The 57,671-nt window shown below is 33.8% G+C and carries 53 protein-coding genes, 1 other RNA gene and 1 riboswitch (2 of these 55 running past the window's edge); of the genes, 26 read left to right on the plus strand and 28 right to left on the minus strand.

Annotation, left to right across the window (positions count from 1 at the left end):
- Positions 1-329: the 3' portion of a hypothetical protein gene (locus HX049_RS02160; protein WP_435793523.1), read on the plus strand. Its footprint begins 199 nt before the window's first position; only the last 329 of its 528 coding nucleotides appear in the window; its start codon lies beyond the left edge, outside the window; its stop codon occupies positions 327-329.
- Between the two features lie 55 nt (positions 330-384).
- On the opposite strand, the gene HX049_RS02165 is transcribed toward HX049_RS02160, so the two are convergent.
- Complete coding sequence (locus HX049_RS02165; RefSeq protein WP_286413670.1) at positions 385-1,260, minus strand: PPK2 family polyphosphate kinase; 876 nt, start codon at positions 1,258-1,260, stop codon at positions 385-387.
- A gap of 70 nt (positions 1,261-1,330) precedes the next feature.
- Between HX049_RS02165 and HX049_RS02170 the strand changes: the two genes are divergently transcribed.
- Entirely contained in the window at positions 1,331-2,170 is an 840-nt protein-coding gene (locus HX049_RS02170) for a DUF6929 family protein (protein WP_286413671.1), read from the plus strand.
- A 69-nt stretch (positions 2,171-2,239) separates the two neighbouring features.
- Here the strand turns inward: HX049_RS02170 and HX049_RS02175 are convergent, their stop codons facing one another.
- From HX049_RS02175 to nhaA, 6 genes are all read right to left on the minus strand, one after another.
- Positions 2,240-3,439, minus strand: a complete 1,200-nt coding sequence (locus HX049_RS02175) for an ABC transporter permease (RefSeq protein ID WP_286413673.1) — start codon at positions 3,437-3,439, stop codon at positions 2,240-2,242.
- On the minus strand, positions 3,432-4,553 hold the full coding sequence (locus HX049_RS02180; RefSeq protein WP_286413675.1) for an ABC transporter permease: 1,122 nt from the start codon (positions 4,551-4,553) through the stop codon (positions 3,432-3,434). Before HX049_RS02180 ends, HX049_RS02175 begins: the two co-directional genes overlap by 8 nt.
- A 56-nt stretch (positions 4,554-4,609) precedes the next feature.
- Entirely contained in the window at positions 4,610-5,596 is a 987-nt protein-coding gene (locus HX049_RS02185; RefSeq protein WP_286413677.1) for an HlyD family secretion protein, read from the minus strand.
- Positions 5,597-5,611: 15 nt separating this feature from the next.
- A complete protein-coding gene (locus HX049_RS02190; RefSeq protein WP_286413679.1) occupies positions 5,612-7,000 on the minus strand; it encodes a TolC family protein in 1,389 nt (462 codons plus the stop codon).
- A gap of 380 nt (positions 7,001-7,380) precedes the next feature.
- Positions 7,381-9,012, minus strand: coding sequence for an ABC-F family ATP-binding cassette domain-containing protein (locus tag HX049_RS02195; RefSeq protein WP_286413680.1), 1,632 nt, complete (start codon positions 9,010-9,012; stop codon positions 7,381-7,383).
- Positions 9,013-9,145: 133 nt separating this feature from the next.
- Complete coding sequence (nhaA, locus tag HX049_RS02200; RefSeq protein WP_286413682.1) at positions 9,146-10,501, minus strand: Na+/H+ antiporter NhaA; 1,356 nt, start codon at positions 10,499-10,501, stop codon at positions 9,146-9,148.
- Between the two features lie 787 nt (positions 10,502-11,288).
- Between nhaA and lipA the strand changes: the two genes are divergently transcribed.
- Together lipA and gap are read left to right on the plus strand one after the other, a co-directional pair.
- Positions 11,289-12,161, plus strand: a complete 873-nt coding sequence (gene lipA, locus HX049_RS02205) for a lipoyl synthase (RefSeq protein ID WP_041889613.1) — start codon at positions 11,289-11,291, stop codon at positions 12,159-12,161.
- Positions 12,162-12,206: 45 nt separating this feature from the next.
- Entirely contained in the window at positions 12,207-13,214 is a 1,008-nt protein-coding gene (gene gap, locus HX049_RS02210; protein WP_286413686.1) for a type I glyceraldehyde-3-phosphate dehydrogenase, read from the plus strand.
- A gap of 75 nt (positions 13,215-13,289) precedes the next feature.
- On the opposite strand, the gene yajC is transcribed toward gap, so the two are convergent.
- From yajC to nusB, 3 genes are read right to left on the minus strand one after another with little or no spacing between them, the layout of a single operon-like run.
- On the minus strand, positions 13,290-13,565 hold the full coding sequence (gene yajC, locus HX049_RS02215) for a preprotein translocase subunit YajC (protein ID WP_006256993.1): 276 nt from the start codon (positions 13,563-13,565) through the stop codon (positions 13,290-13,292).
- A gap of 20 nt (positions 13,566-13,585) precedes the next feature.
- Positions 13,586-14,035 carry a DUF1573 domain-containing protein gene (locus HX049_RS02220; RefSeq protein ID WP_286413688.1) on the minus strand — a complete coding sequence of 150 codons (450 nt, stop codon included), beginning with the start codon at positions 14,033-14,035 and terminating at the stop codon, positions 13,586-13,588.
- Between the two features lie 24 nt (positions 14,036-14,059).
- Entirely contained in the window at positions 14,060-15,001 is a 942-nt protein-coding gene (nusB, locus tag HX049_RS02225) for a transcription antitermination factor NusB (protein ID WP_286413690.1), read from the minus strand.
- 251 nt (positions 15,002-15,252) lie between these two features.
- On the opposite strand from nusB, the gene HX049_RS02230 reads away from it, so the two are divergent.
- The 5 genes from HX049_RS02230 (at position 15,253) to HX049_RS02250 (ending at position 21,713) form a co-directional block, all read left to right on the plus strand.
- Positions 15,253-17,004 (plus strand): ABC transporter ATP-binding protein, encoded by a 1,752-nt coding sequence (locus tag HX049_RS02230; protein WP_286413691.1) that lies wholly within the window; start codon positions 15,253-15,255, stop codon positions 17,002-17,004.
- Positions 17,005-17,080: 76 nt separating this feature from the next.
- A complete protein-coding gene (locus HX049_RS02235) occupies positions 17,081-17,440 on the plus strand; it encodes a PUR family DNA/RNA-binding protein (RefSeq protein WP_041889599.1) in 360 nt (119 codons plus the stop codon).
- Positions 17,441-17,507: 67 nt separating this feature from the next.
- A riboswitch (Fluoride riboswitch) is annotated at positions 17,508-17,575 on the plus strand.
- Between the two features lie 31 nt (positions 17,576-17,606).
- Positions 17,607-18,866, plus strand: coding sequence for a chloride channel protein (locus tag HX049_RS02240; protein ID WP_286413693.1), 1,260 nt, complete (start codon positions 17,607-17,609; stop codon positions 18,864-18,866).
- Positions 18,867-19,159: 293 nt separating this feature from the next.
- On the plus strand, positions 19,160-20,713 hold the full coding sequence (locus HX049_RS02245; RefSeq protein WP_286413694.1) for an FMN-binding glutamate synthase family protein: 1,554 nt from the start codon (positions 19,160-19,162) through the stop codon (positions 20,711-20,713).
- 94 nt (positions 20,714-20,807) lie between these two features.
- Positions 20,808-21,713 (plus strand): DMT family transporter, encoded by a 906-nt coding sequence (locus HX049_RS02250; protein ID WP_286413695.1) that lies wholly within the window; start codon positions 20,808-20,810, stop codon positions 21,711-21,713.
- A 39-nt stretch (positions 21,714-21,752) separates the two neighbouring features.
- Here the strand turns inward: HX049_RS02250 and HX049_RS02255 are convergent, their stop codons facing one another.
- The 3 genes from HX049_RS02255 to HX049_RS02265 are packed head-to-tail and all read right to left on the minus strand — an operon-like array spanning position 21,753 to position 24,901.
- Complete coding sequence (locus HX049_RS02255) at positions 21,753-22,691, minus strand: pyridoxal-phosphate dependent enzyme (protein ID WP_286413696.1); 939 nt, start codon at positions 22,689-22,691, stop codon at positions 21,753-21,755.
- A 60-nt stretch (positions 22,692-22,751) separates the two neighbouring features.
- On the minus strand, positions 22,752-23,684 hold the full coding sequence (locus tag HX049_RS02260) for a peptidylprolyl isomerase (RefSeq protein ID WP_286413699.1): 933 nt from the start codon (positions 23,682-23,684) through the stop codon (positions 22,752-22,754).
- A gap of 59 nt (positions 23,685-23,743) precedes the next feature.
- Positions 23,744-24,901, minus strand: coding sequence for an MFS transporter (locus HX049_RS02265; protein WP_286413700.1), 1,158 nt, complete (start codon positions 24,899-24,901; stop codon positions 23,744-23,746).
- A 273-nt stretch (positions 24,902-25,174) separates the two neighbouring features.
- Here HX049_RS02265 and HX049_RS02270 point away from each other — a divergent pair, with 273 nt between their 5' ends.
- Complete coding sequence (locus HX049_RS02270; protein ID WP_286413701.1) at positions 25,175-25,507, plus strand: DMT family transporter; 333 nt, start codon at positions 25,175-25,177, stop codon at positions 25,505-25,507.
- Positions 25,508-25,565: 58 nt separating this feature from the next.
- Positions 25,566-26,249, plus strand: a complete 684-nt coding sequence (trmD, locus tag HX049_RS02275) for a tRNA (guanosine(37)-N1)-methyltransferase TrmD (RefSeq protein ID WP_286413703.1) — start codon at positions 25,566-25,568, stop codon at positions 26,247-26,249.
- 104 nt (positions 26,250-26,353) lie between these two features.
- Here trmD and HX049_RS02280 read toward each other — a convergent pair whose 3' ends face one another.
- Positions 26,354-27,667, minus strand: a complete 1,314-nt coding sequence (locus HX049_RS02280; RefSeq protein WP_286413705.1) for a hypothetical protein — start codon at positions 27,665-27,667, stop codon at positions 26,354-26,356.
- Between the two features lie 16 nt (positions 27,668-27,683).
- The gene (locus HX049_RS02285; protein ID WP_286413706.1) at positions 27,684-30,155 is read right to left on the minus strand and encodes a TonB-dependent receptor; all 2,472 of its coding nucleotides are present in this window, start codon (positions 30,153-30,155) and stop codon (positions 27,684-27,686) included.
- A 223-nt stretch (positions 30,156-30,378) separates the two neighbouring features.
- On the opposite strand from HX049_RS02285, the gene HX049_RS02290 reads away from it, so the two are divergent.
- Both HX049_RS02290 and rplS read left to right on the plus strand, forming a co-directional pair.
- Entirely contained in the window at positions 30,379-31,404 is a 1,026-nt protein-coding gene (locus HX049_RS02290) for a helix-turn-helix domain-containing protein (RefSeq protein ID WP_286413708.1), read from the plus strand.
- A 154-nt stretch (positions 31,405-31,558) separates the two neighbouring features.
- Entirely contained in the window at positions 31,559-31,909 is a 351-nt protein-coding gene (rplS, locus tag HX049_RS02295) for a 50S ribosomal protein L19 (RefSeq protein ID WP_006263034.1), read from the plus strand.
- Between the two features lie 101 nt (positions 31,910-32,010).
- Here the strand turns inward: rplS and HX049_RS02300 are convergent, their stop codons facing one another.
- Positions 32,011-35,694, minus strand: coding sequence for a M1 family aminopeptidase (locus tag HX049_RS02300; RefSeq protein WP_286413710.1), 3,684 nt, complete (start codon positions 35,692-35,694; stop codon positions 32,011-32,013).
- Between the two features lie 3 nt (positions 35,695-35,697).
- On the minus strand, positions 35,698-36,573 hold the full coding sequence (locus HX049_RS02305) for an ABC transporter ATP-binding protein (protein WP_286413712.1): 876 nt from the start codon (positions 36,571-36,573) through the stop codon (positions 35,698-35,700).
- 222 nt (positions 36,574-36,795) lie between these two features.
- Here HX049_RS02305 and HX049_RS02310 point away from each other — a divergent pair, with 222 nt between their 5' ends.
- Together HX049_RS02310 and HX049_RS02315 are read left to right on the plus strand one after the other, a co-directional pair.
- Positions 36,796-38,301 carry a SulP family inorganic anion transporter gene (locus tag HX049_RS02310; protein WP_286413714.1) on the plus strand — a complete coding sequence of 502 codons (1,506 nt, stop codon included), beginning with the start codon at positions 36,796-36,798 and terminating at the stop codon, positions 38,299-38,301.
- Between the two features lie 85 nt (positions 38,302-38,386).
- A complete protein-coding gene (locus HX049_RS02315) occupies positions 38,387-38,539 on the plus strand; it encodes a hypothetical protein (RefSeq protein WP_164071959.1) in 153 nt (50 codons plus the stop codon).
- Positions 38,540-38,683: 144 nt separating this feature from the next.
- Here HX049_RS02315 and HX049_RS02320 read toward each other — a convergent pair whose 3' ends face one another.
- The 9 genes from HX049_RS02320 to HX049_RS02360 form a co-directional block, all read right to left on the minus strand.
- Positions 38,684-38,863, minus strand: a complete 180-nt coding sequence (locus HX049_RS02320) for a type II toxin-antitoxin system Phd/YefM family antitoxin (RefSeq protein ID WP_286413715.1) — start codon at positions 38,861-38,863, stop codon at positions 38,684-38,686.
- Between the two features lie 65 nt (positions 38,864-38,928).
- The gene (locus HX049_RS02325; RefSeq protein WP_286413717.1) at positions 38,929-39,336 is read right to left on the minus strand and encodes a hypothetical protein; all 408 of its coding nucleotides are present in this window, start codon (positions 39,334-39,336) and stop codon (positions 38,929-38,931) included.
- A gap of 161 nt (positions 39,337-39,497) precedes the next feature.
- Positions 39,498-39,734: a type II toxin-antitoxin system Phd/YefM family antitoxin gene (locus tag HX049_RS02330; protein ID WP_286413719.1), complete on the minus strand. Its 237-nt coding sequence runs from the start codon at positions 39,732-39,734 to the stop codon at positions 39,498-39,500.
- A 137-nt stretch (positions 39,735-39,871) separates the two neighbouring features.
- Positions 39,872-40,903, minus strand: a complete 1,032-nt coding sequence (locus tag HX049_RS02335) for a PLP-dependent cysteine synthase family protein (RefSeq protein WP_286413720.1) — start codon at positions 40,901-40,903, stop codon at positions 39,872-39,874.
- 81 nt (positions 40,904-40,984) lie between these two features.
- A complete protein-coding gene (locus HX049_RS02340; RefSeq protein ID WP_286413722.1) occupies positions 40,985-43,045 on the minus strand; it encodes a S9 family peptidase in 2,061 nt (686 codons plus the stop codon).
- 161 nt (positions 43,046-43,206) lie between these two features.
- Positions 43,207-44,670 (minus strand): S41 family peptidase, encoded by a 1,464-nt coding sequence (locus HX049_RS02345; protein WP_286413724.1) that lies wholly within the window; start codon positions 44,668-44,670, stop codon positions 43,207-43,209.
- 102 nt (positions 44,671-44,772) lie between these two features.
- Positions 44,773-46,473 (minus strand): S41 family peptidase, encoded by a 1,701-nt coding sequence (locus HX049_RS02350; RefSeq protein ID WP_286413726.1) that lies wholly within the window; start codon positions 46,471-46,473, stop codon positions 44,773-44,775.
- Between the two features lie 784 nt (positions 46,474-47,257).
- On the minus strand, positions 47,258-47,800 hold the full coding sequence (locus HX049_RS02355; protein ID WP_286413728.1) for an NADPH-dependent FMN reductase: 543 nt from the start codon (positions 47,798-47,800) through the stop codon (positions 47,258-47,260).
- Positions 47,801-47,813: 13 nt separating this feature from the next.
- Positions 47,814-48,131 carry a GNAT family N-acetyltransferase gene (locus HX049_RS02360; protein ID WP_286413730.1) on the minus strand — a complete coding sequence of 106 codons (318 nt, stop codon included), beginning with the start codon at positions 48,129-48,131 and terminating at the stop codon, positions 47,814-47,816.
- Between the two features lie 503 nt (positions 48,132-48,634).
- Between HX049_RS02360 and HX049_RS02365 the strand changes: the two genes are divergently transcribed.
- From HX049_RS02365 to HX049_RS02395, 7 genes are all read left to right on the plus strand, one after another.
- Positions 48,635-48,958, plus strand: coding sequence for a YbaB/EbfC family nucleoid-associated protein (locus HX049_RS02365; protein WP_286413732.1), 324 nt, complete (start codon positions 48,635-48,637; stop codon positions 48,956-48,958).
- A gap of 4 nt (positions 48,959-48,962) precedes the next feature.
- Positions 48,963-49,724, plus strand: coding sequence for a DUF4369 domain-containing protein (locus tag HX049_RS02370; protein ID WP_286413735.1), 762 nt, complete (start codon positions 48,963-48,965; stop codon positions 49,722-49,724).
- A gap of 44 nt (positions 49,725-49,768) precedes the next feature.
- Positions 49,769-50,341, plus strand: coding sequence for a Crp/Fnr family transcriptional regulator (locus tag HX049_RS02375; RefSeq protein WP_286413737.1), 573 nt, complete (start codon positions 49,769-49,771; stop codon positions 50,339-50,341).
- Positions 50,342-50,469: 128 nt separating this feature from the next.
- Positions 50,470-51,474 (plus strand): nicotinate-nucleotide--dimethylbenzimidazole phosphoribosyltransferase, encoded by a 1,005-nt coding sequence (gene cobT / locus HX049_RS02380; protein WP_286413739.1) that lies wholly within the window; start codon positions 50,470-50,472, stop codon positions 51,472-51,474.
- Entirely contained in the window at positions 51,471-52,247 is a 777-nt protein-coding gene (locus HX049_RS02385; RefSeq protein ID WP_286413741.1) for an adenosylcobinamide-GDP ribazoletransferase, read from the plus strand. Before cobT ends, HX049_RS02385 begins: the two co-directional genes overlap by 4 nt.
- Positions 52,232-52,792 carry a histidine phosphatase family protein gene (locus HX049_RS02390; protein ID WP_286413742.1) on the plus strand — a complete coding sequence of 187 codons (561 nt, stop codon included), beginning with the start codon at positions 52,232-52,234 and terminating at the stop codon, positions 52,790-52,792. Before HX049_RS02385 ends, HX049_RS02390 begins: the two co-directional genes overlap by 16 nt.
- An 86-nt stretch (positions 52,793-52,878) precedes the next feature.
- Positions 52,879-53,295, plus strand: coding sequence for an SRPBCC domain-containing protein (locus HX049_RS02395; RefSeq protein ID WP_286413744.1), 417 nt, complete (start codon positions 52,879-52,881; stop codon positions 53,293-53,295).
- Between the two features lie 33 nt (positions 53,296-53,328).
- On the opposite strand, the gene HX049_RS02400 is transcribed toward HX049_RS02395, so the two are convergent.
- Entirely contained in the window at positions 53,329-54,087 is a 759-nt protein-coding gene (locus HX049_RS02400; RefSeq protein WP_286413745.1) for a hypothetical protein, read from the minus strand.
- A gap of 105 nt (positions 54,088-54,192) precedes the next feature.
- Positions 54,193-55,959 carry a M23 family metallopeptidase gene (locus HX049_RS02405; RefSeq protein ID WP_353653709.1) on the minus strand — a complete coding sequence of 589 codons (1,767 nt, stop codon included), beginning with the start codon at positions 55,957-55,959 and terminating at the stop codon, positions 54,193-54,195.
- 112 nt (positions 55,960-56,071) lie between these two features.
- Here HX049_RS02405 and HX049_RS02410 point away from each other — a divergent pair, with 112 nt between their 5' ends.
- From HX049_RS02410 to rny, 4 genes are all read left to right on the plus strand, one after another.
- Positions 56,072-56,362, plus strand: a complete 291-nt coding sequence (locus HX049_RS02410) for a hypothetical protein (RefSeq protein ID WP_286413748.1) — start codon at positions 56,072-56,074, stop codon at positions 56,360-56,362.
- Between the two features lie 7 nt (positions 56,363-56,369).
- A complete protein-coding gene (locus tag HX049_RS02415; RefSeq protein ID WP_006257033.1) occupies positions 56,370-56,678 on the plus strand; it encodes a cell division protein ZapA in 309 nt (102 codons plus the stop codon).
- A 58-nt stretch (positions 56,679-56,736) separates the two neighbouring features.
- Positions 56,737-56,844, plus strand: a non-coding RNA gene (ssrS, locus tag HX049_RS02420) — 6S RNA.
- Positions 56,845-56,897: 53 nt separating this feature from the next.
- Positions 56,898-57,671 carry the start of a ribonuclease Y gene (rny, locus tag HX049_RS02425; protein WP_286413750.1) on the plus strand. 789 nt of this gene lie beyond the right edge of the window, so the window shows 774 of its 1,563 coding nt (coding positions 1-774); the start codon lies at positions 56,898-56,900; its stop codon lies beyond the right edge, outside the window.

The raw sequence follows: 57,671 nt of genomic DNA on the forward strand, positions 1-57,671 counted from the left end.
ACGTTAGTCAAAAAACCTCATTTACTTTAACTTCAGGTTATACTCATTTATTTAATGGAGATGAAGGAGATTTAGGATTAGTCCCTATAAAAGCAGGGTTTAAACAGTTTTTAAACAAAAATATCTATGCTATGGGAGAATTAGGAGCAGGTATCGGTACTCACTCAGGAATGGGAAACACCTTTATTTGGTCACCATCTATCGGTTTTGCTAATCGCTATGTAGATGTAAGTCTTCGCTATGAGAACTACAATGATTATAACACTGATCAACTTGCTGTCCGTGTAGCCTACGGATTTTCTTTAAAAAAGAAAAGCAAAAAGAAATAGAAACATAACTGAACAATAAAGCCAATTCAATAATTGAATTGGCTTTATGATTATCTTACTCTTCATTCTTTAATTTTTCAATATACATATCCAAATCCTTCTGAATATCAGGAGCTAGCTTAGGCAATTTGATATCGTCATATTTACTAAACACCTCTTCTAATATCTTTGCAAAGACATAACGGCAATAAGCCTTATCATCAGCAGGCAAAACATACCAAGGACATTCTTGTGTAGATGTTCTATTAATAGCTTCCTCATAATATCTTTGATAATCATCCCAGTATTCTCTTTCTTTAATATCACTAGGTTCAAACTTCCAATTGTGTTTTTCTTTTTCTAATCGACGTAATATTCTTTTCTTCTGCTCCTTCTTACTCAAGTGTAAAAAGAACTTCAAAACAATAACTCCATTATTACTGATATGTTTCTCAAAATTATTAATCTCTTCATAACGTTTGTCCCAAAACTCCTCTGTAATATCTTCTGCTTTATTAATACCAGGTATTCTTTCATTTAAAATTACTTGAGGGTGAACTCTAGAAATCAATACATTCTCATAATGACTACGATTAAATACGGTAAACTTTCCTCGCTCAGGCAAAGTCACATAATGTCTCCAAATATAATCATGCTCTAACTCATAAGACGTTGGTTTCTTAAAGCTTTGCACCACTACCCCTCTAGCATTAAAAGCCTTAAAAACTTCTCTAATTAAACTATCCTTTCCTGCAGTATCCATTCCCTGTATACAGATTAGTACACTATAACGATTATGAGCATACATCACATCCTGAAACTTACCTAAATTACGACTCAGTTTTTCTACTTTTCGAAAAGCCTTCGTCATTGATAAGTTCAAATCAGGTACAGTTGATAATTTTTCTAATTCAACTTTATTGTCTATTCTATATTTTTCCTCTATATTCATTCTCAGAAATTTTTAAGCTTAAATTACTATTTTATTTTAATTTACTCAGCTTTTATATAACATTTATTCCATGAAACAAATTGCACTTGAACTACTTTTCCAGATATTAGGCATTGGAGCTGCATCTGGCTTAGTGTATAATGATAACCAACTCCATATCATTTCTGACAATTCGACTTATTTCTATCATTATAGTTTAGAAAATAATCATCTTTATAAAACTTCTTTATCAAGTGACAATCTAAGTCAAGAGAATATAGAGAAAGCTATTAAACCTGATTATGAAGCAATCACTACAGATGGATTAAACTATTACATTTTTGGCTCTGGTTCTAAATCTAATAGAATAAACCTAGTAGAAGTAAATGGTCTAACACACGAAGTCCTTTCAGAAAACGAATTAGACATACTATATGATTCTATGAAAAGTTTTGCTAATTTAAGTGATGCTGACTTTAATATAGAAGGCGTTATTTTTGACAACGATCTATGGTATTTCTTTAACCGAGGAAATGGACCTAAAGGGGCTAATGGAATATTCGTAGTAAAAGGAAACAACATTCTAAATGATTTTCAAATCACTTATACTCCAATCAAATTACCTAAACTTAGCAGAGTACAGACTAGCTTTACAGATGCTGTTAAAGTAGAGGACAAAATATACTTCTTAGCTGCTGCAGAAGATGGCCAATCAACCTATGCTGATGGAGAGATTAAAGGAACTATACTAGGACGTATAGATACCAAAAAATTAAAAGTAGAAAAGACATTAACCATAAGTAAAACACATAAATTCGAAGGTTTAACCCTATATAGTCAAGAAGGAAAAAACTTAGAATTCTTACTATGTGAAGACCCAGATAATGACAAAAACGAATCGGGAATATACAAGCTAACAATTAAGAATTAAAGCTTCTTTTTATCGAAATAAAAAAGCAGAAGTAATACTTCTGCTTTTTTAATTTTATTAGCTCTAAAGCTATATTGAATTAGTTGTTTTCGTTTGTCTTAACCTTCTGTTGGTCCAGACCGCAAAGATAAAATAAAAAATACAAATCCCCCACATTTTAATAAAGACATCGCTAATTTCTGTCAGTGATGCTCCGAACTGTGTAAGAGATATAAATCCTTTTACTCCTAACGTACTTGGTACCAATACAGAAACACCTTTTATCCAAGCCGGAAAGGCTATTGTAGGCCATGAAGTACCACTAAGCATTAGAGCCGGAATAGAGAATACTGTGACACTCATAATCGCCTCCTCTCTTCTTTTAAAGAAGTTTACTAAAGTCATTCCCATAAATGTAATAGACAATATAACAGGAATCAAAAAAATCATAATCTCAAATATATTTCCTCGTTGGGGCAAATTATAAACATGCATGATAATAAGCAATCCTATTAGAAGTAATATCATTGAAATAATCAAATAAGTCAAGGCTCTTCCTAAAGTTAAAAAAACATTGCTAAAACGTCTTTTTTCCGCATAAGAGAAGACCTGAGCAAACATCCCATTCTGACGAAGTGTTCCTCCCATAATCCCCATACCAGTCAATTGTAATGTTTGCAACGCAATGATAAACACTACTGGTATAACGAATGTAGCATATCCTACATTAATATTATAAAGAGGTACAGCCGTGACATTAAACGGACGTCTAGTAGCAATAGCCTGATCCATTGGCGTACTTTTAGCCATTGCCTTGTTCACTTCTACTTGCGCATTGAACGTTCCCATAGAGACCATCACAGCTCCTATAGTTTGCTTATAATAGAGCATATAAGACGCATCTGCATATACAGAGATAGATGGTACTTCTCCCTTTTGCATATCACGAGTAAAACCTTTTGGTATCATAATAATACCTCTTATTTCACCTTTATCATATACTTCCTTAGCCGCATCAAAATCACTTGTATGATACACTACCTTTAACTGATGTGTAGCATCTATCATTCTACTAACCTGTTGCCCTAGCTTAGCTTGATCCTGATCTACGATTGCTACAGGTAAGTCATCAAAGTTCTCATGTGAATAAACATAAGAGTAGAAGAATCCAACTAACATAAAAGATAGCATATAGGACATCACTACAGCCGAATCCGAAAAGATTAGTTTAAACTCTCGTTTACACGCTTCTGTTATTAAAGCGAAGTTAGATATTAGACCTTTAAACATCGTACCCTCCTTTCTTCAATTTTTTATAGTACAATGGGATACACAACAATCCTACACATACAAATATGGCAAGTGTGATGATGTAATTCTGTTGTATATTATTATATTGAAATCCTTTAATGGCATAATCAACTGTAAAACGCATATAAGAGTGGAATGGAAAAATATAATTAAACCCTCTTATGAATGCGCTCATCCCTTCTGGTGGGAATGTATATCCAGCAAAAGAAAAAGCTAGAGCGGCATAAGATCCTCCTATAGTCAATGCTGTTCTAAGACTAGACATAATAGAAGCCATAAAGAAGGCCATACTCTGACATACCACCACGAAAGAAAAGAAGAATAAATTAATAACGAAGAAGTTTCCTTTAAAAGGAACTCCGATTCGGTAATAAAGTAAACTATTCATCATGAACCCCATTAAACAGAACAATAAGGTATAGGGTAATATTCTACTTATCACCGCTACGAATACCTTATCATTACTCTGTTCTAATAATTCTTTTCCTTTATTATATCTCAAGACAGATCCAAAAACATAAATGGAGATGACCATAATAATAATCTGAAATGACATCGGCATAAAAGCGAGTGTCAGATAGTACCCATAACTTGTATATGGATTATACAGTACATGACTATTCGTCCCTGTAGGAACTACAGTAGCTACAGCCTGTTCTGACATCAGTCCACTCTGTTGTAAACTTATAATCTTTGCCCCAGCAGCTAGACTACCTGCTACCATTTGGAAGTCTCTTTGTATTAATCCTGCAGGTAATAGATACTGGCCATTATAGTAACACACTACATTAGTATAAACACCTTTCTGAGCATTTTTCTGAAAGTCCTTTGGTATTATAATTAAAGCAAAGGAATCTCCTCTTCTAATCGTCTGCTGACCTTCTAACTCATCACTTACCTCATAAGCAATGTCCATACTAGCTGTAGCATCGATCATACGCCCTAACTGACGAGACAATTTACTTTTATCTAAATCTAATAAAGTAACTGGGAGATCTCGTGAAATCCCTTGACTCAACAGTGACGAATAAAAATAGAATAACATCACAGGTACACCTATCATCAAGACAAGTAACCGTGGTGATGTAAACATCCTTTTACATTCACTAATAAATATAGATAAAAAACCTGTTTTAGTCATTACATCCTTTATTTCAAACTACTTTCTAATACTAAAGCACTCATACCTGGTCTAAGTCCTTCTACCTTCTTAGTTGGGTAAGCTTTAATTAAGAACGTTTTCATATCAAAATCACCTTTTGTTTTCGTCGCAGTCCAAGTAGCATAATCCCCCTGAGCAGCAATATACTGTACTTCTAATTCCACCACCTCATCACCTAGAGCAGGAAATTTAGCTGTAAACTTGCTTCCCATCTTAAACTTAGGCATTAGATTCTCTTTGATATTAAAATATACCCACACATCTGATAAATCTACTAGATTAACCACTGGGTAACCAGAATTCACTATCTCACCTTTATTAGGCATAATAGTCAATACCTCTCCTTGTTGTGGAGCTTTTACATCACCTTCTCCTTTCAGAGACAGTACTTCATTCACAGCACCTTGTGCCTGTCCTACCATAGCTAATGCTGCAGCCTTATCCTCTACACGAGCTCCTTTTTGTACCATTTGATACTTAGCATAAGCCGCTTTCTCTACCTCTTGTGATGCCTTAAACTGTGTATATGCTTCATCTCTTTTTTGAGCTGGTACTACTTTCTCTTTATATAAATTCTCTACACGATTATAAGTCTTCTCTGCTAATTCTGCCCCAGCTTTTGCTTGTTGCCACATATTATAAGTCGCAGATACTTCTTCTCCTCTAGCTCCTTTATTTGCTTTAGCATCCATTGCTTGTGCAGCCTGTTTAGCTGATTCCGCCTGTAGTAGCTTAGCATCTATCTCAGGAGTACTTATTTTTAATAACAACTCCCCAGCTTTAACTTGTTGTCCCTCCTTTACTAAAATATCTTCTACACGTCCAGGTATCTTAGAAGCCACATTAATCTGTGTAGCATCTACCTGGCCTTGAATATAGGATTCTGATGGAGCACTCATATACCATAGTGATATAATTAAAATTAAAAGCACTATAACGATAGCAACCATTGCACTTACAACTTTATTTTTCATCTTTTAAAGCTTATATTATTTTGTGTATTGTAAAAAATCATGACTTAATCCTGCTACTTCGAAAAGAGATGCCACCCCTATAGCATAATTATAATTGGCTTGTAGTTTCATTAGCCTTACACCAGACAGATTCATCTCTGCATCGACTACTTCTGTTGATGTTGCAAACCCTTCCGAGAATGCCTTACTTCTAACGCGTAGATATTCCTCAGCTAATTTCTCTTGTACATTAAGACTTTTAATTTGATCTTCCTGCTTTTGAATATCTTGATACAGCTTAGCTACTAACATCTTCACATCACTCTTCGCTTTCGTTTCGAATAGCTCTACGCTTTCTCTAGTTGCCTTAGCAGCTTTGATTTCATTCTTATTTTTAAACCCTTCGAATAAAGTATAACTAACACCTATCCCTACTACCCACGGCTTACTATCTTTCTCTCCTATTAAGATAGGGTTATTATGTGCTAATATTGTTTGTCCGAATCCAAAAACTGTTGGATAATTAGCAGATTGCTTTACTTTTACCCCTTGATCAGCTAGCTCTTTTTGCAACACTAATTTTTGTAGTTCTGGATAATTTTCTACAGCAGAACCTTGAAAGAAGTCAACGTTCTCTAACTGAGGTATCGAAAAGAAATCACTGTCTAAAGCAGCTGTTACTTCATCTACTTCTAAAGTATTTGCTAAGGCTAATCTCGCTAACTTAGCATCTTTTAGCGCTCCATCTAACTGTCTATTAGCTTCTGATACTGCCACATCAGCACTCATCTTTTCTACAGCTGCTATCATACCGTGTTCCTCTAGCTTAGTCGCATCGTGTAGATGTTTATTCATCCCTTCTAAGACTGTTCTTCTTACAGCTACAGCTTCTTCAGCTAACTTCACAGAATAATAGCGCTGTGCTAATTCAGTGATTAACTTATTTTTCGTTTTTTCTAAGTCTTTCTCCCCTATTTTACTCTCTATCTCATGTGCCTTTATAGCAGCATTAATCTTTCCTCCTGTATAAAGAGGCCAAGTAGCCATAAATCCACCAAAAACCATATCTTTTTTATTAAATGACTTAGACCAATTACCTAAGACATCTGGATTAGGTAAATGAATAAAATCTCCTATTCCATTCTTTAGTCCATTTAGATCTACTCCTAGCGATTTGCTAAGGTATAGTCCTCCTCCGAATGCACGTACAGAAGGATAGCGTAGCCCCTTAGTAGCTTGCCATTTATAATGGTGTACTTCTTCCTGTTTTTCTACTGCCTTAATAAGACTATTATCTTGGTACATCTTATTATACGCATCTGTAAATGACAGACTCTCCTGTGCATACACAGAACTAGACATACCTATAAAGAATAATATTCCTCCTACTACAGAGAAATAATCCCTTAAATCTAATCGCTTCATGAACATACTTTCTATTTATATATTGCAAATATAGAGACTATACTCCTAATATTATATTTTACGTAAAATTACCTATAAATTTAAACTTTTTTAATACAATTAAAAATGATTAAACGCTCTTTTTAGCAATAAGCAGTACACAATATAGCGGTACTCTTTTATTGAATAAAACATATACACGAGAGACAGTCTACAAGACATTGAACTCATTACTATAGTACTCAATTTATTACCTATATTTAATCATACTTATCTATTTAGAATACAACTATTCTATAAGAATAGTAAAACTCAAAAGATATGCCACTCTACCTCTATTTAAAAACTAAACTTTAAAATACAAAAAAAGAGCAACCATTATTGGATGCTCTTTTACTATTTTATTTTTCTATTTCTCTAAGATTTTCCATCTTCTTCATTTCTAAGAATCCTTTGATATCTTCGAAATGCTCTAATACTCTCTTATTTCCAAACTCGAATACCTTCTCTGCTAGACCATCTAAGAAGTCACGGTCGTGTGATACAAGGATCACAGTCCCTTCGAATTCTTTTAAAGCCGCTTTGATGATATCTTTTGTCTTCATATCTAAGTGGTTCGTAGGCTCATCCAGAATCAATACGTTATAAGGCTCTAATAATAGTTTCACCATTGCTAGACGTGTCTTCTCTCCTCCAGATAATACTTTTACCTTCTTGTGAATATCATCACCTGAGAACATAAATGCTCCTAAGATATTTTTTATCTGTGTTCTAATATCTCCTTCTGCTATTCTATCCACAGTTTCGAAAATAGTCAAATCCTCATCTAATAAAGAGGCCTGGTTCTGTGCGAAATAACCAATCTGTACATTATGTCCTATCTCTAAGCTTCCTTCGAACTCTATTTCTTTCATAATAGCCTTAATCATAGTAGACTTACCTTCCCCATTCTTTCCTACGAAAGATACTTTCTGCCCACGTTCTACTACTATACTCGCATTTTTAAATACGACATAATCTCCATACGATTTAGACAATTCGTTCACTACTACTGGATATTGACCAGAACGTGCTGCAGGAGGAAACTTCAGCCTAAGAGCAGAGTTATCTACTTCGTCTACCTCTATGATTTCTAATTTCTCTAGCATCTTCACACGAGACTGTACTTGTAATGTCTTAGAATACGTTCCTTTAAAGCGCTCAATAAATTCTGTAGTTTCTGCAATCATTTTTTGCTGCTCCTCATACGCTTTTAGCTGATGAGCACGTCTATCCTGACGCAATACTAAATAGTCAGAATACTTCGCTTTATAATCATAGATTTTACCCATCGTTACTTCGATTGTACGATTGGTAATATTATCTACGAAAGCACGGTCGTGAGAAATAACCATTACCGCTTTAGCTTGATTGATTAAGAAATCTTCTAACCACTGAATACTCTCGATATCCATGTGGTTCGTAGGCTCATCTAGTAAAATCAAATCTGGCTTTTGTAACAAGATTTTTGCTAACTCGATACGCATTCTCCATCCCCCACTAAACTCAGAAGTAGGTCTTGTAAAATCCTCTCTCGTAAAACCTAATCCTTTTAATATCTTTTCTACCTCTGCTTCATAGTTCACCTCCTCTATAGAATAGAACTTCTCACTTAACTCAGATACACGCTCGATTAACTTCATATAAGCATCACTTTCATAGTCTGTACGAACAGTCAACTCTTCATTAAGCTCATCGATCTCTTTTTTCATAGAGAATATACTCGTATACGCCTTAGACGCTTCTTCCATTACAGTACAGTTATCTTCTGTTAATAAGTGCTGTGGAAGATAGGCTATCACAGCTTCTCTAGGTGCTGATATATTCCCTGTTGAAGGTTTATTCACACCTGCTACTATCTTTAATAAAGTAGATTTTCCTGCTCCATTTTTTCCCATAAGAGCAATCTTGTCGTTTTCATTAATTGAAAAATTGACACCACTAAATAAAGTAGTACCACCAAACTGAACTGAAATATCGTTAACTGTAATCATGTAACTCTGTATATCTGTTTTTGAATTAAGTTGCAAATATAGTATTTGTTAAGTACCATCTACTACATTTTAATTAATAAAAAAGCTCTGTAAAATTTAATTTACAGAGCCTTATATTTTTATAGTATCATCACTAGACTTCTTCTTGAACTCCCGTTTTCTTACCACACATAAATAGTAATACATATCCTATGATCCCCCCAAGACCTGAAGCAATTAGAATACCTAATTTTGCTTGATCTGGGAACTCTGGATGTATATTAATATCAAATGCTAATTCAGTAACGAATAATGACATCGTAAATCCAATCGCTGCTAAGAATCCTAATCCTAATAAGTTAAGATAAGTCATTCCCTTAGGCATTGCTACTACTTTAAGCTTTATTAATAATGCTGTTAATCCTGAAACTCCTAACACTTTTCCTACTAATAGACCGAATGCTACACCTAATGTCACAGCACTTAATCCACCGTCTCCTATACTAATCGGAATAGCTGCATTAGCTAACGCAAACACTGGCATCACAAAGAATGCTACAAAATTATGCATACTGTGCTCTAAACGAATAGAAGCTGGTAACGCATCTGTAGCTAAATCTTTAATATCGTGCACACATTCCATCTGATCTCCTGTAAGGTTAGGAATCTTATCATCTGGATCTATTTTGCTAAAACGATCTCTCAGCATATTTAATTTAGACACGAAGTACGATTCATGTACCTTCGCTGTACTTGGTATAGCGAATGCCGCTAATACTGCTGCGATAGTAGCGTGTACTCCTGATAACAAGAAGCATAGCCACACCCCACCGATACCGATGATCGCGTAGTATATCGTATTTCTAATTCCCACTAGATTACTGATTACTAATAATCCGAAGAACCCTAACCCCATACCTAGATTAGCTAGAGATAAGTCACTTGTATAGAACATAGCGATAACAAGTACTGCTCCTAAGTCATCCGCAATCGCTAAAGCTGTCAAAAACACTTTTAACGAAGTAGGTACTTTATCACCTAATAAATATAATACTCCTAATGCAAAGGCAATATCTGTAGCCATCGGGATTCCCCATCCATGAGCCGCATCTGTTCCACCATTAAATACAGTATATACTAGAGCTGGTACAGCCATACCACCGATAGCAGCGATAATAGGTAACATCGCCTTCTTAGGAGATGATAATTCTCCAGTAGTTAACTCACGTTTTAATTCTAAACCAACCACAAAGAAGAAAATAGCCATCAGACCATCATTCACCCAATGCTTTAAAGAGTGGTTTAAAGTCATATCATTTAATGAAAACCCTATCTGGTTATCATCCCAAAAACTCATGTAAGCATCTGCCCATTGCGAATTTGCCATAAAAATAGCAAATACAGCAGCTAAAAATAATACTACCCCACCAGACGTAGATTTACTCATGAATCTACTCATGGGTTTTGCAATCCACTTGTCTGCAGGTGTCTCTCTAATTTGATCTTCCATTATGTTGTAAAATAAATAATAGCGAATATATATTTTCTCCGCATTTTACACAAATTTCTACTGTGTTTTTTACAAATAACTAAATTTACATCAGCAATAAACTTTTTATTTTAAATAATTCACATTTAATAATTAAATAGAACTGTTCCTTAAACTCCTTGCTCTTAATACAAAAAAACATGACTTTTTTTATCAATCTAAAAAATATCTCCTTACCTTTTCATAGACTGTTTAAAAAATAAAGAAACTATAGCACTACCATATTCTAGTCTGTCTTGTTATTTTTCAATGGAATAACAGCCAAAATTATACAAACACTACTTTTATTTTTTTTGTCTTAAAGTTCTTCATTTTCGCTAATCAAAATACTATTCCTAAATACCCTTCTCTACTTTATACTATTTGATCACTAATCTTTCTATTTAGTTTTACTATACTAGCACATTGCTAGGGGTATTCTTGCACATTCCTTCGACAAAATGGCCTTCTAGGCTAGTAAACCCCTAGAATACTCCTAGCAAACCCCTATAAAGTGCAAGCCAAACGAGATATAGATTACTTAAAGCTCCTTTACATACGTTTTTTTACCAATACTCATATTATATACACAATGAGAAAAAAGCAATACGAGGGTAATTCATCACAAGTTCAGATGACATCATGAACAGAAATACACTAGTGTAAAGTCTCAGATCACGATTCTCTGATAGCGCAATAACTTTTAGCATATATTAATAATGTATAACTCTTAAGATTAAGTATATTTGTACTTTCATAAACTCATACTATGGATACAATCTTAGACTCAAATATAGAACCTAAAGCTAAACCAAAGTGGCTTCGTGTGAAACTTCCTACTGGGAAGAAATACACTGAACTTAGAGGTTTAGTAGATAAATATAAACTGAACACAATCTGTACCTCAGGTAGTTGTCCTAATATGGGAGAATGCTGGGGAGAAGGAACTGCTACATTTATGATATTAGGAAATATCTGTACGCGTTCTTGTGGATTCTGTGGGGTAAAAACAGGACGACCAGAAACAGTAGACTGGGATGAACCTGAGAAAGTAGCTCGCTCGATCAAATTAATGTCTATCAAACACGCTGTTATCACTAGTGTGGATAGAGATGACCTTAAAGATGGTGGGTCTATTATCTGGGCAGAAACGGTACAAGCTGTGAGAAGAATCAGCCCTGGAACTACAATGGAAACACTGATACCTGACTTCCAAGGAATAGAGAGAAATATCGATAGAATCATAGAGGTCAATCCTGAGATCGTGTCTCATAATATGGAGACTGTTAGAAGACTGACTCGTGAAGTGCGTATCCAGGCTAAATATGACCGAAGCCTAGAAGTACTTAGATACCTAAAAGAAAAGGGAATCAATAGAACTAAATCTGGTATCATGTTAGGACTAGGAGAAACAGAAGAAGAGGTAATCCAGACTATGCATGACCTTAGAGCTGTAAACCTAGATGTACTAACGATAGGACAATACCTACAACCTAGTAAAAAGCACTTGCCCGTGAAAGAGTTTATCACTCCTGAGCAATTCGAGAAATACGAAAAGATAGGGCTAGAATTAGGATTCAGACACGTAGAAAGTGGTGCCTTAGTTCGCTCATCTTACCGAGCGCAAAAACACCTTTTATAATATAAATAAGGTCGCGTTCTCCGCGACCTTCTTCTTTTTACACTTATGAGTAAAATAAAAATAGCAATAAATGGTTTTGGCCGTATAGGCCGTAACCTTTTTAAACTCCTTTTAGATCATCCTACCATAGAGGTAGTCGCTATAAATGATCTGGCTGATACGCAGACCATGTCTCACCTACTAAAATATGATAGTATACATGGCATACTGAATAAAGAGGTAAGTTATGACAAGGACCATATCATCGTAGCGGGTAAGAAAATAGCCTTCTTTAGAGAGAGTGAGATAACAGGTCTGGACTGGAAAACGTTAGATATAGACTATGTCATAGAAGCAACTGGACGTAGAAAAACCTATAGCCTATTAGAACAACATATCCAGCAAGGAGCTAAACGTGTAATCTTATCTGTACCACCAGAGGACAATGTCATCAAGACTATCGTACTAGGTGTGAATCACCATATCTTGACAGGAGAAGAGCTTATCATCTCTAATGCGAGCTGTACGACTAATAATGCTGCTCCTATGGTCAAAGTAATTAAAGAATTATGCGGTATAGAGCATGCTTATATCACTACGGTACACTCTTATACTACTGACCAGAGTCTACATGATCAGCCTCATAAAGATCTGAGAAGAGCTAGAGGTGCTGCTCAGTCTATAGTCCCTACTACTACAGGAGCTGCAAAGGCATTGACTAAAATATTTCCTGAATACGAAGGCAATATTGGTGGTGGTGGTATACGAGTACCTGTGCCTGATGGATCACTAACAGATATTACCTGCATCGTCAAAAGAAAGGTAGAAATAGAGGAAATCAATGCGGCATTCAAAAAAGCTGCAGAAGGAGAACTAAAAGGGATCTTAGCCTATACTACAGATCCTATAGTCTCAGTAGATATCTTAGGGAATACAAACTCGTGTCTATTCGACTCTCAACTAACTTCTGTCTTAGACAAGATGGTAAAAGTAGTGGGATGGTATGACAACGAAATCGGTTACTCTTCTAGATTAATAGACTTGATTACCTATTTCGAAAAGATAAAGAAGTAATTTTTATTTTAAAAAAAGATATAAAAAAAGCGTTATCAATGTATTGATAACGCTTTTTTTATAGTGTAATGAGAATTACTTTTTCTCATTTAATTTTTGACTCATTTCCATAGAGATCGCAGAGCGCTCCATCTGTAACTTACCAGCCATAGTCTCGATAATTACTGTAGTTTCGTGTAATTCATTGATTCTACCGTGAATTCCAGACTTAGTAACAATACGATCACCTACTTTAATACTAGCTTCATAAGCTTTCTCTTGTTTCATTTTCTTTTGTTGTGGACGAATCATTAAGAAATAGATTACCACGAACATTAAAACTATAGGTAAAAATTGTTGTAAATTTTCCATTTGGTATTATTTATAGGTTATTAATTACTACGAAGACCTACGTTAGCTTTAATCGTAAGTGTCTCTTCTCCTTTTTTTGTATTCGTAACCAAAGTTACTGTTTTTTGTTGTTGTCCTTCTGCCCCTGTTTGAAACTTAACAGTTAATTTAGAAGTTTCCCCTGGCTTAATAGGTGTTTTTTGATATTCTGGAACTGTACATCCACAAGAGGCTGTAGCATTAATAATAATTAAATCAGCTTTACCTGTGTTCTTTAATTCAATTTCAGTTGTTACAGATTCATTATTTGCAATATTCCCGAAATCGTGTACTGTTCTATCAAAAACAATCTCTGGATACTCTCCATTAGTTTTGTTACTTTCTACTTTAGCAGCATTCTCTCTGTCAATCAAGCTAGAAGCAGCATTGTTCTCTTTACAAGAAACTACTGTAAAAGCTAACCCTAATGTTAATAATAAAAATTTTCTCATAGTTCTTTACTTAGTTTAGAAAGGTTATAGCAATCCTTTCCCGATTTTATTAAGTCTATTCTCGTCATTATAAACTTTAGAAATATTATCTAAAACTCCATTGATAAAAATACTACTTTTTGCTGTAGAATACTCTTTTGCAATCTCTAAATATTCATTAATTGTCACTTTTACTGGAATAGAGCTAAACTTCAAGAATTCACAGATAGCCATTCTCAGGATGATTGTATCTAATTCTGCAATACGCTCAGGATCCCAGTTAGGTGTTTTATCTTCAAACTCTTGTGTTAATTCCGCAAAGTTTAGAATCGTCTTTCTATAAAGATTAATAGCGAACTCTTGGTCTTCTGAGTCTTTATAAACCTTCGGTACGATGAACTGTACGTCTCTTTCTTTTAGCTTGCGAAGTTGTTTTTGGATCATGGTATTCACCACAGGAATATCATCTAACCAAGTCAGTTTACTGTCTTCTAAGAACTCATAGATCTTCTCATTAGGTGCGATAACTTCTGTAAAGATGTCACATACGAACTGACGATCATCTTCAAAAGTCACTTCACTCTTAGCCATATAAGCTTTAAAGAAAGTACTCTCTTTCACTTCGTCCAATAACATTTGGATATAGTTATCGTGTACTTGCCATGTAGTAATCTTCTTCTCCTCTATCTTATTCGATATAGAAGTAGAGCTTTCTAATAGGTCTAGAACTCTGTTCTCGATAAAACGCTTGCTTGGGTTTCGTTCTGCGGCAGTAGCTAAATGTTTTTTTTGTGCTAAGGAGATATACTCGACTTCTTTTTTTCTAATCTCTACTAAGGTTGTAATCATTAATAAGTATAGATCTTGTATATTCTCTATACTATTGATTAGAAACTTTTCTCCTGACTGAATTTGTTCAGAATTACTTTGTTGCATTGCATAAAGCGTTTGCATAACCTTTATACGAATGTGTCTTCTGTTTAACATGCTACTTAAGAACTTTAAAAAAAATAAATTATATGTTGTTTGTATAACGAGGGCAAAGGTATAAAAATATACTTTTAATCAAATCAGAAATTTAATAGAACTATATAATTTAACTTGAATTTTAATAATTTATTTAAAACTCTAAAATTTAGGATCGCTAATAATCCTTTATCTTTGCATAGCTAGATAGGCTTTTTTTGTCTAGTTTTATCAATTATTAAAAATGCTTCTATATAGCATTTATACCAAGTATGAGCGCATTAAGTCAATTAAATAAGTATTTCTATAAATATAAATATCGTTTCTTAATAGGTGTTATTATTACCATAGTAGCACAGATATTTACATTATACACCCCTAAACTAGTCGGAGACTCTATCCGTACACTAGAACAGATGACCGTCTTCGATAAAGGAGAAGTGACTTCTATCCTACTGAATAATATTCTGTGGATACTGATAACTACCTTAATAGCAGGATTCTTAACCTTCTTAATGAGACAAACACTGATCGTGATGTCACGCCATATCGAGTTTGATTTAAAGAATGATGTGTTTAAACATTATGAGGTGTTGTCTCAGAGTTTCTACAAAAAAAATAGAACTGGAGACTTAATGAACCGCATCAGCGAAGATGTAGGTAAGGTAAGACAGTATGTAGGACCAGCAGTGATGTACTCTATCAATACATTAATCCGTTTTGCGGTAGTACTGACACAGATGTACTTAATCTCTCCACAGTTAACCCTGTATTCGTTAGTACCACTTCCATTGCTTGGATATTTTATCTACAAATTAAGTAAGCAGATTAATGAGAGAAGTTCTATCTTCCAAGCCAATCTATCCAAACTAACCACCTTCTCACAAGAGATGTTTTCTGGAATAAGAGTAATCAAAGCTTATTCTATAGAACAAGAAAAACAAGATGAGTTTAGAACACTAACTCAAGAGAGTAAAGACAAATACTTAAACTTAGCTAAATCTAGTGCTTTAATAGCACCACTGATGATTTTCTTAATCGGGTTGAGCAACTTGGTGGTGATCGCTGTCGGAGCCTTAATGTTCTTTAATGGTAGTATCCCTGATATCGGTATCATCGCTCAGTTTATCCTATACATTAATATGCTGACATGGCCTATTGCTTCTATTGGTTGGGTATCTTCAATGATCCAAGAAGCAGAAGCTTCTCAAAAGCGTATCAACGAGTTCTTAAATGAACAACCTGAGATATACAATACGAATCCTAACCAGACTAACGTAGAAGGGAATATCACCTTTGACAATGTGTCATACACTTATGATGACACTGGTATACAGGCTCTAAAGAATGTATCCTTCACTTTAGAAAAAGGAAAAACACTTGCTATATTAGGTAAAACAGGTTCTGGTAAATCTACACTACTAACACTAATTAGTAGAATGTACGATGTCACTAGTGGAAATATCTATATAGATAATACACCTATCAAAGACTGCAATCTAAAAGATCTGAGAAACAGTATCGCTGTAGTACCTCAGGACGCTTTCTTATTCTCTGATACCATCAGTAATAATATTAGATTCGGTAAAGAAGACGCTACTGAAGAAGAGATCATCGAAGTAGCTAAAAAAGCTGTTGTACACGATAATATCACTCAATTCAATGAAGGATATAACACTACGCTAGGAGAAAGAGGACTTACGCTGTCTGGAGGTCAGAAACAACGTGTTTCTATCGCTAGAGCACTGATAAAAGACGCTCCTATTCTTATTTTAGACGATGCATTATCTGCTGTAGATACAGAAACTGAAGAGAAAATACTACAAAATCTAGAAGAACACAGTAAAGAAATCACGACACTAATTGTCACACACAGAGTTTCTTCTGCTAAGAATGCAGACCAAATAATCGTGCTAGACCATGGTCAAATCGTAGAACAGGGTACACACAACGAACTTATAAATACTGATGGGTACTATAGAGAGTTGTACCAAAAACAATTAAATGAAAAAGAATTGTTATAAATAGTTGGTTTATTAGGTTTTTTTTTAGACTTTTGAATGCTATATGAACAAATCAATTAATTGATAAGAAGGAATTATGAGAGATAACGAAATGTTAGAAAAAGAAGAAATTTTTTCAAAAGTACTAAGAGCGGGTAGAAGAACTTATTTCTTTGATGTTAGATCTACAAAGGCAGATGACTATTACATAACAATTACTGAGAGTAAAAAGTTCACGGAAGAGGATGGATCTTTTCACTTTAAAAAACACAAAATCTATTTATACAAAGAAGATTTCGGTGCTTTTAGAGAGATCTTAGATGAGATGACTCAATTCGTAGTAGATCACAAGGGAGAAGAAGTTATTTCTGAGAGACATCAAAAAGATTTCAAAAAAGAATATCAGTCAGAGAATGAGGTAAATTCATTTACTGATGTTAGTTTTGACGATATTTAATAGAAACACACAAAATAAAATAAGTCCGAGTTCTTTAACTTGGACTTTTTTTTTACCTTTGAACTATTAAATCATAGGCAATGATGTCTGCCTCGAACCGCTTCTCTATAGAATGCTGATGACGTCTAACATAATAGTATACTAATGTAAAACTGAATGATAGACTATGCATTTTAATTTCTCAAGCTTTAAACAAGCTTTCAATCCAAAAAACATTTCTTTTTCGCTACTGATAAGATGGTTTATTATTATCTTATTATCTGGAATATTAATAGGTAGTATATCAGCGCTATTTCTATATGTATTAGAGGAGGTGACGTCTATAAGGGGAGTACACAGTTATTTATTATATGGTTTACCTGTTGGTGGGTTCTTAATAGGACTATTATATTACTATTATGGCAAAGAGGCTAATCAAGGGAATAACCTAATCATCTCAGAATACCACATTCCCTCTAAGACAATACCTTTCAGAATGTTTCCTTTAGTGTTACTAGGCACTTGGGTTACTCATCTATTTGGAGGATCAGCTGGGCGTGAAGGTACGGCTGTGCAAATGGGAGGTACTATAGCAGATCAGCTTAATAAATACTTACATCTAGGCTCTGAAGCTAGAAAGACAATCCTTTTGATGGGGGTTAGTGCTGGATTTGCATCTGTATTTGGCACTCCTATAGCAGGTATTTTCTTTGCATTTGAATTAATGCTTCTAAGAAATTTTAGACTTCATAGTGTATTACCTGTTGTACTGACAGCTTATATAAGTCATTACAGTTGTATCGCCTGGGGAATACATCATACTATGTACACTGTGGATGTCCCTATCTCCAATATGATAACTACGTTGCTGAAATGTGCTGTAGTAGGTGTCCTTTTTGGTCTAACAGCTTATCTATTCATCTTGTGTTTACAAAAATGGGGACAGCTTTTTACAAGAACAATACCCTACCCTCCACTAAGACCATTTGTAGGAGCGCTACTCTTTATACTCTTAATCCACACCATAGGTAATGAAAGCTACTTAGGACTCGGTGTTCCAACGATCGTAGATTCTTTTATGACCCCCATGAGCTCGGAAGTATTTATACTAAAGATAGTATTCACAACATTAATCTTAGGTGCGGGTTTTAAAGGAGGAGAGGTGACCCCTCTATTCTTCATAGGAGCTACACTGGGTAGTTATCTATCTATCTACGCAGGCTTACCTATAAGTCTTATGGCTGCTTTAGGCTTTGTAGCTGTTTTCGCAGGAGCTACTAAAACACCTCTAGCTTGTACATTTATGGGTATAGAGCTTTTTGGCATAGAATATGCTATATTACTAGCAGTAGTATGCTTTGTAGCCTATTTTACATCAGGGAAACAAAGTATCTATAGCGAACAGTTTAAAAACAAGAATAAGATAATAGATATAAAATTGAAATAAGTGTATATAATCAAAGGATAAATAGCATATTTTCAAAGCACTAGTAGTAAATCAGTATTAAATTATCAATATGATATTTTCAAGGCTTTATATTCACAAAATTATAATTACAAAAACGAGGTAAATTCAAAATCTTTGCTACCTTTGCTTCGTAAATTTCATAAGGTATTGATTGATTTGAGACTAAGAAATTAGTGCAATCTTCATAAAATAACTTGTGAAAAAGAATAACAAAATAAACGCTAATTCTATTACAAACTAAACAACAAAAGATTGCATTAAAATTCTATTTTATGTTTCACAAAAAATTTTTAAATCGGTTTACATTTGGACAATTAACGATGGCTATCGTTTTCCTTTACCTTATTTACGCAATTACTTCATTTGTATTGTACCAATCAACTGCTAGTATAGTAAATATCGTTATTTCAGGTTTTCTTGCAACACTTGCTATAATCGACAAAATACAAAACAAACATACAATTCGTAAAAACTACCCAATTTTTGCACGATTCAGATATATGTTTGAATCAATCAGACCAGAGATGCGTCAGTACTTTTGGGAAGGAGAATTAGACGGAAAACCATTCAATAGACGTGAGCGTTCTATTGTTTATCAAAGAGCGAAAAACGAGAAACAAACTGTTTCTTTCGGTATGCAAGATGACCCTAACCGCATCGGTTACGAATGGGCTTCTCACTCAGTATATCCTAAACATATATCAGATACAAACTTCAGAACTACTATTGGTAGCGACTTATGTAGCCAACCTTATAGTGCAAGTGTTTATAACATTAGTGCGATGAGTTACGGTGCATTAAGTAAAAAAGCTATTACTGCTCTTAACGAAGGAGCTAAGATTGGTGGTTTTGCACATAATACAGGAGAAGGAGGTATTAGTCAATACCACCGTTCAGGAGGAGATTTAATTTGGCAAATCGGTACTGGATACTTTGGATGTCGTAATGAAAAAGGTTTCTTTGATGATACTTTATTCGAAGAGCGTTCTAACTACCCAGAGGTAAAAATGATTGAACTTAAATTATCACAAGGTGCTAAGCCTGGTCATGGAGGTCTTTTACCTGCTGAGAAAAATACAGTTGAGATTTCTAAAATCCGTAGTATTACTCCTCACACTACAGTACACTCTCCATCAGGACATACAGCGTTCTCTAACCCTACTGAGTTAGTTCATTTCATCGCTAGATTGAGAAAACTATCTAATGGTAAACCAATTGGTTTTAAAATCTGTATTGGTAAAAAAGATGAGTTCTTAGATATCGTAGCTGCAATGGTAGAAACTGGTATTCACCCTGACTTTATCACTATCGATGGTGCTGAAGGAGGAACAGGAGCTGCTCCACTAGAATTTATCGATTACATGGGTATGGCATTAAATGATGCTTTAGTGTTCGCTAATAAAACATTAATCGAAAACGGATTAAGAGATAAAATAAAAATACTAGCTTCAGGACGTATCATCTCTGCTTTTGACATTGCTAAGACAATGGCTTTAGGTGCAGATGCTTGTTATAGTGCTCGTGGTATGATGTTCGCTTTAGGATGTATCCAAGCTCTACAATGTGATAGTGGTCACTGTCCTGTAGGTATCGCAACTCAAGATGAGACATTATACAAAGGATTAGATGTTACAGATAAGAGAATGCGTGTTGCTAATTTCCACAAAAACACAATGAAAGCCTTAGGAGAATTCATCAGTGCTTGTGGATATGAAAATACTCAAGAGGTTAACCCTAAAACATTCTACAAACGTATTGACCACGGAGTGATCAAAAGTTTCCAAGAAATGTACTTCGGTAACTTAGATACTAGAAAAGTAAAATAACAAGCTAACTAAGCTTCGTTTATACAAAAGACCACAAAGTTATTGTGGTCTTTTTTTATATTAGCCCTATAAAAACAACATAATAATAAACACATTGAAACTTAAACCAAAACATTGGGTGACGCTAATTATCCTTTCCTTAATATGGGGATCGTCTTTTATTCTTATCAAGCGAGGTTTAGAGTATTTTACTCCTATACAAGTAGGTGCGCTTAGAATTACTTTTGCAGGTTTATTCTTATTGCCTATTTCTCTAAAACATATTAAAAAATTACCTAAGAAAACATTTCACTGGTTATTTCTTACTGCTCTAGTAGGAAGTTTTATACCTATGTTTTTATTCCCTATAGCAGAAGTACATTTAGACAGTTCTATAGCAGGAATATTAAATGCCTTAATGTCAATATTTGTAATTGTATTAGGAGTTCTATTTTTTAAATATCAAACACATCTTGGTGAAGTTACTGGAGTTATCCTATCCTTTATAGGCGTAATTCTATTATTACAGTCTCCTGATTCTACAGGTCTAGTCTCAAATGATTGGTTTTATCATTTGTTATTGGTAATCGCTTCCTTAATGTATGCTTATAGTGGATTATTGACACAAAAATACATGGGTAATATCCCTCCTATTGTTTGGACAGCATTCATAGAATTAGTCTTACTTATACCTGCTCTCATAGTACTTACCTCTACAGGTTTTTTCCAAACTATTGGTGAACATCCTGAAGCATTAAAAGGACTTGGTTTTGTCTTTTTATTAGCTCTATTCGGTAGTGCCTTAGCTAATATTTATTATTATAAACTAATACATGAAACAAATGCTAGCTTTGCCTCTTCCGTATCTCTACTAATGCCTTTAGTAGCTTTTTGTTGGGGACTATTAGATGATGAAGTATTAGGTGCCTTGCAGATTTTAGGTGGTATACTAATCGTAGCGGGGCTTTACTTTGGGAGAAAAGAAATAAAACTTCCTATTTTAAAAAAGAAAACAATATAAAAAAAGAGTATCAAATTAATGATACCCTTTTTTGATGATTTATTCAAATGGTAAATTATTTAAATCAACATTACCTCCTGATAGAATTATACCTACTTTCTTTCCTGCAAAAGAAGGTCTTTCTTTTATTAATACTGCTAAAGCAACAGCACTACTTGGTTCTACAACAATCTTCATACGTTCCCATATCAATCGCATAGAACTAATAATTTCATTTTCTCGTACACGTATAATTTTAGAAACATGATCTTTAATAATAGGGAATGTAATATCACCTAGCTGAGTACGCAACCCATCAGCAATAGTATCTGTAGTCTCATTACACTCAATCTGCCCACTCATTAAAGAACGATAGGCGTCATCAGCTTCTAAAGGTTCTCCTCCTATTACTTCTATAGTCTCTTTACCAAAAGCTTTGGCTGCTAATGCAGTACCAGCAATTAAACCTCCTCCACCTACTGGAGTGATAATAACATCTAGATCAGGGTACGCTTCTAATAATTCCATAGCAGCGGTTCCCTGCCCCATAACAACGTCTATATTATTAGATGCATGTATAAATGTTGCTCCAGTATCTTCTATTACTTGGTTACAAATACGTTCTCTAGACTCTAATGTAGCTATACAATCTATAATCTCCCCTCCATAAGCTATAACTGCATTACGCTTAACGTCAGGTGCATCTTTAGGCATTACAATATAACATTTCACTCCTAAATATTTAGCTGCAAGAGCTAAAGCCTGAGCAAAATTACCCGAAGAATGAGTGATTACTCCTCTCCCCCTTTGTTCTTCTGTCAACTGAAGAATAGCATTCGAAGCTCCCCTCATTTTAAACGCGCCTGCACGTTGAAAATTCTCACATTTAAAGTATAAATCGTTACCTAAAAAGTTTTCTATTTGACCAGATTCCATAATTGGAGTATAACGTGCATACGGTCGAATACGTTCTAAACAAGCTAAGAAATCCTCTTTCATAAAATGTAATCATTTAAACAAAAAACTCCCAACGTAAGTTGAGAGTTTTTATATAACTTATTATTTTACGTCCATTAACTCTACGTCAAATACTAAAGTTGCATTTGGAGGAATAACTCCACCTGCACCTGCTTCTCCGTATCCTAAGTAAGAAGGGATAACAAATCTAGCTTTATCACCAACGTTTAATAAAGCAATTCCTTCGTCCCAACCTTCGATTACATATCCTTGACCTAATGGGAATTCAATAGGTTTTTTTCTTTTATAAGAGCTATCGAACTCTTGTCCATTCGCTAAAGCACCTTTGTAGTGTACAGAAACAGTTTTCCCTTTCTCTGCTTTCTTACCAGTACCTTTCACGATCATTTGATATCTTAATCCACTTGGAGTTTCTTCAAAACCTGCAGATAATTTTTCTACTTCTACTAAAGCAGCTTTTTTAGCTTCAGCTTCTCTTTTCTCTCTAGCTCCTTCGAAAGTTCTGAAAGCTTCAATAGCATTCCATTTCTCAGCAGCTTCTCCTACTCTTACAATCTCTACAGACTCTAAAATATCTCCTTGTGCAACTGCATCTACGATATCTTGTCCTTCAACAACTTTACCAAAAACAGTATGTTTACCATCTAACCAAGGTGTAGCAACATGGGTAATAAAGAATTGAGATCCATTAGTACCAGGGCCTGCATTAGCCATTGATAATACACCTGGACCATCATGTCTTAAAGCTGGGTGGAACTCATCATCAAATTTATAACCTGGACCTCCAGAACCTTGACCTAAAGGACAACCTCCCTGAATCATAAAGTCAGGAATAACTCTATGAAATTTAAGACCATCATAGTAAGGTTTACCTTGTGGACGTGCACTGTTTTCTAAATTACCTTCTGCTAAAGCTACGAAGTTACCAACTGTACCAGGTGTTAACTCTTCTGTAAGCTTTACTAATATTGCTCCTTTTGATGTGTTGAACTTAGCGTAAATACCGTTTTCCATTGTTCTAATTTTTATCGTTTTTGAATTACTTCACTTAGCCCTAAGACTAATTCTTTCTTTTATGATTTCTTATTTGCAGCAAGATATACTACTAGAGATAATAATGCTAAACACATACCTCCTATGCATACTCCACTCCATCCAAAAAACTTCCACAAATATAGTCCAAAAGCCGAGCCAAAAGCAGTTCCAAGGAAACTAAATGACATATAGACAGTATTTAATCTATTGCGTGCTTCGGGTAAAAGGGAATAAATACGCGTTTGATTAGATACATGTATAGTCTGTAATCCTAAGTCTATCAAAACAATACCTATAATAAGACCTATTACTGAGGTACTTGAAAAATAAAATATCACAAAACTTAAGAATGTCATGAATATGCCATATAGTATTAGCTTTCTAGCTCCTCCAGCTCCACCGACTTTCCCTACTAAAGGAGCTGCAAAAGCACCACATGCTCCAATCAGTCCAAATGCTCCAATTACAGCAGAATCATAACCGAATGGCTGGTTGTGTAAAAGCAAGACCATTGTAGTCCAAAATGCACCAAACTGAGCAAAAGCCAAAGCTGTAATACCTGTAGACTCTCTTAAAATAGGTTGCTCTCTGATTAAAACAAATAAAGATTTATAGAGATCTATTACTTTTCCATTAAAACTTGGCTTATTATAAGGTAATCGAATCTGAATCATAATTACGATAACAACACTTACTATAGTAGCTATCCAAAACATACCTCGCCATCCTAACCACACACCTACAAAACCGCTCAATGTTCTAGAAAACAAAATACCTATCAATAACCCACTTACAACTGTTCCGATCACTTTGCCACGTTGCTCTTCAGAAGATAAACTCGCAGCTAATGGCAAGACTAATTGAGGCACAATAGAGGTTGCACCTAATACAAAACTAATTATTTGTAATAGAAAGAAATTTTGAACTACTGCTGTTAATGCTAATGTAATAGTAGCAAATATAGTTGTTATAATTATTTGTTTTTTGCGTTCTAACATATCACCTAAAGGAATCATTAAAAACATTCCTACAGCATATCCTGCTTGTGTCAGATAAGTAAGTGTTCCAGCTGAAGCTTCAGAAACACCAAATTCTTCTGATATCAAAGGAATTAAAGGTTGACAATAATATAAGTTAGCAACAATTAATCCTGTAATCGCTGCCATAAATAGCACATTTGATTTTGATAAACTCATAGATACAAATTTAGACTAATTCAGATGTAGAAATCTTAAGCTAGCGTAAGAAATTATAATTTTTACAGTAAAATTAGAAGTATTACAACAGCCTATTTATTTTATTGAGACTCATGACTATCATAGAACTTAGTTTCTACTCCTCATAATTACATTCTAAAAAAGCTATATGCCATTCCTTATAATAAAGTACTGAACAATCCATAAATCGTAAGGTATTTTACTTTAGACAATTTCAATAGACCTAATAAAAAGCTATTTTTGCAGTAAAAAATGAAGAATATACTATTCTTACTTCTCGCTATACTCTTAGAAACTATCGCTACCACTACGCTTAAAGCTAGTGAAGGTTTTACTAAACTAGTTCCTACTGGTATTACTTTATTAGGTTATGCAGGCGCTTTTTATTTACTCAGCTTGACCTTGCGTACTATTCCTATTGGTATCGCTTATGCTTTATGGTCAGGAATTGGAATTGTATTAGTGACTATAGCTGCTTATTTTTTATATAAACAAAAACTAGACACTCCTGCCTTGATAGGAATAGCTTTTATAATTACAGGAGTATTAATCATTCAGCTTTTTTCAAAAAGTCAAGCCCACTAATACAATTTTGTAGGTTACAGAATACAATTGTACATTTGCCAAAATATCAAGAGTAATTATGCGCATAGACATTATTTCCGTTTTACCAGAATTAATAGAGAGTCCTTTTCAAGCCTCAATCTTAAAAAGAGCTATAGAGAAAGGATTAGTAGAAGTACATTTTCACAACTTACGTGATTATAGCACTAATAAGCATAAGAATGTAGATGATTACCAATTCGGTGGTGGTGCTGGAATGGTTATGAGTGTAGAGCCTATAGATAAATGTATTACTGCATTAAAAACAGAGAGAGAATATGATGAAATAATCTATATGACTCCGGATGGGGAAACTTTAAACCAACAAATGGCTAATGGAATGTCTATGCTTAAAAACATAATCATTCTATGTGGACACTACAAAGGAGTAGATCAACGTGTACGTGATCATTTCATTACAAAAGAAATTTCTATAGGAGATTATGTATTATCAGGAGGAGAGCTAGGAGCCGCTATTTTATGTGATGCTATTATCCGTCTTATCCCAGGAGTGCTTTCTAATGAGACTTCGGCTTTAACTGATAGCTTTCAAGACAACCTATTAGCACCTCCTATTTATACAAGACCATCTGAGTATAAGGGATGGAAGGTTCCAGATGTATTACTAAGTGGAAACTTCGCTGCTATAGATAAATGGAGAGAAGATATGGCTTATGAACACACCAAAAAAAGAAGACCAGACTTATTAGAAAGAGAAGATTAAACAGTCATTCTACTAGTTAAAAAAATAATAAGAACAGGGATAATCAGTTTATGATTTATCCCTGTTCTTTATTTATAAGGTGTTTTTAATTTTTATTTTATCTCTTAATATACACCTATATAATATTGGTCTACTCCTGTTGTTATCGTAGCTCCTAATTGTCCTTTTCTAGCTGTTGATTTAACATCATAAATGTAAATATTTCCCTTTCCTGAAACTGGTGCTAAAGCAATATAGAATTTCCCATCTCTTACAACTGATGTTTGGTATTGTGTCAACCATAAGTTAGCAGGTACTTCTAAATCTACAGCCGTTTTATTATTTAAATCTATACGAGCCAATCCCCATGCATGAGTAGTTGTTGGTTTACCATCAGGATCTACTCCCATCTCAATCTCAGGTGCATCAAGCTTTTCATAAGGCATATAACCTATACCATCTCCAACATAAAACCACCCATTACTTGAAACTTTCTTACCTCCTAAAGCACTACCTAAATCAAATTTAAATGTAGTATCATATCTACCATCTTTAATTTTAGCGATATAAGTTTTATCTGCCCCGTTTACCATTTGAAGAACTTCTTTATTATTATTAACATATAAAGTTGGAGTACGATATCCGTTAGTACTTCCAACGACATGTTCAGTTGTAATTACATCTGTTTTAGATAAATTATTTTTATCTACGACCAAAGTAAAAGTTTTATCTGTAGGCTTTCTTTTTCCAGTATTCGGATCATAAAGACTAACAGCTGCTCCATAATACAACTTACTATCAACTAATACTGGTGAGTCAATTCTGCTGATATAATATCCTTTTTTAGTAAATTCCTCACTAAGCTTAACATTGATTTCTTTTTGTGCTCCAGGTAAAAATGACCATCCCTCTAAATCTATAAGAGCTATACTTGCAGTAATCTTATGCCCCAAATATTCACCAGATCCATTTTCTCCGGCATGTTGAGGCGCAGCAGTGATATAATGTACAGATCCTATATCTTCATTAATTTTAGTAAATCTACCTGTTTTCGTCCCTAGCACAGGAGCTGACTCAATATGTCCAACCTGAGTGTAATTTTGCCCACCTTTGTGTTCATATTTTCTCAAATCACCTACTGTATAATTTAAATTATATACATACTTCCCGTCTTTAGATACATATATTCTAGATGTTCTAGATGAAGGCATCTGAAATCCTTTTTTATTAAAACTGATTTCTCCTTCTCCTAGTTTATCTACCCCTTGTAAATAAGTAGCTGACTGTGATCCCGATCCACTAGCATAAGCTAATTGAAATTGCTTACCTTTAAGTTCCTCTACTGTATCTGGGCTAGAATTATCATCAGATGAACATCCTATTGTCATTAATGCTAGTCCTGCAAATAATAATGTACTTTTAAAAAATTTACGTTTCATAGTTTTTATTATAATATTAAAAAATTGAATAAGTTACTTTTCCATAAAAAGCTCTTCCTGGTTTTTGTAAACCAAAATTGTCATATATCCTTTGATTAAAAATATTCTTCATATCAAAACTTACTGTTGCTTTTTTATTAGAGAACTGATATATCACTCCAATGTCATTAGGATATTGAGAAGGTATTTCATCTAAATTAGTCCCCCCTACATTAGACCAGTTCCTCAAAAATTTCTTTACATAGTAAACATTGTAATTCACAGAAAAGAAATCTCCTTTCGATAAAACATGATTAAACTTATAACTCAGATTAGCATTTAGTTTAAATGAAGGCTCATTTCTTATCTGCGTTTTGTAGTATAAATATGGATTGCCATCTTTATCAAATTGTTTATTAAATAATACATCAAACTTAGATAGTGCTAGATTGAACGCTAAACGTTGTTTAAAAGAATAGTTTAATTCTATATCAAAACCTCTACTTAATACATCATCTAAATTTTCATACCTAGTAAAGATTCCTTTTGAGTCAATACTCTCTCTAATCATTCCTTTTACATTTCGATAAAAGTAAGTAGCATTTAAGCTCATTGAGTGGTCTTTAAAGTTAAATGGTCCTGCTATAAACCCTACATTATAGTTTGTACTTTTCTCAGGATCAAGACTAAATGAAGGTAATAGATTATCTGCATTACTTCCAAAAAGCTCAGATTCTTCTGGCAAGCGAATTGCCTTTTCTGCAGAACCTAATAAGTACAATGGTTCTAACAATTTATAAGATACACTTACCCCCACTCCATTATGATCAATACTATTATTTATTTTCTTAGTCTTATATAAATCACCAACTAATGGCTTATTAGTATCTTTATAAGGTTCATTAGAGACTGCCTTCTGATGATATAGTTTATAGAATAAATTGGTTTGAAGCCTATTGTCAAAAAGTTTATTCTCATAGCTAAACGAGAGTATATCCTTAGTCAAATCTCTTGTATTAACTAATCTCATAACAGCTACTGGTTGCAAAACATCAGTTATTCCTCTTTCAAAGCTGTTATAGAAATAGTTAATACTCAGCTTATGGTTAGGTATAAATTCATACCCCACATTTGCACGAACAACCCAAGATTCATCTTTGTTCTTTTCTAATGTTTTTTGGGATGCTACTTCTGCACCACTTGTATATTTCAGTGGTTTCCCTAAAGGATCTCTTATTACAGTTCCACTCCAATCGTACATATTACCAACTGTATCGATAACTTGTCTAGTTAAATCACTATAAGATAAATCTAACTTTACCTCTAATCCTTTTATTAATAAATCTTTTTTTTCGTAATTAAGTGTTGCTACATAAGATTCTCTCTTAGTATTTCTATCCCCGTATACATTCTCCATAGTAATACCATGCTGAATCTCTTTTCTATTTCCAGAAACAATTCCGCCAATAAAAAATTTATCTGCCCATTTCACATCTGTGAAACCTACATCTACTTTAGTTCCATAAGATTTATAACCATCGTGAAAGCGCTTAGCTCCATTCTTTGGATAACTTACATTTCCTTGATAATCCACATATCTAATATGATCTCCATAGACTTTATAATCATTATCACTATAATTATAAAACGCATTAGCTCTAACAGTCAGTCCATTTTTATCATTTCGATATCCTCCATTGACATTATACTGGTGCGTATTAAAAGAGCCAAAAGAGCCACTAGCACTCAAAGTATTAGTCATTTTCTGCTTCAATACTACATTGATAGCCCCTCCTAAAGCGTCTTGTGATAAATAAGTAGGCACTACACCCTTATATACCTCTATACGTTCTATCAAAGCTGGAGGAATACTGTTCAATGAAAATGAACTACCATAATTACTTGCTGGTACTCCATCTATAAATACCCTCACCGCGTTTCCAGACAAACCATTCAAATTATAATTCACCCTAGAGCCTAACCCTCCATCTTGTCTTATTTTAACTCCTGCAGTTCTATCAAGTATTTCATTCGTTTGCAAAGACATCAGTGACGCCTCTTTCATTTCTATAACACTCACTGCAAAACCTTTAGTTTCAAGATCTCGTCTCTCTGTTTTGACTGAAATAAGCATTTCTTCTAGATTGTGTCCTTTAGATTCTTCTACTGTAACCAATAAATTACTTTTAGAATCCTTAAAGTCAATTTTTATTTTAAAATCAACTATTTCCATAGACTTCACATCTAATATATATTGGCCATAATCTACATTTTGAATAGAAAACTCTCCTTCATCATTTGTCTCACTATACAAGTTTCCTTTATCTAAGCTAACAACCGCGTACGCTATAGGTCTTCCATCTTTTAGTTTAATTACTCCTGATAAAGTTCCCTTTTGAGCAACCATGAACATTGGTATAAGTAGCGTTAAAACATAAATAACATATTTACTCCAAGTAATATTTCTATAACTACCAAACACTTCTTTTTTACTCTTTTTTGTAGCCAAATATTTTTTTATACTAATAATTCTAAACACCCTTCAATATATTTTTTTAAATAAAAAGTCATTTTTAATAAGAAGTATACCACTTATTAATTCTGTCATGCAAAATTACTTCAAGCATTAAGCCTTTTATCTTTCAAAAAAGGATAATTAAATACATACAAAGGATTATTTTTATTAAATCTAATTAATATTTACCTTTACGATCATAATTTTATTCTACTATATGCAACTAACTACTAACTATATAGACAAAATAAGCGGTCAACAAACAACAAAGAAAACAGAAGGAGAATCAATTATAGAATACACAGATAATGATGGAGATTACTTTCTAGAAAAAAATCAAAAAGTAGGGCGTTACTTTATAACTTACTATAAATTTATGTTAAATAGCCCCATCACCATTTCTCTATCTCCAAACTCTAAAGGTATTTTAATGCTATTCTTACTCGAAGGAGAACAACAACTTTCTCATCATCTAATAAGAAAAGTAGATAAAGAGAATTATATACTTAAAATAGACTCCTCAAAACAAGAAACTCGTTACATTTCCATTTTAATACCTAAAGGAATTATAATAAAACTAAAACAAGATTTATTAATAGATTTTGAAGCTGAAGAACTACCTAGCACTTTAAAACTAGACGATTTAATAAAAAAGAACAAAATCATCTCCCCAGAAATGAAATCCGTAATCACGGATATATACTCCTGTCAAAGAGATGGTTCATTCAAACAAGTTTATTTAGAAAATAAAATAATAGAGTTACTGTTTTTACAATTAGAATATATCAATCAAGACCAATCAAAATCTTATATCTCCAATAGAGACATTGAAAGAATGCACTCTGCTAGAAAACTATTAACTCAAAACATTAAACATCCATATACTCTATCAACTCTTGCTAAAAAAGTAGGTACAAATGAATTTAAACTGAAAAAGTATTTTAAAGAGCTCTTTGGTTCAACAGTGTTTGGATATCTAAATGAGCACAAGATGAACAAAGCAAAAGAACGATTACAAAATTCTGATATTACAATTTCCGAGCTAGCAGAAGATCTAGGTTATAAATCACAGAATCATTTTAGTACAGTTTTTAAAAAATTTTATGGTTATCCTCCTAGCGATATAAAAAAAGTTAAAAACATAAATAATAACAGAACGCACACTATAAACTTATTACCTTTATTCTTTATAGAGAAACTTGAAGCTCTAGAGCTTCTTACAGTAAGCACATTTATATTATAACGAAATAGAAATCAATAGAATAACAACTATGCTTTTACTTAAAATAATTAGTTATTATTCTGTTTTATTTTTTATATTTGCACTCGATTTTAGACCAACCTCTGGCGAGGTCCGTGTATGTTGTTCTGAAAAATAACTTTTATACATTATTACAATGGCAGATTTAATGAAATTCGTTCAAGACGAATTAGTTGCAAAAAAAGATTTTCCTCAATTCAACGCAGGAGATACTATCACTGTTTACTACGAAATTAAAGAGGGTGACAAAAAAAGAACTCAGTTCTTTAAAGGTGTAGTTATCCAAAGAAGAGGACACGGTACTACTGAAACTTTTACTATCCGTAAAATGTCAGGTAACGTTGGTGTAGAGCGTATCTTCCCAATCAACATGCCAGCTTTAGAAAAAATCGAAGTTAATCAAAGAGGTAAAGTACGTAGAGCTCGTATCTTCTACTTCAGAGAGCTTACTGGTAAAAAAGCAAAAATCAAAGAAAGAAGAAGATAATCAACTTTCTAAGAGTTATAAAAAAAGAGATTGTACAATGTACAGTCTCTTTTTTTTATGCTAAAAAAAGGGAAGAGATAATTAAATCCCTTCCCCCTATATTAATTTACACCTTTTCTATTATCATAAGATCTTGTGTCGATCAACTTATTATATGGGTCAATACCTACCTCTGTTGGTTTCTCATCTACTACAATAGTAAAATCATTCATAATATCTGATACTTTTACTTTTTTCAGATATAAGGCTTTCTCTTTACTATTTTTAGACTTGTCTTTCACATCTTCTTGTGCAAAAATCCCTATTTCTATATAATCTGCTAATGGAAGTGATCTAATTTCTACTCCTTTATCCGATTTGTAGACACGTGTATTCACATCAGAACCAGACTTAGTCGTTGCATCCGTATAGCTCTTTTCTCCTTTATCATCAGCTCTATATTTACTTACGATAGCTTTAATTTTCACTTCATACTTACCATTGTCTAACTTTTTTACTTCTGCTTTATCTATATAATTGTCATATAAAGTAATTGTCTCAAACATATCCTTAACTAAGTATTTCAGTGAATCAGGAGTTGCCTCTTTAATGTCCGCTACTAACTCAGATGCAGTAGTATAAGGAGCATCTTGAAAAGCTACCTTTTTAATATATCCTTTTAAAATATCATTAAGCTGCTTATCTCCCAGGTAATCGCTCATCGCATAGAATACTAAAGAGCCCTTTTGATAATGGATATACTGTTGGTTCTCATTATACATCAATGCTTTTTCTTTTTTACTCTCGCCACTACGTCCTCCTAAGTATCTATCTAATGCTTCTTTTAAAAACTTACGCATCTGTCCTTTTCCATATTCTGCTTCTAATACTTTTAAAGAACTATATTCAGCTAAACTCTCAGACAACATCGTTGCTCCTTGAACATTAGCTCCTATCACTTGATGAGCCCACCATTGGTGCGCTACCTCATGAGAAGTTACTGCGAATGGATAATCTACCTTATTATTAGCCTCTTCATCTACTTTAGCAATAAATCCAATAGCTTCTGAGAATGGTATTGTATTCGCAAATGATTGAGCGAAAGTTCCCTTTGAACTAGGAAACTCAATAATACGAACTTGTTTATGTTGGTATGGGCTAAATTCTTTCTCATAATAAGCTAGGGACTTCTTCACCCCATTTACCATGCGATCGATATTATATTCATGCCCTTTATGGTAATATATCTCTATATTAATATCATTCCATTTATCGCGTTTCACTTCATATCTAGCAGAATTATAAGCATAGAAATTCAGCATTTTCTGGTCCATTTTATAATGGAAATAGCGTCTATCCCCTTCTGTCCACTCTTTCTGTAGGTATCCAGGAGCTATCGCTATTTGATCTGCTGATGTACTTACAGTAGTTTCAAATGTTACCCAATCTGAGTCAGAACTTATATATGTATTTTGTAATGCTTTCCTATCTGTTTGCTCCGCCATGCGCTCTTTTGGTTTTAGACCATACTTTTTACGCACCTCATCATCAGACAACTCAAATCGACTTATGTACCCAAAAGAAGGAAACAACTCACCATTATTAATGAATGTACCATTCTCTAGTACAGAAGAATTATTGCGAATAGCGGTATTTTCTTTATTCTTTACTTCAAACTTAAATACCAATTTTTCTCCATGAGCTAAAGGCTTAGTTAATTTGTATAATCTAATACCAATCACAGTATCATTTAATACTTCTTTTGCTCCATCAACAGTGATGACATTAATATATCTTTTAACATAGTTTACATAAAGGCTATCTACTGCTTTCTCATTCTTATTCTCTAATACATACTGTCCTTTTGCTAAAAAGTCCCCTTGTGCTGGATATAAATCAAAATCTACTTTTATATCTGTAATACGAGGAAGAATCATATTCTCATATTTCTTATAAGTCTTTTCATACTCTACTGTTAATAGCTCATTTTCTTTGTCTGAAGTATACTTATTTAATACCGTATTTTCATAGTACAGATATCCCCCTAAACTAAAGAATCCTATACCAAAAAGTACAATAACACTTACTATACCTTTATTAGCTCTTTTTCTAGCAAAGTATAATCTCTCTTTCAAATTATTCACTATACCTCTTCTCCAGAACAATAATGTCAATCCACTTAATGAAATAATAAACATTACCCAATAAAGAGCATAGATATAATATCTACTTAAGTTAGAGCCAAAGCCATTCATATCAGAATAGGGTGTTCCTGGTAGTTTATTAAAAAAGAAGATACGTTGTTCAATACCTAACTTTGACAATTGTCCTCCAAATAAGAAGAACACAAATAAAACAAAGAATCCTACCAGATAGTTTCTAAAATAAGTTTGAACCGCAATAGCTAATCCTGCCCAAATCATATACCATATCCAACTTATTCCTATTAGCTCCTTAAGATAAAGTCCTATCTCAAAGTTGTAATAACCATTGTGTATTTGTACAATAATCCCTCCTATCATAATAACTACTAACAAGAATAACTGTACTACTATTAAACTTATAAACTTAGAAAAGAAGAATACATAGTTAGGAGTTGGCGTAGCATCTATTAATAAGTCCATTCTAGACAACTTTCCTCTATGTACTAATAACCCTGCTCCTAAGAAAGTAATAATGATGATGACCAACTGAAATGTAGTCCCAGGTATTCCTAACATTAAGCGAGTAACTGGATATACTGTAGTCCCATATAGAGAAGTCGCTGAAGAAGAGACTAACAACATCATTAAAATACCTAATCCCACAAGGATCATAAACACCTTATTCTTAGCTAGATATTTTATCTCTCCTTTAGCGAAACTAAATATATTACTCCACTGTGTTCCTAATGAAAAGTTATAGCTAACCTTAGGTAATTCAATACGTACTATTCCTCCGAAATTATTTTTCGTTACGCGTTCTGATTTTTTAGACTTTCTACTAAAAGTAAATGCTTGCTGTGTAAACGTAAAGAACTTTGCAAGACCTCCTAAGAACAATAAAGATACCGCTAACCAAATTCCTCTATTTAATAGATACCACTTTTCTATAGGAAGATTATTATTGTTTATTTCATCCACTGTCCAGTACTCAGTATAATATCTTAAAGCCGAACTTCCTGATGGATCTAATAAAGCAACTAACTCTTTATTATCCATATCATGTCCTAAGCCTCCTATTATCCCTTGTATAATCAATAAGATCACCATAGAGACAAAACCGATATACACACTTCTAGACATTGTCACTACAACAAATACAATACTACCAAAGAATATCATATTAGGAATAATGGTCAATAAATACACCTGTACATAACTCCAAAGCACATTCTCTCCTAATAAATTAGGATTAGCCCACGGTAGTAACGTCGCTAGGAATATACCAATACCTATCGTTAAACTAATTAATAAGGTTACTAAAAATGAACTTAAGAATTTTCCTGCTAAATATTCTCTTTTAGAAAAAGGATACGAGAATAAAATATGATGTACCTCATAACGAAAATCTCTATAAATAGAAGCCCCGATAATAGAAGGAAATAAGAAATAAAGTAAATTATTAAAACCTTCTATAAAATTAGCCAATACATAAGGTGAATTAAACTTCATTAGAGAACTAGACGTTACTTTCACGACATCAAAAACTCCAACGGCACTAGCCATACTTAAAAAACCTAGCAAAAAGAATAATACTAGGTATAGATAAAATACCCAGTTCTTTAACCAGCGTTTTATTTCAAATGAAAAAATAGTTCCAAACATCGTTTATCCGTTTTTAAGTGCCACAAAATAAACATCTTCTAAAGTTGGCTGTACTGATACAAAACCTGCTTCTGTAAGCGAATCCTCTGAATACACTCTAATGTTTAGCTTATTATCTTGATTATATTTTCCAGACAGTATCATAAGATCCTTATTAAGTTCTTCTGCCACCTCACGTGTAGTTTCTCTAGTCCATATCTTACCTTCCAATTTCTGTTCAGCTTGCTTAGGTGTACTTCTTTCTAATAGATTTCCTCCATTTAGAATAGCCATCTCATGACATAGTTCATTTACATCATCTACGATATGAGTCGAAAATATCACCGTATTATTATTACCGATCTCTCTAAGTACATTTAAGAAGCGATGTCTCTCGGCAGGGTCTAGTCCAGCTGTAGGTTCGTCTACTATGATTAACTTTGGATCGTTTAATAACAACTGAGCAATCCCAAAGCGTTGTTTCATACCACCTGAATATCCACTCACACTTTTACGACGAACCTCGTAAAGATTCGTTACTTCTAATACTTTCGTTACTATTTCCTTTCTTTCAGCTGCTTTTGATATCCCTTTTAATCGAGCGAAATAATCTAATAGATCTACTGCAGACATATTAGGATATACACCAAAATCTTGTGGTAAGTACCCCAACAGTTTTCTGAACTCACTTTGTTGTTCTAATATATTGATATCACCGAAGTGAATTGTTCCACTATCTGGTTTTTGAAGAGTAGCGATGGTACGCATCAGAGATGACTTACCAGCTCCGTTAGGTCCTAACAGACCGAACATCCCTGCTCCTATCTCTAAGTCTAAATTATCTATTGCTTTAACCCCATTTTTATAGGTCTTGTTCAAGTTTTTAATAACTAATTTCATAATCACATTTTTGGTTCTATTTCATAAGTAGCAAAAAGTGTAATTATGTTACATTATTTTTTAATCTTTTTTTAACAAGTAGATTTTTATCTATTATTTACAATGATACATAATACTAAGCATATCGCACCTTCATTGACATTAAAACATAATTTCTATTGTTTCAATAAATATAACTTTATCATTTATACCTTACTTTTACACCTTCTAAACGCCTATTAAATGTTACAACGCTTATTTGGTTTACAAAATCAAAACATCAGAATTCAAAGTGAAATACTAGCCGGTCTAACCGTAGCTATGACTATGATTCCAGAATCACTTTCTTTTGCCATACTAGCTGGCTTACATCCATTAACAGGATTATACGCTGCCTTTCTTATGGGGATTATAACAGCTGTTTTTGGAGGAAGACCTGGTATGGTCTCAGGAGGAGCTGGTGCTACTATCATTGTCATGATATCACTTATTGCTATGTATGGAATAGAGTACTTATTCGCAGCAGTAGTATTAGCTGGTATTATACAAGTATTAGTAGGAGTACTTAAGTTAGGAAGGTTTGTACGATTCATACCCCAGCCGGTCATGTATGGGTTCTTGAATGGATTAGCTATTGTAATATTCTTTGCACAAATAGCTCAATTTAAAATTGATATAGACGGAGTTAATACATGGCTTAGCGGAATGGCTCTATACATAATGATAGGATTAACGCTATTAACTATACTAGTTGTAACTATCTTTCCTAAAATCACTAAGAAAGTACCTGCTACTCTTGTTGCTATAATTGTAACTACAGCAGTTGTGTTTTTCTTCCAAGTAGACACTCGAAAAGTTATGGACATCGCTCATATCAGTGGTAGCTTACCTAGCTTTCATATTCCTTCACTCCCTTTTTCACTAGAGACTTTACAGATTATCTTGCCCTTTTCTCTGGTTATGGCAGGAGTAGGTTTAGTAGAATCTTTACTAACCTTAAGTATCGTAGACGAAATCACCAATACAAAAGGGAATAGTAATAAAGAGTCTATTGCCCAAGGTATAGCTAATATCACAAATGGATTCTTTGGAGGTATGGGAGGTTGTGCCATGATAGCACAGACTTTAGTTAACTTAGATGCTGGAGCTAGAAGTAGACTAGCTGCTATTATTGGATCGCTTACCATCTTAGCCATTATATTAGTTGGCGCTCCTATCATTGAACAGATACCTCTAGCTGCATTAGTAGGAGTGATGATGATTGTCGCGATTACTACATTTAAGTGGGTATCCTTTCAGTTAGTGACCAGAATGCCTAAAGCCGATATCTTTGTTTTATTTCTAGTCACTATCATTATTGTAATCACACATAACTTAGCCTTAGCTGTATTAATCGGTGTAATTGTTTCTGCTTTAGTATTTGCTTGGGACAATGCCATACGTATACGAGCTAGAAAATCTTTTGACCCTCACGGCAATAAAGTCTACGCTATTTATGGCCCATTATTCTTTGGGAGTACTACTTCTTTCATTGAGAAATTTACTCCTCTTACAGACACTCCTGTAGTATACATAAATTTTAAAGAATCCACAATAGTGGATATGTCTGCCATAGAAACTTTGAAAAAATTAATCGATAAATATCAAGAACAAAACAAACAAATCTTACTTATCAATGTCACGGCCGAAAGCAAAAGATTGTTAATCAATTCTAAGCTTTTCAACAGTAACTTATTAGAAAACAATTAGATTGATATAATCCAGTAGTCTATTATCAGAGTTAATTCTTTATATTTGAACTTAAACCACTACAATTTTAAAAAACACTATTATTATGCTAAAAATATCACTATCTGTATTACTTGCTATTCTAGGAGGTTATTTAATCTTTTTAGGTCTTAAGGCTGATATGTTACCTCCAACCATTACAGGAATAGGATTCTTTATAATTGCTATTATATTTAATCTACCTAAAGACAAAAAATAAAGGACTACCTCATCCGTTGTCCTTTTCTATTCTAGATTATAGACATTGATAGTATAAAATGATACTATCCCCTATAAAAAAAACACCTTACTAGAGGTGTTTTTTTGTAAACATATCTTATTACAAGTTGTTTATTTAATCTCTTTAATTTGCTGATAACTCGCAGTCAATACCTTTTAATGAATTATATTCTTCGATAGGAATAATAACGACTCCTTTATGTTCGTTTTCATTTACTATTAACTCATTACCACTGTCCATTACATAGTCTACATAAGTAGTTACATCCTCTGTAAAGTCACTAAAACTAATTACTTTATTCATTTTTTTAATCTTTTGAATATACTAATACAAGTATTAGACCAAAAAATTAACATTCATAAAAAAAATTACAATTTAAACTTAAATCCTCTTGGAGCCAAGAGTTTATCTTCATCATACATATTTAAATATAATACTACTGTATCTCGTTGTCCCTTAACATATACTGCATACTTATCTAAAAGTCCTTTTCCATTAATAAAACCATTGGGAGTCTCAAAATGACAACAACTTCCTATTCTATAAAAAGACAAGTCATTTCCTTTTAAATCAGTTAGATCATTTAAATACTCTCTCTGATTTTTAGGTCCTTCATTTGTCTTTACCCCTCCTACTTTTATAGGATTCTCAGGTGTGTATCCATACTCAAAAGCCTCTATCTCATTTACAGCAGTTACTTTGTTTTCTAATACTTGTTTAGTTTTACAACTCATCCCAATAAGAACTAACAAAACTAAAAACACAGGCTTTCTCATAATAAACTGATTTAAAGAATATTTACATCTCTAAGATACAGAAAATAAATAGACATTGAACTTTGTGATAGTATCATATGATACTATCAAGGATATAAAAACAATTCCATAGCTACCAAAAATAAAAAGCACTCCATTGGGAATGCTTTATTTATTTCTATCTATTCATTTTTATTTTTTTGCTTCATTTTTTCAATAGCAGCATCTAATCTCATTTCATTTTTTCTTGAAGAAAGCTCGTGATTTGTCGTCATTAAAGAATTATACTCTTCTAGTGATATCACAACAATTCCTTCACTTTTCCCCCTATTGATAATTAAAGTTTCAAAGTCAGTAGACACCTTATCAAAATAAGCTTTGATGTCTTTTCTAAATTCACTAAAACTTGCTACTAACATGCTATAACATTTTATTTTGCACAAATATATGTACAAAAAACAATACCATAAAAAAACATAACTATCAAATAATAAATATTTTACAAAAAAACACCTCATCCGAAGAGAGGTGTTTTTATATATTTTAGTAGATTAAATTACTTAATATAAGTAATCTCATTTTTAGGTTCTCCATCTAAGAAGCCTTGTTGCTCCATCCAAGCATCGCTATAGATTTTACTCATATAACGAGAACCATGGTCTGGAAACAACATAACTACTACACTATTCTCGTCAAATGCTCCTTCAGCAGCATATTGTCTTGTAGCTTGTAGCACAGCACCTGAAGTATATCCTAAGAATAATCCTTCCGTACGTGCCAACTCACGTGCTGTTTGTGCAGCATCTTTATCTGTTACTTTCATAAACTTATCGATAACAGAGAAGTCTGTAGCAGTAGGAATTAAGTTCTTTCCTAGTCCTTCTATTTTATAAGGAGCGATCTCATTAGGGTCAAGCTCTCCTGTCTCATGATATTTCTTTAATACAGAACCATAAGCATCTACTCCTAAGATTTGAATATTTGGGTTCATCTCTTTTAAGAAACGAGCAGTACCTGATATCGTACCTCCTGTACCAGAACAACATACGAAGTGTGTAATCTTACCTCCTGTCTGTTCCCATATCTCAGGTCCTGTAGATAGATAGTGTGCTTCTGTATTTAACTCATTAAAATATTGGTTGATATAAATAGAGTTTGGCGTTTCTTTCTGCACCGTCTTCGCTACCTCATAGTATGAACGAGGATCATCAGCCGCTACATTAGCTGGACATACATATACTGTAGCCCCCATCGCACGTAGCATATCTATCTTATCAGCAGAAGACTTATCACTCACAGATAGGATACATTTATATCCCTTAATAGCACTCACCATCGCAATACTAAATCCTGTATTACCTGATGTAGTCTCTACGATAGTACTACCCGGCTTTAATATTCCTTTTTTCTCAGCTGCCTCGATAATGTGCATTGCTATTCTATCTTTTGCAGATTGTCCAGCACTGAAAGCTTCTACTTTACCATAGAAATTCCCTTTTAACTCTTTTGTTGCTTTACTCAATTTTACAATTGGCGTTTTCCCTACAAGAGCCAATACATTATCATACGCTTGAATTTCTTCTTTCATAATATCTTATTTACTATGGATAGATGTTCTTTATCTCATCTACCACTGTTATCTAACAAATTTACTAAAAAAACAAAGAGACTACTCTTTTATCCCTTCTAAATCGAACATAAAAGCAAACTCTTTTGCAACTTCTTTTAAAGCCTCAAAACGTCCTGAAGCTCCTCCATGTCCTGCCTCCATATTCGTATCTAAATACAATTGCTTATCATTCGTTTTCATCACACGTAACTTAGCTACCCACTTAGCAGGTTCCCAGTATTGTACTTGAGAATCGTGTAAGCCTGTTGATACGTACATATTCGGATAATCTTGAGCAACTACATTATCTATCGGAGAATAAGACAGCATATAGTCATAATACTCTTTCTCATTCGGATTTCCCCATTCATCATACTCTCCTGTTGTTAATGGTATTGTATCATCCAGCATAGTCGTCATCACATCTACGAAAGGCACTTGAGCAATCACTCCATTGTACAACTCTGGTCGTTTATTCACTACTACTCCCATTAGTAATCCTCCTGCAGAACCACCTTCAGCATATAAATGTTCTGGAGAAGTATATCCTTCAGCAATCACATGCTCTGAACAAGCAATAAAATCGTCAAATGTATTCCACTTCTCTAATAGCTTACCATCTTCATACCACTGACGTCCCATATCTTCTCCTCCGCGAATATGTGCTATCGCATAGATAAATCCTCTATCTAATAAGCTTAGACGTGTAGTAGAGAAATAAGGCTCCATCGAATATCCGTATGATCCATACGCATATTGTAAGAATGGATTAGTACCGTCTTTCTTCATGCCTTTTTTGTACACGATAGACATTGGTATTTTCACTCCATCTTTTGCAGTAGCCCAGATGCGTTCTTCTACATAATTATTCTTGTCAAAAGTTCCCAATACCTCTTGTTCCTTCTTCACTTCTTTCTCACGCGTGCGCATGTTAAAGTCTATTACAGAAGAAGGCGTATTCATAGATTGGTATCCATAACGCAATATCTCTGTATCGAAATCTAAGTTCGTACCAGTATATGCATTATATGTTTCACTCTCAAATGGCAAGTAATACGCCTCTTTAGCATTGTCCCATGGTTGAATCTTTAAGTGAACCAATCCATTAGAACGCTCTGATACAACTAAGTAATCTTTAAAGATATCCACTCCTTCTAACAACACTTCTTCTCTATGAGGAATAAGCTCCACCCAATGTTCTACTCCTGTTTTATCTTCAGGACAACGCATTAGTTTAAAGTTATCTGCCTCATCTAAATTTGTCATGATATAGAAATATCCATCGTAGTGTGAGATATTATACTCTACCTCACGCACTCTCTCTTGGAACACTCTAAACTCTCCATCGGGATTATTAGACTCTAAGATTCTGTACTCACTTGTCAGCGTACTCTCGCTTCCTATCACTAAATACTTACGCGACTTTTCTTTAAAGATATGTGTATCGAATGTATCATCCTCTTCGAAATACACCATCACATCCTCTGTGATAGCAGTTCCTAATTTGTGCTTATAGATTTTATCAGCACGCAGTGTTACCTCATCTTTACGAGAGTAAAACAACGTCTTATTATCAGCAGCCCAAGTAGAACCACCTGTTGTTTTCTCTATCGAGATAGGAGATGTCTCTCCTGTTACTAAGTTCTTTACTTGCAGTGTGTATTCTCTACGAGATACAGTATCTACCCCATAAGCCACCCATTGGTTATCCTCAGATACATTGATACCTCTTAAATGAAAGTAAGAATGTCCTTCTGCCATCGCATTACAGTCAAACATGATCTCTTCATCAGCCTCTAAGCTTCCTTTTTTACGAGAAAATATAGGATAATTTTTTCCTTTCTCAAATCGAGTGATGTAGTAATATCCATTGTAGAAATAAGGTACAGAACTATCGTCTTCTTTTATTCTGCTCTTCATCTCTTCAAACAAATCTGTCTGTAAAGCCTTAGTATGTGCAGTTTTTGCTTCATAATAAGCATTCTCTGCATTTAGGTAATCGATAACCTCTTGATCTTCTCTATCGTTTAACCAGAAGTAGTTATCGATACGTGTATGATTGTGTGCTGTTAGCTCGTGAGGTCTCACTGTAGCTATTGGCGCTTGTATATCTTTATTCATTTTCAAATGTTAAAACACAAAAGTAAGGTTTTAATATTTAAATAAATGTTAGCATGGTTTAAATGAATACTAATGACCTACTCGTCCATTTATTGTACCTATTGAAACAAAAAAAGCCAAAGACTCTCATCTTTGGCTTTTCTATATCGTTGTATTAATCTTTATCTCTTCAAGAGTTCTAATGCTAAATTCATCTCTGCATCTTGTGCTTGCTGTAATCCCTTTTGAAAATCATCTGCTTTAATAGTATGATTAGGCAATACTCCTCTACAAGTGCGATCTTTATTTGCTATCGCATTAAAAAACACCTCACTTCTAGGCAGTGATAATACAGATTCTGTATTTGGTAATTTATAACTTAAAAACCATGCTGCAGTTGTGAAATCACTACAACTTCTAGTCTCCTGACCTACGATATCACCTCGCTTATTCAGTTTAAACAAATGTGCAAAATAAGCTGCTGCTGATACGGTATTATTATTCGCTAACAAAACCACTTTACCTGTAAACGCATTTTTATCCTGTGGGTAATTCTCTACATAAGAATCATCTAGACGACTGTTTCCATAATAGAACTGATCTTCTTCATTATAATCAAATCGCTGACTCATAAAGTTGTCTTGGCTAATGATATCAGCTGTATTTGCCAACTTTCCATTTTCATCTAATAGATTTTCCTTTATATTTACTTTAGGGACTCTAGTCGCATATTTATAAATATTTTTAAAACTCTTCTCTGGACTAATAAAAGAATAAAACAAAGGAATATTAGACAATAGACCTCCTCCATTATCACGAATATCCACTACTAGCTTTTTTATTTTCTTGTCTTTGATGTCTTGGAATACGTTGTTCAAGATATAGTATGCATAAGCTTCTGATACACTGAATGTAGTAATTTTCAGAATATAAGTATCATCATTTAATGGGTACCCAAAAATCCCTTTAGCGAAGGCAACAGTGCTTAGTGGTAGCACACTCTTCTGAGCATGATACTCATAATCGTTATAGTTCACTGCCTTTAGCATAATCGTCTTAGGAGCTGCCTCTACAGTCTCCTTATACTCGATAGTATACTCCTGAACTTCTGGAAACATTAAAGAAGCATAATTAGAGAAGTTCTTATTAGAACTAGCTTCTACTCCTCCATCTACCTTATTTGGTATCTTATTTAATAAGTCAGCAGTACTTACATTATTTACTTTGGTAATCTCAGCTCCCATTGGGATATCTAAAGTGTACTGATTGACAAACACTCTATTATCATATACACTAGTAGCTACAGGAAAGAAATGACTCATCTTAACATAATCCTCATAAATAATATCATCCATCTCAATACCTGAATGAGCATCACGTATTAACGCAACTGGATTACATAAGATAAAATTCTCTATGATAGGTTTCTGCTCTAAAGTATGACGTAATTCCTTTACCTTTTTATCAAACTCTTTTTCTGTTATAAATCGGAATGGGTTAGGATGCTGTTCTTTTATTGCCTTTACTACAAAATCAAAATCAGCCAAGTAATTCTCTTTGGTAAAATCTTTTACTTTTTTCTGCCCAAATGCAAAAAATTGCAAAAACAAAAAAGTTATTACCATAATATAACGAATTTTCACCATCTTTTTATTTATTTAAATATGAAAAAGCAAATATAACAACTTAAATAAACTCATGTAAAGAATATTTTAATTAATCTAAAAATTACTCTTGAGCAGTTTGTCTTACTTACTTAAACCCTTTTCATTAATTAAGTCCACTGCGTACTGTATCATCCCATACGCATTATAGTTATTTGCAGACTCAGGTATTATATAATCTATCTTTAAACCATTTCGGTGAACATTATACTCTTTATCATTTGGGTAGAAAGCGCCATAACCTGAGAAGTCTATTGTAGTATCATCTTTTAAAAGTACCCGTACACGATTAGTCACAGCGCCTCCAGTCTGCTTACCTACAGTGATACATCTTGGTGCCTGCTGAATCCCCATTCCCATATATTCAGCAGCACTCAGCGTAGTATGATCCACAAGTAGGACTACAGTTCCTTTATAATAATCCTTATTCTCATTGCCCGCCTTGAAAGGATCTATAATCTTAGCAATGCCTTTCTTAATATCCCATTCTCCTAACGCTGGCCCATACCAACCTAATGCTTTAAAAAAAGTAGTCCTATGAGGTAATAGGTAAGATGTAATAAGCTCTGGGCTTATATTCTTAGGATAATCACGTAGATCTAAGATAATGTTCTGCTTACTATTATTAGCCTTAAAGAAATTCTTCAGTTTTTTCTTTGTCGCTCTACCTAGATGAAGATATCCTATATCATCACCTAATTCAGGAGCTTTCTGTTCTTTAAAAAGTGACTCTACTGTTTTAAAATTCTTAAACTCTTCTCCCTTTAATAGAGGAACACTTCTTTCTATAATCTCTCCACTTTTCTTTTTTATACTTACTGTCATTGATTCTTGATCTCCTAAAGCAGGAAAATAAAAACTCTCAAATCTTTTTAAATAATTGGGATTAGATACACTTACATATTTTCCTATTGTACTTTCTCTATAGTCCTTTACAGACTTTCCTTCTACTCTAAAAATAACATCTCCTAGCTCTATATTACTCTCTTTAGCCTCGATAGGGTCATAAATAGTTGTTATCACTAAGGAGTCATTTATATTTTTGGTTCCATAGGTACTAAAACGTTTAACTTTAGTGTTCAGATAATAACTTGCTTGATAATCACTATGTGAATCGTTTAACTTTACGAAAAGCTCATCTTTTAGATACTCAAATTCTATCCCTTCAGTCGTCTTAAACCTCGGAACGAACTCAGTCAATACCTCATCCCATGGCGTATCTGCTAGATATATATTCACGTTGCCATAACGGATACTATTCCAAAAAGAAGATAAAAACAGCATACGGTGGCTTTCATTCTCATTACTAAAGTCAGCCAAAGCCTCTTCGTTATCAAACTTTACGATAGAGGATTTTTTACGATTAGTTAGATAATACTTACCATAATTAGTATTGTCTTTTAAGTCTGTCAAAATAGACTTTAATTCCTTATCATAGAGATCACTGTCTATCCATTCAAATCTAGCATTAACTGTAAATAATTTATCTTCACTTACTTTAATACCATCCTTTTTTAGAGGGTGTTTAGAAGAGTCGAACTGTTTTATCCATTGCTTTAAGAAAGTATTTAAAGCCTCTTCGTTCTTTATTGTTTCTAGAGTAGTATATGCTTTTAAGAATTCTTGATCCATATCATAACCACCTCTACTTACATTAGGATGTTTATACTTGACTAATCCCCATATATGTATTAGACTTTCAGAACTAACCTCTTTCAACTCTCTTTGCTGAGCAAAAGAAACAGTACAAATCAATAGTGTAAACAGTGCAAAAAATTTCTTCATTATATCGTTAATTAGATGTTTAATGTTCTAAATATATTGATAACGCCACAGAGCAGTTAAGCTATTAACACTAAAATAACTTTGCTATTTACTGTCAATCAAACACCTATAAAAGAGAAAAGGTCAGAAACATACGTCTCTGATCTTTTCGAAAATAACTGAATAACTCCACACTTTACAGTATGTATAAACCTCGTTTTTTGAAAGCGATTAGAACTCGTGCTTTATTGACTTATAACGCTAATAAAAAAGTAAATAGACACGCGTATTCTAACCTCTATGTACAGCTAAGGATTACTCTGCTAGATCATATCTATACTGAATATTATTGGTTTTACATCTATTTGTACCATCCTTTCTCCTCACAGCACATCCTAGGAGAATAGTTGATATATAAAAGGAGCATTCTTCGACAAACAAGTCCTCCACTCCACTAATATCGAGGGATTGTCCATGAATTGTCGAAGAGGTTTACTCTAAGCCCCACGAATACTACAATCAGCAGGTATAGTACATAATAAGGTATAATACACAAAAAACATATAACAAATTAATAAACAACAACTTAAACAAAAAACAGGCGTTAATAGGCTTAAAAAAAACAGATATCTTTTTTCAATTAAATAGTTCAGGCCCCATTAAATTAAGCTGAAAAATAAAAAAGTACCTTCTAAGAAATCTTTTGGGTATATAAATTGCCTAAGAAAGAATTTAAAAAGTAAAAAAAAGGTCAAAGATTATCTCCTTGACCTTTTATATTATCCACTAAATATATAACCTTACTTTATAAAGCCACTTCGTTTAATTCACTTCTATACTTTTCTATTTTCTCTTTTAGTTCTGCTGCGAGTTCACTATTTATAATACCATTCACCTCATCAAAATTTTCATAATACTTAGGCAATGCAAAGCTGTCCTTTACTTGTCCTCCAAACTGAGGGAAGACAGTCTTAGCGATATTCAATGAATTCTGTCCTCCATATCCTCCTGGTGATGTAGACATTAAGAACATCGGTCGCTCTTGGAATAGCTTTAACTCTATTCTAGAACACCAATCAAACAAATTTTTAAAACAAGCTGTCCAATTGCGGTTGTGTTCAGACATAGAACAGATGATAGCATCAGACTGTTTTATCTTTTCTAAGAATAACTTCGCTCCTTCTGGAAAACCTTGCTTCTCTTGATCTACAGAAAACAGAGGTACTTTATAGTCATTCAGATCTATCACTTCCACTTCTCCCGCTGGGAACAAAGGCACGGTATACTCAACTAACTTTTTATTAATAGAAGTACTCGATGTACTTGCTCCAAATCCTAATATTTTCATAGCTTATTTATTGTTATAGTTTATCGTATGCAGGAAACGCTCTAGATACTATTCTCTTCCATTCTGGATGGCGCTTAATATAGGCATATACTAACGGGCATAATGGGTACAGCTCATAGCTATGCTCTTCTATATACATCAGACTCTTTTCGATCAGAGCAGTAGCCACTCCTCTACCTGCTAGCTCTTCTGGGCTCTCTGTATGAATAAGTTTAATAATATTACCTTCTTCAGCATAATCTATAAATGCAGTATGACCATCTACTGTTAATTCAAAACGGTTAGTATCAGCATTTTTATTTACTTCTAAATTTACAAATTCTTCTTTCATATCCTATACATTTACTTGGTTAATTATCCTCTATTACAAAATTAGAACTAAATCTCGTCTACTAGACTTGACCTAGATTAAGTTTATTGTACTTTTCTACATAAAGATCACACCGATACATCCTGTGCTAGTAAAATACTTCAATCTCTCCCACCCCTTTATTTAAAAGAAAAATTAACTACTTAATGAATAATAACAAACATTTTATCTCAATAAAAAACATAATTTTTTATGTATTTATATTTTTTGGCACGATATATGTAAATCACATATTACAACAAAAACAACAAAACTTTCTTTTTCTTAAGTGACCTAGTTACCCCCAAATAACTAGGTCACTTTTTTTATATCCTTTTGACTACTTCGTTTTTACAGCCGTAGGTTCCCCTATTCACTGTCATAATATAGAATATCCCTCAGTTGTTATTAACTATTCTATAACAAAATCATTTATCTTAAAAAGATTTTAATATTTTTGCGACACTAACTAAAATGTACATAACATGTTTGGAGACTTAATGGGCATGATGGGTAAACTACAAGAGACCCAAGCTAAGATAGAAGAAACAAAGAAGAGATTAGACACCGTATTAGTAGATGATCAGAGTAAGGATGGGTTACTAAAAGTAACGATGACTGCTAATAGAACTATTCGTTCTCTATCTATCAGTGATGAACTAATGGAGGACAAAGAACAACTAGAAGATTACTTAGTCATGGTACTGAACCGTGCTATCGAAAAAGCCTCTGCTATCAATGAAGCAGAATTAGCTGCGGCTGCTAAAGATGGAATGCCGAATATCCCTGGACTAGATCTATTTAAATAATATTATGAAAAAAATTGTTTGTGCTCTTTTACTTGCTACTGGGGCGTTATTCGTGTCTTGTAATAAAGAAGAAACTAAAGGTAACCTTACTGTTACAGGTAAAGTAGATGGATTTAAACAAGGTAAATTATACCTATTTCAGATTCAAGATACTGTATTTAAAGCAATAGATTCATTAAATGTAAAAGGAGACGCTAACTTTAAGTTTGACTTAAATATTGATTCTCCTGAAGTATTCTTTTTAACCTTAGACCGCGGTCATTCTAACTCTCAGGACAACCAGATTATGTTCTTCGCTGAGCCTGGAAAGATGACAATCAACACGACTCTAAAGAATTTTTATAGTGATGCTAAGGTGACAGGTTCTAAATCTCAAGAGGTGTATGATGAATATCTAAAGACTCGTTCTTTAATCATCGATAAACAGAATGGTTTATTAGTAGACATCTTTAATGCTGAAAAAGAACAAAACACTGCTAAAAAAGATAGCCTTACTAATCTATCTAAGAAGCTTACTATCAGAAAGTATCTTAATGCTGTAAACTTTGCTATTAATCATAAAGACTCTGATGCGAGTCCTTATATCGCATTGACAGATTTGTACAATGCTCATACTAAGTTATTAGATACGATCTATAACTCTCTATCTCCTGAAGTAACTGCTCGCAAATACGGAAAGCAACTGAATGAGTATATCAAAGAGAGAAAAGAAGCAGAAGCACAAGTGACAACTACTCAGAATACAACTACTGAAGTTCAAGAATAATCAAAAAACGCCTTATAGGCGTTTTTTTTTATATATTTATATCTATGTCATTAGCTATTCAATTACAGCAGTCATTACAGCTCTCTACAGAAGAAGCTTCTATAGTAGAAGGACTATTCTCTTCTATACAATTCAATAGAGGAGAGACTATTATTACTCCACTTCAGAAGAGTGCTCCTCTGTACTATATCACAGAAGGGTATATCCGTATCTATGCTCTAGTAGATGATAAAGAGGTCACACAGTGGATAAGTGGAGCGGGCTACTTTATGACTGACTTGTCTAATTGGCTATTTGGCACACCTATTAGATGGACAATAGAAGCTCTTACGCCTGTCACAGCATTACAGATTACCTCTACAGAATACAAGACATTAGCAAAGCAGATCCCTAATTGGGCAGAAAAAGAGAGAGGCTTCATCGGTCACTGTTTCACACAGATGGAAAATAGAATATTTCAATTTATCTCTTTAACAGCAGAACAGCGCTATCTCCACTTTATGGATCAACTAGGGTATTTATTTAATGAAGTACCTCATCAGTATATTGCATCCATGCTAGGTATGACACCTGAAACACTGAGTAGAATAAGAAAAAAACAAACGAAAGCACTCTAATTACTTCTCATACACACCACCTTCATTCTCTAATTATAGTGACTCTATATAAATGAGCTTCTTAGATATAGAGATTAGTCCTCATTCTTTTATTTTATATTTGTGTAAACCAAAAAACACAATGTAAAATGAATCTTGAACAACAATTAAAAAGTAAGATAGATTTAAAAACAAAACCTCTACAAGCATTAGGTCTATTAGAGAAGATAGCTTACAAAATAGGAAAGGTACAACAGACTCTGACACCTAATCTAGTAACTCCTACTATCATCGTCTTCGCGGCTGATCATGGACTAGCAAAAGAAGGTGTGAGTGCTTATCCTACTGAAGTCACTTATCAGATGGTACTTAACTTTCTTAATCATGGTGCGGCTATTAATGTATTCTGTAGGCAACACAATATCAATCTAAAAGTAGTAGACGCTGGTGTGAGTAAAGACTTTGCCTCTCATCCTGACTTAATACAAGCTAAAGCAGGTCATGGCACTCATAATATGATCTCTGGCCCTGCTATAACTAAGGATGAACTAGCCTTCTGCTTCGCTTCTGGAGAGCAAATAGTGAGAGATATCGCTACTACGGGGACAAATATTATAGGATTTGGAGAAATGGGAATAGGAAATACTTCTTCTGCTTCTTTACTGATGAGTTCTCTATTAGATCTACCTATAGATAAATGTGTAGGGAGAGGAACTGGTCTAGATGATGAAGGATTAAAAAGAAAAAAAGAAATCCTTACCAATATTATCAATACTCATCCAAAACCTGCGAATGCAAAAGATGCTCTAGAACAATATGGAGGATACGAGATCGCTCAGATGTGTGCTGCTATGCTAGAGGCATACAGACATAATATGATCATATTAGTAGACGGCTTTATCGCATCAAGTGCATTCTTATGCGCGGCTAACTTAGAGCCAAAAATAACTGATAACGCAATCTTCTGTCATAAATCTGATGAGATAGGTCATCACTTATTGATTCGCTCTTTTAATGAACAGGCAATTCTAGATATGAACTTACGTCTAGGAGAAGGTACTGGATGTGCTCTAGCATATCCACTAATACAGAGCGCTGTAGCATTCTTAAACGAAATGGCTAGTTTCGAATCTGCAAATGTTTCTAACAAATGATCCGAAAAGAACTCACTTACTTTCTGACGGCTATCATGTTCTTTACGAGAATACCTATTCCTTTTAAAGTTCCTTATAGCCATGAGATCATGAATAAGTCTCAGAAATATTTCCCCCTGATAGGTTATCTTGTAGGTGGTATGGCAGTACTCGTCTATTGGGCTACCTCCTATTTATTCTCTGCAGATATAGCTATCGTGCTCTCTATGGTGAGCACAGTATTACTGACTGGGGCTTTTCATGAAGATGGATTTACAGATGTCTGTGATTCTTTTGGCGGTGGATATGGCAAGGAAAAGATTATGACGATCATGAAAGATAGTCGTATAGGAGCTTATGGTGTCATAGGTATCGTTCTATTACTCCTGTTGAAGTTTCTTGCCTTGCATAATATTGCCGAGTTATCTACTTCATTTTTACTCGTAGTGATGCTAAATGGACATATCACGAGTAGATTTCACGCTGCTACAGCCATATATACTCATCGATATGTAAGAGATACAGATGACAGTAAGTCTAAGCCAATGGCTAATCAAAAGCTGTCTTATTCATCCTTACTGTTTTCTCTGATGCTAGCGATCGTCCCTTACATACTATTTGATAACTGGTTATTTATTATAGCTTTTTTTGTTAGCTACATCGGAAAAATGTATCTAACTATGTACTTCAAAAAACACATAGGCGGATATACTGGCGACTGTCTTGGCACAATACAGCAGGTATGTGAAGTCTTATTTTACTTAACAACACTAACACTATGGAAATTTTTGTAATCCGTCATACGAAAGTAGACGTTCCCCCAGGCCACTGTTATGGGCAGACTGATGTCAATCTATTAAATAACTATCCTGATGATATAACTACCTTCAAGGATAGAATCCCAAATGATATCGACACTGTTATCTCTAGTCCTCTAAAGAGGTGTACTTTTATAGCGGATTACTTCTCTCAGTGGTACTCTACGGATGACAGACTCTTAGAAATGAATTTCGGACAATGGGAAATGAAAAAATGGGACGAAATACCAAAAGATGAATTACAAAACTGGATGGATAAGCTCGCACAAACTTGTCCTCCTTATGGAGAGAGCTTGTCTATAGTACAAGACAGGGTATCTTCTTTCTTAGATGACCTGCGCAAAGCTGAGTATAAAAAAGTATTATTAGTCACTCACGCAGGACCGATAAGATGTATGTGGAACTACCTATTACAAACTCCAATCAACAACACCTTTAAAGTGCCTGTAGATTATAATGAGGTCTTTCACTTTAATCTAGGAACCACTCCTCAGGATGACTTTATTCTACAGAAAGCTTAGCTCCCTTGTCTGATTACTTTTCTTGATAAATGTCAAGAGGTGATAAATGGAGATATACAACCTTTGTCTATCTAATTTACAATCTTATGACAATAGAAACGAGTATCACGATTAAAGCTACTAAGGATGCAATATGGCAAGTATTAATGAACTTCTCTGAATATCCTGAATGGAATCCTTTTATACTATCCATCACAGGTGAACCAATAATAGGGAAACAAATCAATATTAACCTACCTGAGATGAAGTTTAAACCTATAGTTCTAACTAATCAAAAAGAACGACTCTTTAGTTGGAAGGGAAAATTAGGGATAAAAGGGATATTCGATGGACATCATCAATTCGAAATACAACAGCTAGATGAGCAACATTGCTTATTTATACACAGAGAGGTATTCAGTGGAATATTAGTTCCCCTATTCAAAAAGAAACTACAAACTAAAACTAGACAAGGCTTTGAAGCTATGAATATCGCTTTAAAAAACAGAGCTGAGAAGGCATAAAAAAACTCGTGAAGCAATTCACGAGTTTTGTTTTTATTTATCTACTTCTATTTCTGCATTGATATGAAGTGGGTCATAACTGATCACTTCCCAATCTTTACTTAACAGGTCAATATAGTAGTAGTTTACATTATCATCTTTGTCAAAAGCACCATTTTTATTGATATCTTCTATTGTTCTAAAATACAATCTATTCTGACTATCAATAACTGTCCAATCTAACAACTCGTGTAGATCAGCACTTAACTTCTTAAAGTGTGTACCATCTCCCTTACTAATATACAATGTCTTGATATCATTAGAGTCTACCTTGCCATCTCTATTCGTATCTGCATCGAATAGACTGTACACTAATATATTCTTCTTAGTCTTCTCTGCTATCGTATTAAGGTAAGATACATTCTGTATCTGCACTTTCTTATCTGTTAATGGTCTAATTTGTAAAGAATCTTTATGTTGGAACATAAGGTTCTCTAGATACCCTGTTAGTTCAAAAGGCGCATAGTTAGATACAGTATAAGAAGTTTGGTTTACTTTACTCATACCACTTTTAGAAGAATAGCTATATACTCTAATCTCTCCTATAGGATGGATCAGGTGATCTGATTTTCCCATCATAATAGGAAGGTCAGCTATGCGAATATCTTCTGAACGGTCTCTTTCTTTCACCACTTCAGTTGTAGCAGCAGAGGTACCGTCTTCTTTATAAATAACTTTTGGTTTTTCGCCTTCTTGTTTACAAGCTGTTACTAAAAATAGTACGCTTAAAAACAGGGTTATTCTTACTTTCATAATAGAAAATTTAATACTTCAAAGATACATAATTAGTATTTCTGTACACAACACTAACTCAGCATTTTTTCAACAAAGCTTTATAGTTAATAATATGAGATTTGTCTATCCTCTAAAGAAATGTGATTCAAAGACTCCTTCATTTCCTACATTGTCCTTTACCTTTATAACTACATCGTTTCGACCAGTCACTACTTTGCCATCACTAAACTTGTGTACAATCTTACGTGTCTTGTAATCATAATCTAACAATATCCAATTGCCATTGATAAAGCCAGTAATTGTATTAATGCCCGATAAATCATCTTTAATCAAGAAAGATATCTGAGACTCTTTAGTTAACCATTGTCCTTCTGTGAAACTAGGTTTTTCTATAACAGGCGCTTTTTCATCCACTAAGATTTTATAATCTCCAAAGCTCTTGGTGTAGATTGACCACAAATTACCTTTTTTAGTAGTTTTAAAATAATCTCTTCTACCTCCATCTACTCTAGCAATAAATGCTTTGTCTCGATTAGAGATATTCATAGAAGACGTGTCAAATGACACAAGAATATTCTTAGCTAGAGGAACAACAGGTTTATGCAATTTTAAAACACCATCTTCTACAGACATATCCATCAAAAAGTCATTGTAAAATGTCTTAATAGGAAAACTCACTGTTACGTTCTTCTTCTCAAAAATGTAATCTCTATCAGTAACTATCTTGTATTCTCCTTTTGCTACTGACTTCTTCACTTTAGCAGTCGCATCTGTATATTCTACAGGAATATTGATCGTTTTCTTATTCCCGTGATAATCTGACAACACAATACTATAATTATAATTCTGTCCATTCTTAACAGTGACAATTCCTTTATTAGGATCTACTTTTAAAACAGATAGATTATAAGGTTTCTCATAGAACAGTTTTTGCACTTTTTTCTTTGTTGACACATAGCGTTCATAGTCTATTAGAGCATTGACATATCCAGTCTCAGAGAAAGAAAAAGTATCAAACTTATAAGAGAATAAAGCCTTGCCATTTACAAAAGTCTCAACCATGTATACGCCATTCTTATTGGTATTAAAATTCGCAGTATCATGAATATCTATTCCAAAACTAATGTCTCCCCTAGCCTTTACTGGAGAGGTCAAAAAACTACCATCATTCTGTGTCACATAAGATAACTGCTGTGGAGTCTCACTATCATTAGCCATAGCTCCATCGCCAACAGGGTATACATAAAGTCCGTTAACAGTAGGGGCTTGAGTATCTGTTAGCAACTTATCCATTCCTTCTTTTAATGGATTAATGATATTCTGTGTCTTTGTATCGCGAATCTCATAGTGAAGGTGAGGACCTCCAGATCCGCCTGTATTTCCAGTATATGCAATGATTTGTCCCTTCTTCACTAATACTTCATTCTTACGAGGAAAAATCTCTATCTCAAAACTCTTCTCTGAATAATGTCTATTCAATACAAGAGTAGCAATATCTCCAGCATAAGAATCTAAATGTCCATATACAGTAGTCTGTCCATTAGGATGATCAATATACAAAGCCTTACCATATCCCCAAGTCGATACTTTTATACGAGATACATATCCATCTGCTGGAGCATAAACTGGTAAACCAATTCTCTGCTGTGTCTTTATATCAAGACCTGTATGGAAATGGGTTCCTCTTAATTCTCCGAAATTACCAGAGGCGTGTATGTTAATATTTAAAGGACTATCGAAGGTTTCGGTATTTTGTGCATAAGCAAAAGTTTCTAATACACTTAAAAAAAGACTAGGTAGTATTCTAACTTTCATAATTTTTAAAACATTTCTGCTAAAATACATAATAACCCCATAAAAAATAGTATTATCTCTAAAAATGAAACACATAGCTAAAAGCTGTTTAAAGAAAAAGATAAATAACCTTTTTTTTTACAGAAAACTTTTTTAAATTTAAATACTAATTGTAACTTTGTTGAAAGGATAGTGAATAACAAGTATAATGAGCGAGCTAACTGATATTATTAATTCTTTAGAGGTAAAGTTTGCTAAACTTATGCAAAGGCTAAGTGTCTTGGAGGCAGAGAACAAACAGTTAAAAACTAGTTTGGAGCAAGCTCAAAAAGAGATTCATAAAAATGAAGAGCAATTAGACTCTATTTATAAAAAATATGAGTCAATACAATTAGCAAATTCACTATTGGGCAGTGAAGAAAATAGAAGAGATACGAAACTCAAGATAAATTCATTGATTAAAGAAATAGATCAGTGTATAGCTCATCTCACAAAATAGGAGAAATATGAGTCAAAAAGATGAACAATTAAAAATAAAACTATCTATAGCTGATAGAGTGTATCCACTAACGGTAGCATATTCGCAAGAGGAAGGACTGCGATCGGCATCGAAGAAGATAGATTTAATGATACATCAATTTGAGGAAAACTATGCTGTAAGAGATAAGCAAGATGTTCTAGCGATGTGTGCGTTACAGTTCGCATCACAAAATGAACAAAAGACAATTGACACTACAGATAGTTATAACAAAGCTGTAGAACGTTTAATCAGATTGGATGAAGCTTTAGATCGTGTGCTTTCTAAAAAAATATAACAATTCGTTCTTAACATAAGATACTAAAAATACTGCTCACATTAGTACTGTTTGATAAACTCAACACAAACAAATTAAAATGGGTGAATCTTTGCAACTAAAGCATGCTGCCTTGCGCAGATCCTTGAAAAGCAAGCTAACTCAAAACTTGTTAATAAGAGAGTTTACGCGACTCAAACTAATGTGGGCTTTTTTTATATATAATTTATAGAAACATTTATGGAAATACTAATGATCGTTGGGGGAATAATACTTGGTGCTGCAATAGGCTTCATGGTGGCGAAGTACCTTGAAAAAAACCATGCTTCCTCAATATTGTCTAATGCTCAAAACGAGGCCAAAACGATATTGCGTGATGCAAAAATTGATGGAGAGGCAATAAAAAAAGAAAAAATATTACAGGCTAAAGAGAAGTTTATAGAGTTAAAATCTGAACATGAACAAGTAATCTTAGCTCGTGATAAGAAGATGGCAGAGGCTGAGAAAAGAACTAGAGATAAAGAGTCTCAAATTTCAAGTGAATTAGCTAAAGCGAAGAAAGCAAATGATGAAAGTGAAAAAAAGGTTGCTGAATACAACAATAAGCTTGAAATCATCGAAAAGAAACAAGAAGAGGTAGATAGACTTCACCGTTCTCAAGTAGAACAGTTAGAAATCATCTCTGGTCTTACAGCTGAGGAAGCAAAAGCTCAAATCGTAGAAAGCCTTAAAAATGAAGCAAAAGCAAATGCTATGGCTTCTATACAAGAAACTATCGAAGAGGCGAAGCTTACTGCTCAGCAAGAGGCTAAAAAGATTATTATCAATACTATTCAACGCATAGGAACAGAAGAAGCTGTAGAAAACTGTGTATCTGTATTCAATATTGAGTCTGATGATGTAAAAGGTAGAATCATCGGTAGAGAAGGTAGAAACATTAGAGCTATAGAAGCTGCTACTGGAGTAGAAATCATCGTAGATGATACTCCTGAGGCTATTATTCTATCTTGCTTT

This window comes from Myroides odoratimimus (assembly GCF_030326305.1).
In the GTDB taxonomy this organism is placed as follows: domain Bacteria; phylum Bacteroidota; class Bacteroidia; order Flavobacteriales; family Flavobacteriaceae; genus Flavobacterium; species Flavobacterium odoratimimum_A.

What these genes read in the sequence shown, in the direction of transcription:
- HX049_RS02165 (WP_286413670.1), bottom strand. Translation starts at nt 1,260, where the DNA reads ATGAATATAGAGGAAAAATATAGAATAGACAATAAAGTTGAATTAGAA.
- HX049_RS02170 (WP_286413671.1), top strand. Translation starts at nt 1,331, where the DNA reads ATGAAACAAATTGCACTTGAACTACTTTTCCAGATATTAGGCATTGGA.
- HX049_RS02175 (WP_286413673.1), bottom strand. Translation starts at nt 3,439, where the DNA reads ATGTTTAAAGGTCTAATATCTAACTTCGCTTTAATAACAGAAGCGTGT.
- HX049_RS02180 (WP_286413675.1), bottom strand. Translation starts at nt 4,553, where the DNA reads ATGTTTACATCACCACGGTTACTTGTCTTGATGATAGGTGTACCTGTG.
- HX049_RS02185 (WP_286413677.1), bottom strand. Translation starts at nt 5,596, where the DNA reads ATGAAAAATAAAGTTGTAAGTGCAATGGTTGCTATCGTTATAGTGCTT.
- HX049_RS02190 (WP_286413679.1), bottom strand. Translation starts at nt 7,000, where the DNA reads ATGAAGCGATTAGATTTAAGGGATTATTTCTCTGTAGTAGGAGGAATA.
- HX049_RS02195 (WP_286413680.1), bottom strand. Translation starts at nt 9,012, where the DNA reads ATGATTACAGTTAACGATATTTCAGTTCAGTTTGGTGGTACTACTTTA.
- nhaA (WP_286413682.1), bottom strand. Translation starts at nt 10,501, where the DNA reads ATGGAAGATCAAATTAGAGAGACACCTGCAGACAAGTGGATTGCAAAA.
- lipA (WP_041889613.1), top strand. Translation starts at nt 11,289, where the DNA reads ATGGATACAATCTTAGACTCAAATATAGAACCTAAAGCTAAACCAAAG.
- gap (WP_286413686.1), top strand. Translation starts at nt 12,207, where the DNA reads ATGAGTAAAATAAAAATAGCAATAAATGGTTTTGGCCGTATAGGCCGT.
- yajC (WP_006256993.1), bottom strand. Translation starts at nt 13,565, where the DNA reads ATGGAAAATTTACAACAATTTTTACCTATAGTTTTAATGTTCGTGGTA.
- HX049_RS02220 (WP_286413688.1), bottom strand. Translation starts at nt 14,035, where the DNA reads ATGAGAAAATTTTTATTATTAACATTAGGGTTAGCTTTTACAGTAGTT.
- nusB (WP_286413690.1), bottom strand. Translation starts at nt 15,001, where the DNA reads ATGTTAAACAGAAGACACATTCGTATAAAGGTTATGCAAACGCTTTAT.
- HX049_RS02230 (WP_286413691.1), top strand. Translation starts at nt 15,253, where the DNA reads ATGAGCGCATTAAGTCAATTAAATAAGTATTTCTATAAATATAAATAT.
- HX049_RS02235 (WP_041889599.1), top strand. Translation starts at nt 17,081, where the DNA reads ATGAGAGATAACGAAATGTTAGAAAAAGAAGAAATTTTTTCAAAAGTA.
- HX049_RS02240 (WP_286413693.1), top strand. Translation starts at nt 17,607, where the DNA reads ATGCATTTTAATTTCTCAAGCTTTAAACAAGCTTTCAATCCAAAAAAC.
- HX049_RS02245 (WP_286413694.1), top strand. Translation starts at nt 19,160, where the DNA reads ATGTTTCACAAAAAATTTTTAAATCGGTTTACATTTGGACAATTAACG.
- HX049_RS02255 (WP_286413696.1), bottom strand. Translation starts at nt 22,691, where the DNA reads ATGAAAGAGGATTTCTTAGCTTGTTTAGAACGTATTCGACCGTATGCA.
- HX049_RS02260 (WP_286413699.1), bottom strand. Translation starts at nt 23,684, where the DNA reads ATGGAAAACGGTATTTACGCTAAGTTCAACACATCAAAAGGAGCAATA.
- HX049_RS02265 (WP_286413700.1), bottom strand. Translation starts at nt 24,901, where the DNA reads ATGAGTTTATCAAAATCAAATGTGCTATTTATGGCAGCGATTACAGGA.
- HX049_RS02270 (WP_286413701.1), top strand. Translation starts at nt 25,175, where the DNA reads ATGAAGAATATACTATTCTTACTTCTCGCTATACTCTTAGAAACTATC.
- trmD (WP_286413703.1), top strand. Translation starts at nt 25,566, where the DNA reads ATGCGCATAGACATTATTTCCGTTTTACCAGAATTAATAGAGAGTCCT.
- HX049_RS02280 (WP_286413705.1), bottom strand. Translation starts at nt 27,667, where the DNA reads ATGAAACGTAAATTTTTTAAAAGTACATTATTATTTGCAGGACTAGCA.
- HX049_RS02290 (WP_286413708.1), top strand. Translation starts at nt 30,379, where the DNA reads ATGCAACTAACTACTAACTATATAGACAAAATAAGCGGTCAACAAACA.
- rplS (WP_006263034.1), top strand. Translation starts at nt 31,559, where the DNA reads ATGGCAGATTTAATGAAATTCGTTCAAGACGAATTAGTTGCAAAAAAA.
- HX049_RS02300 (WP_286413710.1), bottom strand. Translation starts at nt 35,694, where the DNA reads ATGTTTGGAACTATTTTTTCATTTGAAATAAAACGCTGGTTAAAGAAC.
- HX049_RS02305 (WP_286413712.1), bottom strand. Translation starts at nt 36,573, where the DNA reads ATGAAATTAGTTATTAAAAACTTGAACAAGACCTATAAAAATGGGGTT.
- HX049_RS02310 (WP_286413714.1), top strand. Translation starts at nt 36,796, where the DNA reads ATGTTACAACGCTTATTTGGTTTACAAAATCAAAACATCAGAATTCAA.
- HX049_RS02315 (WP_164071959.1), top strand. Translation starts at nt 38,387, where the DNA reads ATGCTAAAAATATCACTATCTGTATTACTTGCTATTCTAGGAGGTTAT.
- HX049_RS02320 (WP_286413715.1), bottom strand. Translation starts at nt 38,863, where the DNA reads ATGAATAAAGTAATTAGTTTTAGTGACTTTACAGAGGATGTAACTACT.
- HX049_RS02325 (WP_286413717.1), bottom strand. Translation starts at nt 39,336, where the DNA reads ATGAGAAAGCCTGTGTTTTTAGTTTTGTTAGTTCTTATTGGGATGAGT.
- HX049_RS02330 (WP_286413719.1), bottom strand. Translation starts at nt 39,734, where the DNA reads ATGTTAGTAGCAAGTTTTAGTGAATTTAGAAAAGACATCAAAGCTTAT.
- HX049_RS02335 (WP_286413720.1), bottom strand. Translation starts at nt 40,903, where the DNA reads ATGAAAGAAGAAATTCAAGCGTATGATAATGTATTGGCTCTTGTAGGG.
- HX049_RS02340 (WP_286413722.1), bottom strand. Translation starts at nt 43,045, where the DNA reads ATGAATAAAGATATACAAGCGCCAATAGCTACAGTGAGACCTCACGAG.
- HX049_RS02345 (WP_286413724.1), bottom strand. Translation starts at nt 44,670, where the DNA reads ATGGTGAAAATTCGTTATATTATGGTAATAACTTTTTTGTTTTTGCAA.
- HX049_RS02350 (WP_286413726.1), bottom strand. Translation starts at nt 46,473, where the DNA reads ATGAAGAAATTTTTTGCACTGTTTACACTATTGATTTGTACTGTTTCT.
- HX049_RS02355 (WP_286413728.1), bottom strand. Translation starts at nt 47,800, where the DNA reads ATGAAAATATTAGGATTTGGAGCAAGTACATCGAGTACTTCTATTAAT.
- HX049_RS02360 (WP_286413730.1), bottom strand. Translation starts at nt 48,131, where the DNA reads ATGAAAGAAGAATTTGTAAATTTAGAAGTAAATAAAAATGCTGATACT.
- HX049_RS02365 (WP_286413732.1), top strand. Translation starts at nt 48,635, where the DNA reads ATGTTTGGAGACTTAATGGGCATGATGGGTAAACTACAAGAGACCCAA.
- HX049_RS02370 (WP_286413735.1), top strand. Translation starts at nt 48,963, where the DNA reads ATGAAAAAAATTGTTTGTGCTCTTTTACTTGCTACTGGGGCGTTATTC.
- HX049_RS02375 (WP_286413737.1), top strand. Translation starts at nt 49,769, where the DNA reads ATGTCATTAGCTATTCAATTACAGCAGTCATTACAGCTCTCTACAGAA.
- cobT (WP_286413739.1), top strand. Translation starts at nt 50,470, where the DNA reads ATGAATCTTGAACAACAATTAAAAAGTAAGATAGATTTAAAAACAAAA.
- HX049_RS02385 (WP_286413741.1), top strand. Translation starts at nt 51,471, where the DNA reads ATGATCCGAAAAGAACTCACTTACTTTCTGACGGCTATCATGTTCTTT.
- HX049_RS02390 (WP_286413742.1), top strand. Translation starts at nt 52,232, where the DNA reads ATGGAAATTTTTGTAATCCGTCATACGAAAGTAGACGTTCCCCCAGGC.
- HX049_RS02395 (WP_286413744.1), top strand. Translation starts at nt 52,879, where the DNA reads ATGACAATAGAAACGAGTATCACGATTAAAGCTACTAAGGATGCAATA.
- HX049_RS02400 (WP_286413745.1), bottom strand. Translation starts at nt 54,087, where the DNA reads ATGAAAGTAAGAATAACCCTGTTTTTAAGCGTACTATTTTTAGTAACA.
- HX049_RS02405 (WP_353653709.1), bottom strand. Translation starts at nt 55,959, where the DNA reads ATGTGTTTCATTTTTAGAGATAATACTATTTTTTATGGGGTTATTATG.
- HX049_RS02410 (WP_286413748.1), top strand. Translation starts at nt 56,072, where the DNA reads ATGAGCGAGCTAACTGATATTATTAATTCTTTAGAGGTAAAGTTTGCT.
- HX049_RS02415 (WP_006257033.1), top strand. Translation starts at nt 56,370, where the DNA reads ATGAGTCAAAAAGATGAACAATTAAAAATAAAACTATCTATAGCTGAT.